General features: G+C 69.6%; 51 protein-coding genes (1 of these 51 running past the window's edge). 26 read left to right on the forward strand and 25 right to left on the reverse strand.

Going from position 1 to position 57236, the window contains the following annotated elements; all coding sequences use genetic code 11:
- Positions 1 to 47 precede the first annotated feature (47 nt).
- A complete protein-coding gene (locus ACQG07_RS00005; protein WP_426736787.1) occupies positions 48 to 2438 on the forward strand; it encodes a glycosyl hydrolase family 95 catalytic domain-containing protein in 2391 nt (796 codons plus the stop codon).
- Positions 2439 to 2458: 20 nt separating this feature from the next.
- Here the strand turns inward: ACQG07_RS00005 and trxA are convergent, their stop codons facing one another.
- Both trxA and ACQG07_RS00015 read right to left on the reverse strand, forming a co-directional pair.
- A complete protein-coding gene (gene trxA / locus ACQG07_RS00010) occupies positions 2459 to 2836 on the reverse strand; it encodes a thioredoxin (RefSeq protein WP_056006082.1) in 378 nt (125 codons plus the stop codon).
- Between the two features lie 95 nt (positions 2837 to 2931).
- Entirely contained in the window at positions 2932 to 3798 is an 867-nt protein-coding gene (locus ACQG07_RS00015; protein WP_426736788.1) for a DUF2510 domain-containing protein, read from the reverse strand.
- Positions 3799 to 3941: 143 nt separating this feature from the next.
- On the opposite strand from ACQG07_RS00015, the gene ACQG07_RS00020 reads away from it, so the two are divergent.
- The 9 genes from ACQG07_RS00020 (at position 3942) to ACQG07_RS00060 (ending at position 13674) form a co-directional block, all read left to right on the forward strand.
- The gene (locus ACQG07_RS00020; protein ID WP_192018005.1) at positions 3942 to 4322 is read left to right on the forward strand and encodes a hypothetical protein; all 381 of its coding nucleotides are present in this window, start codon (positions 3942 to 3944) and stop codon (positions 4320 to 4322) included.
- Positions 4319 to 5161 (forward strand): helix-turn-helix transcriptional regulator, encoded by an 843-nt coding sequence (locus ACQG07_RS00025; RefSeq protein WP_159878645.1) that lies wholly within the window; start codon positions 4319 to 4321, stop codon positions 5159 to 5161. Before ACQG07_RS00020 ends, ACQG07_RS00025 begins: the two co-directional genes overlap by 4 nt.
- Positions 5162 to 5323: 162 nt before the next feature.
- On the forward strand, positions 5324 to 6385 hold the full coding sequence (locus tag ACQG07_RS00030) for an ABC transporter substrate-binding protein (protein WP_426736789.1): 1062 nt from the start codon (positions 5324 to 5326) through the stop codon (positions 6383 to 6385).
- A gap of 68 nt (positions 6386 to 6453) precedes the next feature.
- On the forward strand, positions 6454 to 7491 hold the full coding sequence (locus ACQG07_RS00035; protein WP_426737322.1) for a FecCD family ABC transporter permease: 1038 nt from the start codon (positions 6454 to 6456) through the stop codon (positions 7489 to 7491).
- Positions 7488 to 8534 carry a FecCD family ABC transporter permease gene (locus ACQG07_RS00040; protein WP_426736790.1) on the forward strand — a complete coding sequence of 349 codons (1047 nt, stop codon included), beginning with the start codon at positions 7488 to 7490 and terminating at the stop codon, positions 8532 to 8534. Before ACQG07_RS00035 ends, ACQG07_RS00040 begins: the two co-directional genes overlap by 4 nt.
- A gap of 11 nt (positions 8535 to 8545) precedes the next feature.
- Positions 8546 to 9334, forward strand: coding sequence for an ABC transporter ATP-binding protein (locus ACQG07_RS00045; protein ID WP_426736791.1), 789 nt, complete (start codon positions 8546 to 8548; stop codon positions 9332 to 9334).
- Complete coding sequence (locus ACQG07_RS00050; protein ID WP_426736792.1) at positions 9331 to 10983, forward strand: ABC transporter transmembrane domain-containing protein; 1653 nt, start codon at positions 9331 to 9333, stop codon at positions 10981 to 10983. The genes ACQG07_RS00045 and ACQG07_RS00050 overlap by 4 nt, the downstream gene beginning before the upstream one ends.
- Positions 10976 to 12787 (forward strand): ABC transporter ATP-binding protein, encoded by a 1812-nt coding sequence (locus tag ACQG07_RS00055; RefSeq protein ID WP_426736793.1) that lies wholly within the window; start codon positions 10976 to 10978, stop codon positions 12785 to 12787. Before ACQG07_RS00050 ends, ACQG07_RS00055 begins: the two co-directional genes overlap by 8 nt.
- Positions 12784 to 13674: a siderophore-interacting protein gene (locus ACQG07_RS00060; RefSeq protein WP_426736795.1), complete on the forward strand. Its 891-nt coding sequence runs from the start codon at positions 12784 to 12786 to the stop codon at positions 13672 to 13674. The genes ACQG07_RS00055 and ACQG07_RS00060 overlap by 4 nt, the downstream gene beginning before the upstream one ends.
- A gap of 30 nt (positions 13675 to 13704) precedes the next feature.
- Here ACQG07_RS00060 and ACQG07_RS00065 read toward each other — a convergent pair whose 3' ends face one another.
- The 4 genes from ACQG07_RS00065 to ACQG07_RS00080 form a co-directional block, all read right to left on the reverse strand.
- Positions 13705 to 15405 carry a glycoside hydrolase family 13 protein gene (locus ACQG07_RS00065; protein ID WP_426736797.1) on the reverse strand — a complete coding sequence of 567 codons (1701 nt, stop codon included), beginning with the start codon at positions 15403 to 15405 and terminating at the stop codon, positions 13705 to 13707.
- Between the two features lie 67 nt (positions 15406 to 15472).
- The gene (locus tag ACQG07_RS00070) at positions 15473 to 16366 is read right to left on the reverse strand and encodes a carbohydrate ABC transporter permease (RefSeq protein ID WP_085510777.1); all 894 of its coding nucleotides are present in this window, start codon (positions 16364 to 16366) and stop codon (positions 15473 to 15475) included.
- Positions 16366 to 17277, reverse strand: a complete 912-nt coding sequence (locus tag ACQG07_RS00075; RefSeq protein WP_079002413.1) for a carbohydrate ABC transporter permease — start codon at positions 17275 to 17277, stop codon at positions 16366 to 16368. Before ACQG07_RS00075 ends, ACQG07_RS00070 begins: the two co-directional genes overlap by 1 nt.
- On the reverse strand, positions 17274 to 18572 hold the full coding sequence (locus tag ACQG07_RS00080; RefSeq protein ID WP_192018012.1) for an extracellular solute-binding protein: 1299 nt from the start codon (positions 18570 to 18572) through the stop codon (positions 17274 to 17276). The genes ACQG07_RS00075 and ACQG07_RS00080 overlap by 4 nt, the downstream gene beginning before the upstream one ends.
- Positions 18573 to 18797: 225 nt before the next feature.
- Here ACQG07_RS00080 and ACQG07_RS00085 point away from each other — a divergent pair, with 225 nt between their 5' ends.
- The 3 genes from ACQG07_RS00085 (at position 18798) to ACQG07_RS00095 (ending at position 21502) form a co-directional block, all read left to right on the forward strand.
- Entirely contained in the window at positions 18798 to 20003 is a 1206-nt protein-coding gene (locus ACQG07_RS00085; RefSeq protein ID WP_426736799.1) for an ROK family protein, read from the forward strand.
- A gap of 26 nt (positions 20004 to 20029) precedes the next feature.
- Positions 20030 to 20926 carry an esterase/lipase family protein gene (locus ACQG07_RS00090; protein WP_426736800.1) on the forward strand — a complete coding sequence of 299 codons (897 nt, stop codon included), beginning with the start codon at positions 20030 to 20032 and terminating at the stop codon, positions 20924 to 20926.
- A 93-nt stretch (positions 20927 to 21019) separates the two neighbouring features.
- On the forward strand, positions 21020 to 21502 hold the full coding sequence (locus ACQG07_RS00095; RefSeq protein WP_426736801.1) for a DUF4396 domain-containing protein: 483 nt from the start codon (positions 21020 to 21022) through the stop codon (positions 21500 to 21502).
- 78 nt (positions 21503 to 21580) lie between these two features.
- Here the strand turns inward: ACQG07_RS00095 and ACQG07_RS00100 are convergent, their stop codons facing one another.
- The 5 genes from ACQG07_RS00100 to ACQG07_RS00120 form a co-directional block, all read right to left on the reverse strand.
- Positions 21581 to 22294, reverse strand: a complete 714-nt coding sequence (locus ACQG07_RS00100; protein WP_274499866.1) for an HAD family hydrolase — start codon at positions 22292 to 22294, stop codon at positions 21581 to 21583.
- 32 nt (positions 22295 to 22326) lie between these two features.
- Positions 22327 to 23559, reverse strand: coding sequence for an allantoate amidohydrolase (locus ACQG07_RS00105; RefSeq protein ID WP_426736802.1), 1233 nt, complete (start codon positions 23557 to 23559; stop codon positions 22327 to 22329).
- A complete protein-coding gene (locus ACQG07_RS00110; RefSeq protein WP_426736803.1) occupies positions 23556 to 24710 on the reverse strand; it encodes an FAD-dependent oxidoreductase in 1155 nt (384 codons plus the stop codon). Before ACQG07_RS00110 ends, ACQG07_RS00105 begins: the two co-directional genes overlap by 4 nt.
- On the reverse strand, positions 24707 to 25966 hold the full coding sequence (locus ACQG07_RS00115) for an ammonium transporter (protein ID WP_426736804.1): 1260 nt from the start codon (positions 25964 to 25966) through the stop codon (positions 24707 to 24709). The genes ACQG07_RS00110 and ACQG07_RS00115 overlap by 4 nt, the downstream gene beginning before the upstream one ends.
- 93 nt (positions 25967 to 26059) lie before the next feature.
- Positions 26060 to 27214, reverse strand: a complete 1155-nt coding sequence (locus tag ACQG07_RS00120) for a tyramine oxidase subunit B (RefSeq protein WP_274499863.1) — start codon at positions 27212 to 27214, stop codon at positions 26060 to 26062.
- Between the two features lie 149 nt (positions 27215 to 27363).
- Between ACQG07_RS00120 and ACQG07_RS00125 the strand changes: the two genes are divergently transcribed.
- Both ACQG07_RS00125 and ACQG07_RS00130 read left to right on the forward strand, forming a co-directional pair.
- Positions 27364 to 28269, forward strand: coding sequence for a LysR family transcriptional regulator (locus ACQG07_RS00125; RefSeq protein ID WP_426736805.1), 906 nt, complete (start codon positions 27364 to 27366; stop codon positions 28267 to 28269).
- Between the two features lie 104 nt (positions 28270 to 28373).
- Entirely contained in the window at positions 28374 to 29318 is a 945-nt protein-coding gene (locus ACQG07_RS00130) for a GNAT family N-acetyltransferase (protein ID WP_426736806.1), read from the forward strand.
- 66 nt (positions 29319 to 29384) lie between these two features.
- Here the strand turns inward: ACQG07_RS00130 and ACQG07_RS00135 are convergent, their stop codons facing one another.
- Both ACQG07_RS00135 and ACQG07_RS00140 read right to left on the reverse strand, forming a co-directional pair.
- The gene (locus tag ACQG07_RS00135) at positions 29385 to 30083 is read right to left on the reverse strand and encodes a hypothetical protein (RefSeq protein WP_426736807.1); all 699 of its coding nucleotides are present in this window, start codon (positions 30081 to 30083) and stop codon (positions 29385 to 29387) included.
- Positions 30084 to 30196: 113 nt separating this feature from the next.
- Positions 30197 to 30739 carry a TetR/AcrR family transcriptional regulator gene (locus ACQG07_RS00140; protein WP_426736808.1) on the reverse strand — a complete coding sequence of 181 codons (543 nt, stop codon included), beginning with the start codon at positions 30737 to 30739 and terminating at the stop codon, positions 30197 to 30199.
- A 137-nt stretch (positions 30740 to 30876) separates the two neighbouring features.
- On the opposite strand from ACQG07_RS00140, the gene ACQG07_RS00145 reads away from it, so the two are divergent.
- Complete coding sequence (locus tag ACQG07_RS00145) at positions 30877 to 31761, forward strand: SDR family NAD(P)-dependent oxidoreductase (protein WP_426736809.1); 885 nt, start codon at positions 30877 to 30879, stop codon at positions 31759 to 31761.
- Positions 31762 to 31841: 80 nt separating this feature from the next.
- Here ACQG07_RS00145 and ACQG07_RS00150 read toward each other — a convergent pair whose 3' ends face one another.
- The gene (locus ACQG07_RS00150; RefSeq protein ID WP_426736810.1) at positions 31842 to 32636 is read right to left on the reverse strand and encodes an alpha/beta fold hydrolase; all 795 of its coding nucleotides are present in this window, start codon (positions 32634 to 32636) and stop codon (positions 31842 to 31844) included.
- Positions 32637 to 32723: 87 nt separating this feature from the next.
- On the opposite strand from ACQG07_RS00150, the gene ACQG07_RS00155 reads away from it, so the two are divergent.
- Positions 32724 to 33158 carry a hypothetical protein gene (locus ACQG07_RS00155; RefSeq protein WP_124769241.1) on the forward strand — a complete coding sequence of 145 codons (435 nt, stop codon included), beginning with the start codon at positions 32724 to 32726 and terminating at the stop codon, positions 33156 to 33158.
- Positions 33159 to 33198: 40 nt separating this feature from the next.
- Here ACQG07_RS00155 and ACQG07_RS00160 read toward each other — a convergent pair whose 3' ends face one another.
- The 5 genes from ACQG07_RS00160 to ACQG07_RS00180 all read right to left on the reverse strand — a co-directional run bounded on the left by ACQG07_RS00160 (position 33199) and on the right by ACQG07_RS00180 (position 39411).
- Positions 33199 to 34746, reverse strand: a complete 1548-nt coding sequence (locus ACQG07_RS00160) for a GMC family oxidoreductase (protein ID WP_426736811.1) — start codon at positions 34744 to 34746, stop codon at positions 33199 to 33201.
- Positions 34743 to 36143, reverse strand: coding sequence for an alpha/beta fold hydrolase (locus ACQG07_RS00165; RefSeq protein ID WP_426736812.1), 1401 nt, complete (start codon positions 36141 to 36143; stop codon positions 34743 to 34745). Before ACQG07_RS00165 ends, ACQG07_RS00160 begins: the two co-directional genes overlap by 4 nt.
- Positions 36140 to 37039 carry an SDR family oxidoreductase gene (locus ACQG07_RS00170; protein ID WP_426736813.1) on the reverse strand — a complete coding sequence of 300 codons (900 nt, stop codon included), beginning with the start codon at positions 37037 to 37039 and terminating at the stop codon, positions 36140 to 36142. The genes ACQG07_RS00165 and ACQG07_RS00170 overlap by 4 nt, the downstream gene beginning before the upstream one ends.
- Positions 37040 to 37174: 135 nt before the next feature.
- A complete protein-coding gene (locus ACQG07_RS00175; RefSeq protein WP_426736814.1) occupies positions 37175 to 38485 on the reverse strand; it encodes a glycosyltransferase in 1311 nt (436 codons plus the stop codon).
- Entirely contained in the window at positions 38482 to 39411 is a 930-nt protein-coding gene (locus tag ACQG07_RS00180) for a WcbI family polysaccharide biosynthesis putative acetyltransferase (RefSeq protein WP_426736815.1), read from the reverse strand. Before ACQG07_RS00180 ends, ACQG07_RS00175 begins: the two co-directional genes overlap by 4 nt.
- A gap of 189 nt (positions 39412 to 39600) precedes the next feature.
- Between ACQG07_RS00180 and ACQG07_RS00185 the strand changes: the two genes are divergently transcribed.
- Both ACQG07_RS00185 and ACQG07_RS00190 read left to right on the forward strand, forming a co-directional pair.
- Positions 39601 to 40218: a hypothetical protein gene (locus tag ACQG07_RS00185; RefSeq protein ID WP_426736816.1), complete on the forward strand. Its 618-nt coding sequence runs from the start codon at positions 39601 to 39603 to the stop codon at positions 40216 to 40218.
- 244 nt (positions 40219 to 40462) lie between these two features.
- Entirely contained in the window at positions 40463 to 42538 is a 2076-nt protein-coding gene (locus ACQG07_RS00190) for a cytochrome c oxidase assembly protein (protein WP_426736818.1), read from the forward strand.
- A 94-nt stretch (positions 42539 to 42632) separates the two neighbouring features.
- Here ACQG07_RS00190 and ACQG07_RS00195 read toward each other — a convergent pair whose 3' ends face one another.
- Positions 42633 to 42959: a hypothetical protein gene (locus ACQG07_RS00195; protein WP_124769234.1), complete on the reverse strand. Its 327-nt coding sequence runs from the start codon at positions 42957 to 42959 to the stop codon at positions 42633 to 42635.
- Between the two features lie 92 nt (positions 42960 to 43051).
- The gene (locus ACQG07_RS00200; RefSeq protein WP_426736819.1) at positions 43052 to 43870 is read right to left on the reverse strand and encodes a helix-turn-helix domain-containing protein; all 819 of its coding nucleotides are present in this window, start codon (positions 43868 to 43870) and stop codon (positions 43052 to 43054) included.
- Between the two features lie 111 nt (positions 43871 to 43981).
- On the opposite strand from ACQG07_RS00200, the gene ACQG07_RS00205 reads away from it, so the two are divergent.
- The 5 genes from ACQG07_RS00205 (at position 43982) to ACQG07_RS00225 (ending at position 49478) form a co-directional block, all read left to right on the forward strand.
- Positions 43982 to 45049, forward strand: a complete 1068-nt coding sequence (locus ACQG07_RS00205; protein WP_426736820.1) for an ABC transporter substrate-binding protein — start codon at positions 43982 to 43984, stop codon at positions 45047 to 45049.
- 7 nt (positions 45050 to 45056) lie between these two features.
- Positions 45057 to 46064: an iron chelate uptake ABC transporter family permease subunit gene (locus ACQG07_RS00210; protein ID WP_206428235.1), complete on the forward strand. Its 1008-nt coding sequence runs from the start codon at positions 45057 to 45059 to the stop codon at positions 46062 to 46064.
- On the forward strand, positions 46061 to 47113 hold the full coding sequence (locus tag ACQG07_RS00215; protein WP_426736821.1) for a FecCD family ABC transporter permease: 1053 nt from the start codon (positions 46061 to 46063) through the stop codon (positions 47111 to 47113). The genes ACQG07_RS00210 and ACQG07_RS00215 overlap by 4 nt, the downstream gene beginning before the upstream one ends.
- Before the next feature lie 109 nt (positions 47114 to 47222).
- Positions 47223 to 47447: a hypothetical protein gene (locus tag ACQG07_RS00220; protein WP_079705792.1), complete on the forward strand. Its 225-nt coding sequence runs from the start codon at positions 47223 to 47225 to the stop codon at positions 47445 to 47447.
- A 129-nt stretch (positions 47448 to 47576) separates the two neighbouring features.
- Positions 47577 to 49478, forward strand: coding sequence for an ABC transporter ATP-binding protein (locus ACQG07_RS00225; protein WP_426736822.1), 1902 nt, complete (start codon positions 47577 to 47579; stop codon positions 49476 to 49478).
- A gap of 36 nt (positions 49479 to 49514) precedes the next feature.
- On the opposite strand, the gene ACQG07_RS00230 is transcribed toward ACQG07_RS00225, so the two are convergent.
- The gene (locus ACQG07_RS00230; RefSeq protein WP_426736823.1) at positions 49515 to 50246 is read right to left on the reverse strand and encodes a hypothetical protein; all 732 of its coding nucleotides are present in this window, start codon (positions 50244 to 50246) and stop codon (positions 49515 to 49517) included.
- Positions 50247 to 50478: 232 nt separating this feature from the next.
- On the opposite strand from ACQG07_RS00230, the gene ACQG07_RS00235 reads away from it, so the two are divergent.
- On the forward strand, positions 50479 to 52164 hold the full coding sequence (locus ACQG07_RS00235) for a PHP domain-containing protein (RefSeq protein WP_426736824.1): 1686 nt from the start codon (positions 50479 to 50481) through the stop codon (positions 52162 to 52164).
- Positions 52165 to 52216: 52 nt separating this feature from the next.
- Here the strand turns inward: ACQG07_RS00235 and ACQG07_RS00240 are convergent, their stop codons facing one another.
- On the reverse strand, positions 52217 to 53092 hold the full coding sequence (locus ACQG07_RS00240) for a helix-turn-helix transcriptional regulator (RefSeq protein ID WP_426736825.1): 876 nt from the start codon (positions 53090 to 53092) through the stop codon (positions 52217 to 52219).
- Between the two features lie 86 nt (positions 53093 to 53178).
- On the opposite strand from ACQG07_RS00240, the gene ACQG07_RS00245 reads away from it, so the two are divergent.
- On the forward strand, positions 53179 to 54054 hold the full coding sequence (locus ACQG07_RS00245) for an aldo/keto reductase (protein WP_426736826.1): 876 nt from the start codon (positions 53179 to 53181) through the stop codon (positions 54052 to 54054).
- A gap of 166 nt (positions 54055 to 54220) precedes the next feature.
- On the opposite strand, the gene ACQG07_RS00250 is transcribed toward ACQG07_RS00245, so the two are convergent.
- Positions 54221 to 56266, reverse strand: coding sequence for a beta-galactosidase (locus ACQG07_RS00250; protein WP_426736827.1), 2046 nt, complete (start codon positions 56264 to 56266; stop codon positions 54221 to 54223).
- Positions 56263 to 57236 carry the end of a glycoside hydrolase family 36 protein gene (locus ACQG07_RS00255; RefSeq protein WP_426736828.1) on the reverse strand. It continues 1195 nt past the right edge of the window, so only the last 974 of its 2169 coding nucleotides appear in the window; its start codon lies off the right edge, out of view; it ends in the stop codon at positions 56263 to 56265. The genes ACQG07_RS00250 and ACQG07_RS00255 overlap by 4 nt, the downstream gene beginning before the upstream one ends.

A 57236-nucleotide genomic window follows, 5' to 3' on the forward strand; every position in this document is an offset into this window, starting at 1 on the left:
AGATGTGTATAAGAGACAGGTGCCGTGCTGCTCCGACTCGACCACTGATGGATCGCCGACAGCAGCGCGTCGAGCGTCATCGAATCGAACTCGACGGACCGGGCACCCGGTTCGTCGATCGGTTCCTCATCGGGAACGGGACGTTGGGCGCGGCGCTCGACGGTGTGCCCGGACGGGAGGGCATCGACCTCTCACTGGACACGTTGTGGTCGGGAGGTCCGCGACGTCCGGGCGACGAGCCGGCGGGCCGCTCGCTTCCCAGTCCGCTGGAGTCCGTGCGCCGGGCGATCGCCGACGGCGATCCCGTGGCGGCCGATGCCCGCTCGGCTGCACTGCGCGGGACCGCGTTCACCGAGTCCTTCCAGCCGCTCGGGCGCCTCACCATCGACTACGCGTCGCCCGACAGCGGTTCGCGCTCGACACGGACCTCCGATCTCGCGCGCGGCGTCGTCGAGACGACGTCCACGAGCGGTGGCGAGGCGGTCACGCTCCACGCGTTCGTGTCGGCGGTGGACGACGTGCTGGTCGTCGAGCTGCTGGGTGACGGTGTCCGTGAACCGCTGGTCGGGTTCGCGACGCCGCACCCGTCGACGACGGAGGAGCGCACGGTCGGCGACACCCGGTGGTGGTCGGCGACCGGCCGTGCGCCGGCGAGCGTGCGACCCTCATATCTCGGCGGTGACGATGACGAGGCCATCCGGTACCCGACCGACGTCCCGGACGCCGAGGGTCTCGTCGACGCCGGCATGGCCTGGGCGCTGGTGGTCGCGGTGCAGGCGATCCCGGGCGGGTTCCGCCTCGTCGCCGGTGCACGTTCCGGGCACCGCGGGTGGCGAGAACGACCGTCGGGCGACCCGTCCACGCTGCTGGAGCACACCCAGGGGACGGTCTCGCGTGCGTTGCAGCGATCCGGCGAAGCGCTGCTCGATCGGCACGTCGCCGACCATCGGTCGCTCTTCGACCGCGTCGAACTGGACCTCTCGGCATCGGCGTCCGCGTCGGCCGACCTCGCGGAGCGCTACTTCGACCTCGGACGGGCGCTCCTCATCGGCAGCTCCCGACCGGGGAGTGAGCCGGCGAACCTCCAGGGGGTCTGGAACGATCAGGTCAGACCGCCCTGGAGCGCGAACTTCACCACCAACATCAACCTCCAGATGAACTACTGGCCGGCGGAGAGCACCGGCCTGGGTGACCTCGTCGAGCCACTCACCCGGTTCATCGGTGAACTGGTGGACGCCGGACAGCGCACCGGCGGCGAGTCCTACGGCCTCGACGGGGCGGCAGCCCACCACAACAGCGACCTCTGGCGGCACACGGACGCCGTGCCGCTCGACGCGCACTGGGCGAACTGGCCGAGCGCGCTCCCCTGGCTCGTCGCGCACCTCCACCGTCGTCTGGACGACGGCGGTGCTGATCACGCCGAGCGGGTCGCCGTCCTGCAGACCGTCGAGCCGGTGGTCTCGTTCGTCCTGGGAATGGTCGTCACGGATGCCGCCGGATCGCTGGTCGTGAGTCCGTCGACCTCACCGGAGAACCGGTTCGTGGTCGACGCGGATCACACGGCGGCGGTCACGGCCGGCGTGGCGATGGACCAGGAGCTGGCGCACGAGTGCCTCCGCGAGTACCTCGCGCTCGCGGAGCGGGTCGGCGACGGCATCGCGGACGTCGGGCTCCTGGCTCGAGCACGCGACACCGTGGCCACCCTCCGACTGCCGCAGGTCGGCCGCGACGGAACACTCCTGGAATGGGCCGAGGAGCGGGAGCCGATCGAGCCCGGCCACCGGCACCTCTCCCACCTGTACGGCCTGTATCCGGGGACCCGGATCACCGAATCGGACACGCCCGAGCACTTCGAGGCAGCCCGACGCGCACTGCGACGGAGACTCGCGAACGGCGGGGGCGGAACCGGGTGGAGCATGGCCTGGGTCCTCTGCCTGGCCGCACGACTCCGTGATCCAGGGCTCGCGTCCGAGGCGCTCGACACGCTACTCGGTCCGCTGTCATCGGCCTCGCTGCTCGACCTGCACCCGATGGGCGACCTCGACGACGTGTTCCAGATCGACGGCAACCTGGGTGGGACGGCCGGTGTCGTCGAGCTGCTCGTCCAGGGGCACGGCGGTGTCCTGTCGCTGCTGCCGACCCTCCCGGCCGAGTGGTCGGCGGGACGGTTCCGAGGGTTCCGGGTCCGGGGTGGACACGTCGCGGATGTCGAGTGGAGCCGTCATCGCCCCGTCGCGGCGACCCTGCTTCTCACGGTCGGCGGCGTGCTCGTCGAGCTGCCGGACGACGGCTCGATGATCGCCATCACGGGCCCTGGCGGCGCACTGCCGACACGGCTGGAGGACGGCGCGCCGGCCGGGCGGCTGCGGATCAGGCTCGACGAGCCCGGTGTCCACCGGCTCGAGTTCGCGCGTCCGCCCGGCGATCCGGAAGACTGACCGCCTCCTCTGGACGTCGGCTACTCGGCCTGTGCCTCGGCCTTCGCCGCTGCGATGGCGGCGTGCACCTCGGACATGTCGAGACCGCGCACCTGCGAGATGAGGTCCTCGAGTGCCGGCGCGGGGAGGGCACCGGCCTGCGAGAAGACGAGCACGCCGTCGCGGAACGCCATGAGCGTGGGGATCGACGTGATCTGCATCCCGCTCGCGAGCTCCTGGTTCGCCTCAGTGTCGACCTTGGTGAACACGACGTCCTGGTGCTGCTCGCTCGACTGCTCGAAGACGGGGCCGAAAGCCTTGCACGGGCCGCACCACTCGGCCCAGAAGTCGACCAGGACGATGCCTTCGGCCGACACGGTGTCCTCGAAGTTCGAGATGGTCAGTTCCTGCGTGGTCATCGTGTGCCCTTCGGATCGGTGGTCGGACGCTTCGCATCCGACTGACGAGCCTACCCGCGGACGACGGGCCGTCCTCCCCTTGTGCCGCGCCGCGGTCAGTGCCCGGGCGGCTGCTCCGGGAGGAGCAGGAGCCGGCGCTGTATCCGCGACATGATCAGGAGCACCCCGCCGAGGACCGCGAACAGGACGCCGCCACCGACGACGATGCCGCCGATGACCCCTCCGAGGAAGCCGTAGCCGTCGCCGCTGCTGTTGACGAGGATGACCACGCCGACGGCCAAGGCGAGCACACCGATCCCGAGGACGACCCAGGACATGACGAGATAGGTGCGGAACGCGCGCGTTCCATGGAACGTCGGCCGGATGCCGTACTGGGTTCCGACGTACTGGGCCCAGCGTGAGCCGGTCCACCACCTCGTCGCCCGCGGCGACACGGAGTACCAACCGGCACCGGGACCGTCCTGCTCACCCGGCAATGGACGGACCACGTCGACGACCACCGGGGCGCCGACCGGCTGCGGGATCCGCCGCACGGCCGTCGTCTGGGCGGCGATACCGAACCAGAGCAGCGTCAGGAGCAGCATCGGGAATCCGTTGAACGACAGGTGGCTGGACAGCGCGCCGAGGCTGAACTGCGCGATCGCCAACACGAGGAAGACCGAGCCGAACACCCAGGCCAAGCTCGGCTGCTCGGTGGTCGCCCAATCGGTCCCGGGCTTCCCGTTCTTGACCCTGAGCCCCGTCCAGTGCGAGCCGTCCCACCATCGGAGCTGATCCGGCCCCGTCGGATACCAGCCCAGCTGCGGTCCGGACGGCAGCTGCGACGGCGACACCATGGGAGTCGGCGCCTGCTGCTTCACCCGTGGCGCGGCGTCGGCCTCCTGAGCAGTCCACTGCGTTCCATCCCACCAGCGCAGCTTGCCCGGCGTCCCCGCCTCGTACCATCCCGGTGCAGCGGTCATCGCTGCTCCTTCCCCCGAAGATCACGCTCATGACGTCCATGCAGCGCCCCCAGTGTCCCGTCTGCGAGTCATCGCGGCAAGCCGCCGTTGTCGAACATCGTGCGAGCCAGGTAGGTTGACGGCGACGCGACGAAGGGACCACCGTGGCCAGACGCAAGACGCCGGAGCAGATCGCCGACGAGGAACGTCGCTACGAGCTCGCGAGATCGGCAAGCACGTTCGAGGAGTTCTCCGTCCTCGCGTACGACCCCAATCAGGCGATCCGCGCCGCTGCGGCGCACAACCCGGCAGCCGACCCAGCGGCGTTGGAGCTCTTCCTCAAGGACCGCTTCTGGGGTGCGCGCATCGAGATCGCGCTGCACCCGAACGCGACCGACGAGCTCCTGCTCCGTCTCCTCGAAGCCGATCCGCGCAAGCGCGGCGTCGTCCACCACGAGGCGGAACGCCGGCTGGCCGCGAAAGGCGTCCGCTTCGACGACGACGGCCTCCCGCTGATCGGCGACGCCGGCACGAGCGCTCGTTGAGCCCGTACAGCCAGGTCGACTGGGACGCGAGCCCCGAGCATCCGTCATCCGTCGCCGAACCGTATCTGATGGGCACCGGTGTCGTCACCGACGAGGACACCGGGAGTCGCCCGCTCTCGCCACCGCACCGTCATCCGGACGCCATGCTCGCCTGGTGCTACCGCGGCACCGTGTGGGTGCATCTCCCGAACGCGATGTGGCGCCTCGCACCGGGTCAGGGCGTCTGGATCCCAGCACACACGCCGCACACCGCGCACCACGAACGCGACTCCACCGGGTGCTACACCTACCTCCCCGCCACCTCGCTGATCGCGCCCGTCGAGACCGTCACCCAGGTCCTGGTCCCGCGCGCGGTGCAGGAGATGTTGCTGCACCTCGGGATCAACGACATGCCGACCGACCTCCGGGTCCGTGCGCAGGCGGTCCTCATCGAGATGCTGCAGCAGCCCGCGCCGGAGACGGCGGACGGCTGGGGCGAGATCCCGATGCCGTCCGACGATCGTGTCCGTCCGCTCGTCCGTGCGATCCTCGCCGACCCGGGTGACCTCCGGGGCGCGCGCGAGCTGTTCGACGTGCACGGCCTCCACGAGCGCACCGTGCTACGGATCTTCCAGCACGACACCGGGATGAGTTTCGCCCGGTGGCGGACGGGTGTCCGGATGACGCTGGCGGCGCGGCTGATCATCGACGGCATGCCGATCGGGGCGGCCGCGCACCGGTGCGGGTACGCGTCCTCGAGCGCCTTCTCCGCGAGCTTCCGAGCCCGGTTCGGCATGACCCCTCGGGAGTACGTGGCACGGGTGCAGGCGGACCCCGCCCACCAGCTCTACTGGCGCTGATCCACCCGGGCACACATCGTCGTGTCGGATCGGCGATAGAACTCGTCGGTTCCTCGACGCTGTCATGCCTTGAAGCGCCCTACGATCGTTCTGTTAGGACATGCTTACCTAACTTCTGGATCGCCAGCGGTGATCCCACTCCCCCCTCTTCAAAGGAGCCCCATGCCGCACGCTTTCGCGCGCCCGAACGTCCGCCGAGGATCCACCCTCCTCGCCGCCGTCATCGCCACCGCTCTCGCCCTCGCCGGATGTTCGGCCGCCACCGGCGACACCGGATCGACGACGGCATCGACCGACGGCGTCGTCATCGAACACGCCCACGGTGAGACCGTCATCCCGGAGAAGCCGGAACGGATCGTGGCTCTCGGGTGGATGACGCCTGACATCGTCGCCGCCCTCGGCACCAACCCCGTCGGCATCGAAGAGGTCTGGGGTGCCGGTGAGAGCGGCTACCAGCCCTGGTTCGAGGACTACGTCTCCGAGGCGTACGGCGAGATGCCCGAGATCATCCCCTTCACGGACGACGGCCCGAACTACGAGGCGATCAAGTCTCTGAAGCCCGACCTGATCCTGAGCCTCTACTCCGGTGTCACCGACATCGAATACGAGCGGCTCACCGAGATCGCCCCGACCGTCCCCTACATCGAGGGGCCCTGGAACCCGGGCACCTGGGAGGGCATGACCCGCACCGTCGGGAAGGCGATTTCGGAGGAGGCCAAGGCCGAGGAGCTCATCGGCGAGACCGAGGACCTCATCACCTCCCTCGCCGACGCACACCCCGAGTTCGACGACAAGAGCTTCGTCTGGGGCCTCACCCTGAACGAGGGCGGGACGGACCTCGGCGTCTACCTCGAGTACGACCCGCGGGTCCGCATCACCGAAGCGCTCGGCTTCACCTCGACCTCGGCGATGGACAGCTTCCTCGCGAGCGCCGAGGGCGACAACTGGTACACCGGCGTCAGCCTCGAACAGCTCTACGACGTGGACGCCGACTTGTTCGCCGCATGGGGCGGAAGTGCCGAGGAAGGGACGTACACGGTCGAGAACGCCGTGGTGTCGCGCTGGTCGCCGATCGCCGCCGGGTCCTACGTGATCTACGCCGACGCCGCCAAGGCCTCGGCGATCAGCGCGCCGACCGTCCTGTCCCTGCAGTACGTCCTGCCCGGCTACGTCGACGACCTCGCAGCGGCACTGCGGGGCGAGCCGACCATCGACGGCAAGTGACGTCGGAGATCTCCCGGACCGCCGCCCCGTCAGCAGCGCCTGCTGCGGGCGGGGCGGCGGACGTCCCGATGCCCGGTGGGGCCGGACGCGCAGACGTCTCGCCCCACCGCACCGGGACCCTCGCCGTCGGGCTCCTCGTCGCCACGGTGGTGCTGATCGCCGCAGCCGTCGCCTCACTCGCCATCGGCAATCGGGCCATCGATCCCCTGACCGTCGTCCGCGCGCTCGTCGCCTACGACGACGCGAACCCCCTGCACCTCATGATCATGGAGCTGCGCGTCCCACGGACGCTGCTCGGCATCCTGGTCGGTGCGGCGCTCGCCGTCTGCGGCGGGCTCATCCAGGCCTTCACCCGCAACCCGCTCGCCGACCCGGGCCTCCTCGGGGTGAACGCCGGCGCGTCGTTCGCCGTGACCTTCGCGGTCGGTGTCCTGGGACTGACGACTCCCGGCACCTACGTCCCGTTCGCCCTGGCGGGTGCGTTCATCCTCACGGTGATCGTCTACGCGCTCGGATCCGTCGGGGCCTCGGGTGCGACCCCGATGAAACTGACCCTCGCGGGGGTCGCCCTCGGTGCCGCCTGCACCGGTTTCACCACCGCGATCGTGCTGCGGGACGAAGGAACCCTCCAGGTCATGCGCTTCTGGAGCGTGGGATCCATCGGAGGCCGCACCCTCGACCAGCTCACGTGGGCTGCTCCGCTGATCGTCACGGGCCTCGTGATCGGTCTGCTCTGCGCCCGGTCACTGAATGCTCTGACCCTGGGAGACGAGCTCGCCCAGGCGCTCGGGGCGCGAGTGCGCAGCGCCCGGGTGTGGGTCGTCGTCGCCGTCACCCTCCTGGCCGGCACGGGCGTCGCAGCCGCCGGTCCCATCGCCTTCGTGGGACTCATGATCCCCCATGTCGTCCGGTGGTTCACGGGCCCCGACCAGCGCTGGGTGCTGACGTACTCGATGGTGATCGGCCCCGCGTTCCTGCTGCTCGCAGACGTCCTCGGCCGGATCGTGTTGCCGTCCGGAGAGCTCCGGGTGGGGATCGTCACGGCGCTCCTCGGCGCTCCCATCCTGATCATGCTGGTGCGTCGGAAGCGGGTGAGCGGACTGTGAGCGTCATCGACCATGGACGACGGCTGATCCGCGTGGAGACCGCGCACATCGCGACGCTCGTACCCGTGCGGTCTGTCCTCGTGTGCCTCGGACTCGTCGTGGTGATCATCGGAGCAGGGCTGTTCGCGACGACGATCGGTGCGTACCAGATCGGCTTCGACGCGGTCATCCGGGCGATCGTCGACCCCGCGTCCGACCCGGACGTCCGCCAGGTCGTGACCGAGTGGCGACTGCCGCGGGTGCTGTTCGCGGTGCTCTGCGGAGCGGCGCTCGCGCTCGCCGGGGGCATCTTCCAGTCGCTCACCCGCAACCCGCTCGGCTCACCGGACATCATCGGGTTCGGTGTCGGCGCGCAGTTCGGTGTCACGCTGACGATGCTCGTCCTCGGGCTCAACACCTACCTGTTCAAAGCCGCCGGGGCACTCGTCGGCGGCCTGCTGACCGCCCTGCTCGTCGCCGTCCTCGCGAACCGCCACACCATGTCGTCCTTCCGGCTGATCATCGTCGGCATCGGCGTCTCGGCAGGGCTCGGCTCCCTCACCTCCTGGATCCTCATCTCCGTCAGCGTCGAGCAGGCGATGATGGCGGCCACCTGGGGTGCCGGATCCCTCGCCTCGCTCGGCTTCGACCAGCTACTCCCCGCCGCCACGGCCTTCGTCGTGTTCGCCCTGCTGGCGCGGCCACTCCGACGCTCGCTGCCCGTGCTCGAGATGGGCGACGACGCCGCCATGGCCCTCGGAGTGCGCCCTGGACGCACCCGGCTGATCGCCATGGTCGTCGGTGTGGCCCTCGTGGCGCTCGTCACCGCCGCCGCCGGCCCGATCTCGTTCATCGCCTTGGCCGCCCCGCAGATCGCTCAACGGCTCACCCGCTCGAACACCCCGATGGGCCTCGCGCCGGTGATGCTCACTGGAGCGGCCCTGGTCGTCGTCTCCGACGCCGTCGCCCAGCTGCTCGCGGTCCCGGTCGGCGTGGTGACGCTCTCGGTCGGTGGCATCTATCTGACCTGCCTGCTGGCCGCCCAGTTCGTGCGCCGCACGTGAAAGGAACTCCCATGACCACGTCGCTCCTCGCCCGCGATCTCACCCTGGGCTACGGCGATGCTCCGGTCGTCTCCGAGCTGTCGCTCGAGGTGCCGGACGACTCGTTCACGATCATCATCGGACCGAACGCCTGCGGCAAGTCGACCCTCCTCCGCGGACTCGCACGGCTCCTGCGCCCGACCGCCGGTGCCGTCCTCCTCGACGGGGCGGACATCCGCGCGTCGAAGCCGAAGGACACCGCTCGCCGACTCGGGCTCCTCCCCCAATCCGCCATCGCCCCCGACGGGATCGCCGTCGCCGACCTCGTCGGGCGTGGGCGGTTCCCGCACCAGAGCGCGATGCGGACGTGGAGCAGCGCCGACGAAGCGGCTGTCTCGGAGGCGATGGCCGCGACCGGGGTCACGGAGCTGTCCCGCCGGCTGGTCGACGAGCTCTCGGGCGGCCAACGGCAACGCGTCTGGGTGGCGATGGCACTCGCCCAGCAGACCAAGCACCTGCTGCTCGACGAGCCGACGACCTTCCTCGACATCGCGCACCAGATCGAGCTGATGGAGCTGTTCACGGATCTGCACCGCAGCGGCACCACCCTCGTCGCGGTCCTCCACGACCTCAACCACGCCGCCCGCTATGCGACCCATCTCGTCGCGATGCGCGACGGCGCGATCGTCGCCCAGGGCGATCCGCAGGAGATCATCACCGCCGACCTCGTGGAGGCCGTGTACGACCTGCCGTGCCAGGTGATCACCGACCCCGTCTCCGGTACCCCGCTGGTGCTCCCGCTCGGACGGCGGAGCCGGTGAGCGGGACGACGACGAGTACGCCGCGGCGCCTCTTCGGCATCGCGCTGGGAGCGGACGGTCGCGGCGCCATGCTCGTCGCCGCGACCAGCCTCCTCATCGTGCACGCCCTGTCGGAGGCGGCGATCCCCGTCATCATCGGGGCGACCATCGACCGCGCGGTGGTGCCGTCCGATCCGGTCGCCCTCGGGGTCTGGATCGGGGTCCTGGTCGGGACCTTCCTCGTCCTGACGGTGAGCTACCAATCGGCGTCGCGCCTCATGGTGTCGATCTACGGGCACGGCGAACAGGCGCTCCGGCACCTCACGCTGTCCCGGATGCTTCGGCCGCAGCTCTCACGACAGAACCTCTCGGCGGGTGAGGCCCTGACGGTCGTCACGTCCGACACCTACCGGGTGGCCGGCGTCGCCTGGTCGGTCGCGCAGCAGTCCGCCACCATCGCTGCCATCATCGGAGCCGCCCTGGCGATGTCGGTGATCTCGCCCGTGGCGACGATCGTGGTGTTCGTGTCGACCATCGGGATGATGCTCGTCATGCGCGTCGTGTCACGCCCGCTGGAGCGCCGCGGGTTCGCCGAGCAACGGGCGGCGACCGAGGCCGGAGCGGTGGCCGCCGACTTCATGAGCGGGTTCCGAGTGCTCGTGGGCATCGGCGGGCGTGCTGAGGCCGTGCGCCGGTATGACGCCGCCAGTGACGTCTCACGACGCGCAGCGACGTCCGCCGGGCGGTCCCTCGCCCTCTTCGACGCCGTGAGCGGCACGCTGGCGGCGTTCGTCATGGCCGCACTCGTCGGCCTGTCCGCGTGGTTCGCCGCGGAGGGGCGGATCAGCATCGGCGAGCTCGTGACGGTGCTCGGTCTCGCGCAGTTCATCAGCGGATACCTCGCACAGGCGGGTACCTTCCCCTCGAACTGGATCCACAAGCTCGCCTCCGCCAAGCGCTTGGCCGCGGTCGTCGACGCCGACGACCTGCTCGAAGCGGGCGGTCGGCTGGACGAGACGTCCGATTCCGGCCCTTCGACCGACGTCGTGCTGTCCTTCCACCCCGAACACCAGGACCGACCGGTGGACGTCCGTGCAGTTGAACTGCTCGGCGTCCGGCCGCCCGACAGCGACACGGCGCGCGCCCTCTCTCGCTTGCTCGGCATGCGGACCCCCGCCGAGCGCGGCAGCGTCTCGCTCGCCGTCGACGGCAGACTCGTCGACCAGCTGGACCTCGACCCGGTGGCGTACCGCCGTCGTGTGGTCGCGCCACCGCACGGCCAGCGCATCATGAGCGGCACCCTGGCGGAGGCGGTCCGCGGTCATGACGTGACCGGCGACCCGGATGCGGTGTTCGTCGGCATGGCGGCGCTCGACGACGCGGTCGTGCAGCTCGGCGGCTGGTCGTCACCGGTCGGTGAGGCGGGCAGACGGCTCTCCGGCGGGCAGCGCCAGCGCGTCGGCATCGCCCGGGCGCTCCATGCCGGTGCGGACGTGCTCGTCCTCGACGAACCGACGTCGGCCGTCGACGTCCTCACGGAGACCCGCATCGCCCGAGCACTCGCGGCGCACGACGGCACCGTCGTCGTCATCACCACCTCACCGGTCCTGTTGAACGCTTGCGACAGGGTCGTCGAGCTCACTCCCGGTTCGGAGACCCGCCATGACTGATCCCGCCATGGAGCCCACCACCGCCGAGATGCTCCCCGTCGCCGACGGCTTTCGCGTCCGAACCGTCGTCGGTGCCCTCCTCCGACGACACCGCGGACGGACCGCCGCTGTGGTCGTCCTCTTCCTCGCAGCCGCCGCACTGGGCGTCGTGATGCCCGCGTGTCTCGGGCGGATCGTGGACGCCGTCGCTTCCGATGCCGGGCTGAGCGTCGTCTCAGGCTGGGTGGCCGCAGCCGCCGTCGGCGCTGTCGGGGCCGTCGCGGTGACGCTGTGGGCGACTCGGGTGCTCACGGGGCTGGTGCAGGACCTGCTCGCCGAACTGCGCGAGGACGTGTTCGCCTCGGCCATGCGGCTCCCGGTGAGCACCGTCGACGACGGCGAGCGTGCCGATCTCCTGTCCCGGGTCACCGGCGACGTCGACGCGGTCGCGGAGGCCGGCGGGAACGTCGCCCCGACCCTGCTCTCCGCCGGGTTCGCGATCGGGGTGTCGGCCGTCGCCCTGGCAGCCGTCGACCCGTGGCTCGCGCTCGCCGGTCTCGCCTCGGCACCGTGTTACGTCCTCGGGACCCGTGCGTTCCTCCGGCGATCCCGAGTGGTGTTCCGCACGGTCCGGATCCGCGAAGCGTCGCGCAGTCAGGCCGTGCTGGACGCGGTCGACGGCGCGGAGACCCTCGCCGCGTTCGTGGGCACGGACCACGCACTCGAACGTGTCCGGGAACGCGCGGCCGCCTCCATCGACGCGCAGATCGAGGGCGTGCGGGTCGCGAACCGCTTGTTCCGATGGATCAACTCGGGTGAGCTCGTCGGACTGTCCGCGATCCTGGCGACCGGCTTCCTCCTCAACATGCAGGGCACGATCACCGTCGGGCTCGTGACCACCGCCGCGCTCCTGTTCCACCGGCTGTTCGATCCGGTCGGCCGGCTCATCTTCGGGCTCGACGACATCCAGCGGGCCACGGTCGGGCTGGCTCGGCTCGTCGGGGTCATCGACCTCGCAGCAGCGTCGTCCGCGATGCCGGAGTCGCCCTCACCCGTCGGCGGTGCCGCAGACGGTGTCACCGCACCGCCGGCGATCCGAGTGCGCGACCTGACGTTCCGGTATCCGACCACCGACCGCGGGATCGCGGAGGTCACCATGGACGTACCGCCCGGCACGACCACAGCGCTCGTCGGCACGTCCGGCTCCGGCAAGAGCACCTTGGCGCGGGTCGTCGCCGGGTACCATCCGCCGACGTCGGGGCGGGTGCTCGTCGGCCACACCCCGTACTACCTGTCGCAGGAGCTGCACCACTTCCGTGGCTCGATCGCCGACAACCTCAGGCTCGGCGCGCCGGACGCCAGCCGGGACGAGATGGTCTCGGCGCTCCGTGCCGTCGGAGCCGAGTGGGCGGTCACCGCGTTGCAGGACGACCCGACGGCGGACCCGACCGGGTCGAGGCCGTCGCCCGTGCCGCTGGACGAGGGACGCATCCAGCAACTCGCGGTCGCTCGGGCGTTCCTGGCGGACCCGGCGATCGTGATCCTCGATGAGGCGACGGCCGACGTCGGGCTGCACCATCGCGACGCCGTCGAAGCGGCGATCGCCGTCCTCCGGACGGACCGGACCGCGCTGCTCATCGCGCACCGGTTGGAGCAGGCCGCCACCGCCGACCGGATCGCGGTCTTCGCGGACGGTCGGGTCGTCCAGCACGGCTCGCACGCGGACCTCCTCGCCTCCCCCGGCCCCTACCGCGAGTCCTGGCTCGCGCACAGCCCGCATCCGACCCAGCACACCGAACCGACCCGAGAGGCCGAGACGCCATGAAGATCCACCGCGGCATCGTGACCGCAGCGACACCCCTGAGTCCGAACCTGATCCGCATCACCCTCGGTGGTCCGGGCGTCGAGGACTTCGTCAGCACCGGCACAGGTGATGAGTACGTCCGCGTCTTCTTCCCCCACGGTGCCGACCCGACGGACGTCTCGCTCCCGGTACCGTCAGGTGACTGGTGGGAGACGCCGGAGGGCTCCCCGCAGGCACCGATGCGGACGTACACGATCAGCGCTGTGCGGCAGGACCCCGTCGAGATCGACATCGACTTCGTCGTGCACGAGGCCGGGGTCGCGGGGCCGTGGGCGGCTCGCGCCCAGCCCGGGCACGTGCTCGGCCTGAACTCGCCCACCGGCCTGTACGCGCCGCCCGCCGACCTCGGTTGGCAGGTCCTCGTCGCCGACCTCACCGGTCTTCCCGCAGTCACGCGCATCGTCGCACAGACACCGCCCGGACTGCGGACCCGCGTGGTGCTCGAGGTACCGAGCGAGCGGGAGCGGATCGCGGTCGAGACGAACGACGACGTGGCGGTCACCTGGGTGGTGGGCGGCAACGGACACGGCCCGAGTGCGCTGGGTCGGCTCGTCCGGAGTGTCGTGGACGAGCGCCTCCCGCTCGATCAGGGCTACATCTGGGTGGCGGGTGAGACGGTGGCCCTCCGCGACGTGCGCAAGTATCTGCGCAAGGAGCTCGGGCTACCCGCCACCCGCTTCAAGGTCGTCGGGTACTGGACGCCGATCACCGCGTGGGACGAGAAGTTCGCCGCCCTCCCGGCGTCCGTCCAACAGGAGCTCGACGCGATCTGGACGACCGAGGAGGACGCTGAGCCGGAGGATGTGCAGATCCGGTTCGAGGAGCAGCTCGACCGCCTCGGCCTCTGACCGCGGTGGGGTGAGTGCCCACGCGCGCCATCACCCCAGGAGGCCGACCGGTGCGATCCACACGGTGGACTCCCCCGGAACCGCGCCGGCTTGGAGTGCACCCAGGACGACGGCATCGTGCTCCGCCTCGAGCGGGAACGGCGCGGTGCCGAAGTTCGTCACGACCTGCCAACCGTTCGGCCGGGTGAATCGAATGACGTCCGTCCGCCCCGTCTCGATCCACTCGAGGCGCTCGTCGGTCTGCAGCAGTCGTCGCAGCCGGAGTGCCTCGCGGTAGAGCGAGAGCGTCGAGGTCGGATCCGCTGCCTCCACGTCGACCGCGTACTCGGCGAACCAGGCCGGTTGCGGCAGGTGCGCGACCGCACCTCCGAAGCCGAAGGCCGGTCCGTCCGCCGACCACGGCAACGGCACGCGGCAACCGTCGCGGCCCAGCCCGTCGTACTCGCCGCCGCGGAAGAACGCGGGGTCCTGACGCTGCTCCGCCGTGATCGCGGCGACCTCCTGCAGGCCGAGCTCCTCCCCCTGGTAGAGGTAGGTGCTGCCGGGAAGTCCGAGGAGCAGGAGCGTCGCCGCTCGCGCGCGTCTGAGCCCCTGGTCGCGATCGATGTCGGCCTCAGGTCCGCCCGCTGCGACCCACTCGGTGCCCTGCTTCACCGGTCGCCCGGCCAGGGGCGGGAGTCCGTACCGCGTGGCGTGACGGGTCACATCGTGGTTGGACAGCACCCACGTCGTCGACGACCCCGTCTCCGCCGCCTGTGCCAGGTTGTCGGTGATGACCGTGCGGAACTCGGCGGCATCGAAGTCCGCCTCGAGCAGGTCGAAGTTGAAGGCCTGGCCGAGTCCCTCCGCCGATGCGTACTTCGCCCGACGCTCCGGCGAACTCACCCACGCTTCGGCGACCGCGGTGCGAGGCGGGTCGTACTCCTCGAACACCCGCCGCCATTCGGCGTAGACCTCGTGCACGTCGTCGCGGTCCAGGAGCGGATGGTTGCCGTCCTGCGGCATCAGTTCCAGTTCAGCACGACTCGGCAGCGGCTCGGTGAGGTCCTTCGTGAGCATGTGCGCGACGTCGATCCGGAAGCCGTCCACGCCCCGATCCGACCAGAACCGCAACGTCTTCAGGAAGTCGGCGCGGACCTCGGGGTGGTCCCAGTTGAGGTCCGGCTGCTCGGTGGCGAAGTTGTGGAAGTACCACTGGCCGTCCTCGACCCGCTCCCAGGCGGGGCCACCGAACACCGACTCCCAGTCGGTGGGCGGTTCCTCCCCCGATGCGCCCTTCCCCTCACGGAAGACGTACCGGTCGCGAGCCGCCGACCCGCGGCCGGCGGCGAGCGCCTCCTGGAACCACTCGTGCAGATCCGAGGTGTGGTTCGGCACGATGTCGACGATGACCCGGATCCCGCGCTCGTGCAGGGCGGCGATCAGCTCGTCGAAGTCCTCCAACGTGCCGAGCCGCGGGTCGACGTCGCGGTAGTCCGCGACGTCGTACCCGCCGTCGGCCAGCGCCGAGGGGTAGAACGGACTGAGCCAGATCGCGTCGATCCCGAGCTCGGCGAGATAGTCGACCCGGGAGCGGATGCCCGGCAGGTCGCCGAGACCGTCCCCGTCCGCGTCGGCGAAGCTCCGCGGGTAGATCTGGTACACGGCGGCCTGACGCCACCAGCTGGCGGCGGCCGTCTGCTGGGAGTCGGTCGAGTCGGTGTCGGTGTCGACGAGTAGTGCCTCGGTCATGAACGTGTGGTCCTCGAATGCTCAGGTGGTGATGGAGGGGATGGTGTCGGTCGCCCGGCCTGGCCGGTCACCCCTTGACGGCACCCTGGGTGACGCCCGACATCACCCAACGCTGCGCGAAGAGGTAGGCGATGATCGCGGGGGCCATCGCCATCAGGTACGAGGCGAAGGCGACGTTGTAGTTGCTGCTGAACTGGGTCTGGAAGAGGTTCTGCCGCACCGGGAGGGTCTGGAGTCCTGCGTCCGAGATGATCAGCGACGGCATCATGAAGTCGTTCCAGGCGTAGAGGAACGCGAAGATGCCGACCGTGGCGCTCATGGGAGCCAGGAGCGGGAAGATCAATCTCCAGAACGTCTGCCAGGTGCTCGCACCGTCGATGCGCGCACTCTCCTCGAGTTCGATCGGGATCGATCGCAGGAACGCCGTGAACAGCAGCACGCTGAAGCTCAGCTGGAACATCGTGGCGAGGATGATCACCCCGAACGGGTTGTCGAGTCCGACACGACCGGTCAGCTGGATCTGCGGCAGGGCGACGACCGGGAACGGGATGAACATCGCGGCGAGCAGGTAGAAGAACGAGAAGCGGAACAGTCGGCGATCCCAGTTGCGCACGATGGCGTACGCAGCGAAGGAGGCGAGGATGATGGTCGCGACCACGGTCCCTGCGGTGACGAGGAGCGACATCGCGAAGCCGACCGGGAACTTCGTGAGCGTCCACGCCTGGACGAAGCCGTCGATGCTGAACGGTGCCGGGAGCGAGAAGGCGTTGCCGTCGACCGACTGGGTGTCGGTCTTGAACGCCATCGAGATCGTCACGTAGAGCGGCAGGAGGACGGTCACGGCGCAGAGCAGCAGGATGATCGTCGTCGACCAGCTCACCCGCTCCCCCCTGGTCCGCTGCTTCGGGGTGGCGTTCGCCGTGGTGATGGACTGGGTGCTGAGCACGGTTGGCGTGGCCATCAGAGTGCGTTCCTTCCGCGCGTCGCCGAGAGTTGCACGAGGGCGATGATGATCGTGATGATGAAGAACAGGGTGGCCGTGGCCATCTGATAGGCGTAGTCACCGGTCTGGAACCCGCGGATGATCGTCATCGAGATGCTCCGCGTGGAGGTTCCCGGGCCACCGTTGGTCAGGCCGACGATGATGTCGTAGGCGTTCAGGTAGTTCTTGAAGCCGAGGATCACGTTGATCACGACGTATCCCATCACCAGCGGCAGGGTGATCCGCAGCAGCTGCTGGCGCTTGTTCGCGCCGTCGAGCGACGCTGCCTCGTAGACGTCGCCGGGGACCGCGAGGAGACCAGCGATGTAGATGAGCAGCGTGCCGGGGATCGACTGCCAGGCCGTCACGATCACGATGCCGAGCCAGGCCAGGTCCGGGTTGGAGAGGATGCTCGTCTCGAGGAACGGGATCCCGAGCGCCGAGCCGGCGGCCGGCACCGAGTTCATGAAGAGGAACTGGAACACGTAGGCGATGATGATGCCCGAGATGACCATCGGGATGACGAAGATCCCGCGGAGCCCCATCTTGAAGCGGATCTTCGCGGTCAGGCCGACCGCGAGCAGGAACGCGATGACGTTCACCGCGATGACCGTCACGAGCGAGAACCCGAAGGTGAAGAGGAAGCTCGTGAGGATGGCCGGGTCGCTGAACGCGGCGATGTAGTTCGTGAAGCCGATGAACTCCCAGTCGCCGATCCCGATGGAGTCGGTGAAGCTGAAGAAGATGCCGACGACGCCGGGGAGCGTGATCGCGAGTGTGAACAGGATGACGGCTGGGAACAGGAAGAAGTAGTAGATCGGTTCGACCCGTTTGGTGCTGCGTCGGACCTTCGGGTTGCCCCCGGTCACGATCGATGTGGTGGCGCTCATTCGGAACCCTCCTTGCTCGTGACGGGCGGCTGTCGGAACGCGAGTCGTGCCCAGTCCGCGTCCATGGTGCGGAGCATCGACGCCGCGTCGGTGCCGAGGACCAGCGACTGCGCGTAGTTCTCGGTCGGGATGGCGCGGGGGTTGAGCACGCCCGGGCCCTGGTAGAACGCGCCGGCGTCGTAGTACGGGATCATGCCCGCGACGCGCGGGTCGTCGGGAGCCTTGCCGTCGTCGGTCGGGACGAACCCGAGCTGCGATTCGTTGTAGGCCTGGATGACCTCCGGCTGGAAGAGGTACTCGAGGAAGTCGCGGGCACCCTCGGGGTTCTTCGCCTCCTCGGGGATGATGGTGACGAGGTCGAGGTTCACCCGGACCTTGAGGTCCTTCGGGTCTTCGGTCATCGGCAGCGGGAACGTCCCGAGGTCGAGATCGGGTGCGGTGAGTGCGATCTGGCTGAACGCCCACGGGCCCTGCAGGTACATGGCGCCCTCACCCTCGGCGAAGGCGACGTTGCCGGCGTCGTAGGTGCGACTCGGCGCATCGGCCTGCGTGTACTCCTTGGCGAGCAGCTGCATCTTCTCGACGGGCTCCAGGAAGTCCTTCTCGAAGGAGACCGGAGCATCCGGTCCCACCTCGGTGCCTTCCTCCGCGAGCCGGTCGTAGAAGTCCGGGATGTCGACGGCGCCACCGACCGAGTAGTCGAACCAGCCCTGGTTGGCGGTCCAGGCATCGGCGAACGTCGCGTAGAACGGCGCCACGCCGGCCGCCTTCAGCGTGTCGGAGACGGCGATCAGTTCACTCCACGTCGTCGGCACCTCGAGGCCGTACTCGGCGAAGATCGTCTTGTTGTAGATGACCGAAGCGGCCATCACCGAGTAGGGCAATGCACTCGTGCGTCCCTCGCACACGCCGTACTGGTCGAGCAACGGCTGGAGGTCGTCGCGGATGGACGCCGCCGCTGTCGTGTCGGACAGGTCGGAGAGCGCGCACCGTTCGACGAAACGCGACACCTCGTGGTTGTAGTTCGAGAGCATGAGGTCCGGCGGGTTGCCACGGACGAAGCTCGCCGCGAGCGGATCGGGCCCCGAGGTGTCCATGACGACCTCGTACTGCTGCTGCGAGGCGTTGTAGTCCGCGACGGCCTGGTTCATGAAGGTGAACGCCTCACGCTTGCTGAACGTGAAGTGGATGGTCTCCCGGCCATCACTCGAGCAACCGACGAGGACGCTGGCCAGGAGCGCCACACCCGCCACTCCGGCCGTGGCGCGTATCGCGCGTTTCAGTGGGTTCGACATCATTGTCCTTCCGCGGAGCCCTCGATGGATCCGCTGACTAAATACAGAGAGTAAATCAACTGATGACGGAAACTCTGCCATCCGTTCGACGTCTGGTCAAGCACCGGTTCCATCACGACATCCACGGGTAGGACACCGTGATCGTTCACGGTTCTGCGCACGGTGCAGTGCCTCCGCGGCACGGTGTCCACGCGGGCCCTCGGATCGTGGATATCGTTGTCGGTCATGGAAGCGACGACGACGGAGCGGGCATCGGAGCCGCGCTCCTCCAGCATCACCGCCGTCCTCGATCACGCCTGGGCGACGTCCGCGTTCACCGCGGCCGACGTCATCACCGCCACCGGGTTGTCACGATCGACGGCGATCACGCTCTCCGACGAACTCATCGGACTGGGTTGGCTGACGGAGCTCGATGACGCACGTCAGGCTGGTGCCGCCTATCGGAAAGGTCGCCCCGCCCGACGCTACGAGCTGCGCATCGACGCCGGGATCGTCGTCGGTGTCGACGCCGGAGCCCACTCCATCACCGCCATCGCTGCAGACCTGCGCGGTCGGGAACTCGCGAGGTCGCACCACACCGTCGATCCGGCGGCCACCGCTGAGGCGCGGGTCGACGCCGTCGACGCGGCGATCGACGAGGTCCTGCGACAGTGCGGACCGAAGCCGCCGCTCTGCATCGTGCTCGGCGTCCCGGCCCCCATCGACGCGCTCGGGCGATCACCCGAGGGCAACGTTTTCTGGGATCGAATGAACCCTCGGCTCGGTGAGCGCATCCGCGACCACGGCTGCGCGGTCGTCACCGACAACGACGCGAACCTCGCCGCCGTCGCCGAGGGCGCGATCGGCGCCGGCGTCGGTGTCGACTCCTATATCACCGTGGTCACCGGTGAGCGGCTCGGAGCCGGATACGTCGTCGACGGTCGTCTCGTCCGCGGTCGCGGCCGGGCGGGCGAGCTGCACCTCCTCGACCTCGTCGACGGCGTCGGTTCGTCGCGAGGCATCGCCGCGCTCCTGCGCGACTGGGGTCGCGAGTACCGCGAGAGCGGCGGGCTCCCGGAGAGCAGCCCGCTCAGCCGCATACCGGTCGCGCAGGTGGACGCGCAGTCCGTCCTCGCTGCAGCAGATCAGGGCGACACGGTCGCGCTCGACCTGGTGCGCCGGATGGGTGATCGCATCGCGCGGATGAGCGCCGTCCTGGGCGGGTTGCTCGACGTCGAGCGCATCGTGTTCGCCGGCGGGATCGCTCCGTCGATGTCGCAGCTGCTCGAGGTCGCGTCGGAGCGCATCCCCGGCTACATGAGCGCGGAACCTCCCTTGCTCGTCGCGTCGGAGCTCGGTGCCGACATGGTGGCGCAGGGTGCTGTCGCGACCGCGATCGACGACGTGCGTCGCAACGCACTGCGGATCGACCTCGCCCGACCAGTACGCTGACGTCGTAGCCAGCCGGAAGGAGCACCATGGCCGATGCGATCGTCCTCGTGTCAGGGGGTGCCGCCGTGACCCCGTTCACGGGTCCGGACCATGCCGCAGGCTCCGGCCTCGCCGCCGGGAACACCCTCACCGCACTGAGAGCGCACCTGCTCGGGCGGGAGGTTCCGGTCTTCACCGCACCGGCACGCATCGGTGCCGGGGAGGCGCACGAGGACACGGGTTGGCAGGGGTTCGCCGACGTCCCGATCGTGCTGCCCGCCGAGGTGACCGTCAACGCCGTCGGTGGGATCGACGCCGGCGGGACGAGCCTGGCCGCGTTGCTGCGGTGGTTGTCCGACGAACACGGCTTCGCGAGCGTCGACCTCGTCGCACACTCCATGGGCGGTCTCTTCTCTCGTGCCGCGATCCGCGAACTGCGCGGCTCCGGCCCATCGATCGGCCGGCTCGTCACCCTCGGCACCCCATGGGAGGGATCGCTCCTCGGCGACGTGCTCACCGGCGAGGTCTCGGTCCACGACGCCCACGGCGACGAGGGGACCGCGACGATCCTCGAGCGGTCGAGCGGCTATGCCGCCGAGAACTCACAGGGCGCTGCCGACGAGGTCTCACGCCGGTTCCTGCGCGAGTGGAACACGACGCAGGCCGGCTTCCTCGATGGCGTCGCCGTCACCGCAGTCGGGGCGGGTCACTTCCACACGGCAGCCGAACCCCGGCAGCTGTGGCCACACGACGGTCTGGTGGCCCTGCGAAGCGCCCGAGCCGACGACGTCCCGGTCGACGTGCTCCCCCGCTTGGTCCGCCACGCCTTCGAAGACGACGTCCACAGCATCTTCTTCGCCGACGCCTTCGACCTCCCGTGGGAGCGCGCTCTCACCTGGGATCCCGAGGTCTTCGCCGTGGTCGACGAGGCGCTCACGTCCTGAGTCGGCGTCGATGCCCGTGTGAGCGGACCAGCACTCCGGAATATACCCCCGAGGGGTATCGTTCGACCTCTTGGACGAACCGGAGGAGTGCTCATGAGCGACCAGACCCACCACCACCACGGCCAAGCAGCCGACAATGCGACCTCCTGGCGGATGGCCGCCACCGCCACCCTCCACTGCCTCACCGGATGTGCCATCGGCGAGGTGCTGGGCATGGTGATCGGCACCGGCCTCGGACTGCACAATCTCGGGACCGTGGTGCTCTCGATCGCCCTGGCCTTCGTCTTCGGCTACGCGCTCACGATGCGCGGCGTGCGCCGCGCGGGACTGTCCTGGCGCGCCGCCCTCGGTGTCGCCCTGGCGGCGGACACGGTATCGATCGCGGTCATGGAGATCATCGACAACACCGCGATGCTCGCCATCCCCGGAGCGATGGAAGCCGGCCTCACCAGCGGCCTCTTCTGGGGCTCCCTGGTCGCCGCTCTCGCCCTGGCCTTCATCGTCACCACACCGGTCAACCGTTGGCTGATCGGCCGCGGCAAGGGGCACGCCGTCGTCCACGGACTCCACCACTGAGGCCATGATGGGCCTCCGACCTCGCGGTCTGCGACTGTCGTTCGGACGGCGCGTTGTCGTCGGCGGGGCCCGCCTGCTTCATCGTCGGCGGAGGTCTCGCAGTGCCTCCGGCGACGGGGTGAGACGGCCGACGATCTCGCCGAGGCTGCTGATGACCGGGTGACGTCGATGCGAAGGCGCGTCCTGGTGACCACCGTCGAATCGCAGGAACCGCACCTGGAGCGCTTCGGCGATCTCCTCGTCATGATTGGTGTCGCCGACCATCAACACGCGCCGGGGATCATGGCCCGAGTCCTCCAACCACGCGGTCACGACATGCTCCTTCGACGCCGCATAGACATCGGTGATGCCGTGGACGTGTGCGAAATGACCGTGCAGCGAGTGGGGAGCCAGCTGACGCTCGAGGGTGACCTCCGGGGTCGCCGAGATGAGGACCTGCTCGACGCCGAGCACGTCGATCGCCGCAAGGGTCGCGCGGGCCTGCGGTTGGAGCGACGCCGATCCCACACCGGCCGCGAACAGCGCGAGGTATTCGTCGGCCGCCTCCAGGAAGTCGGCTGCATCGACACCGAGCCGGGCGTAGAAGGCCCGGATGGGGAAGCCGAACACCGCCCGATACGCCTCCTGGTCGGATATCTCGGCAAGACCGCGCTGCCGGAGAACGGTGTTCATCGCGGCAAGCGCCACCTCGACGTCGTCGAGGAGCGTGCCGTTCCAGTCCCAGCACACCGCGTCGATGGTCGTGGATCCGTTCTCGTGCACGAGCTCGAGTCTCACACGGTCGGCTGACATCGGCCGGATCCGTCGAGGCCGGTGGCTCCTGCTCAGGCGGTGCCGACGCCGACCGCGAGTCCCTCCAGGACATCCGCGAGTGCCACGGCACCGGCCTCGGCGTCGGCGTCCTCGGCGTGCTCCTCCGGCGAATGGGAGACGCCGGTCGGGTTCCGGACGAAGAGCATCGCGGTCGGCACGTGCGACGCGAGCACTCCGGCGTCGTGCCCCGCTCCGGTACCGAGCACGGGCGCCTCCGGCAGCATCCGTTCGAGGCGCCCGCGGAGGAACGGGTCGAAGTCGGTCGTGGCGCTGAACGACTCCTCGGTGATCGCGGCCTCGCATCCCTCCTCCGCTGCGACGAGCGACAAGCGTTCGGTGATCCCTGCCACGATCGCGGCGGTCACGACGTCGTCGGGATGACGGACGTCGATCCAGAAGTCCACGCTCGACGCGATCACGTTCGTGCCTCCCGGCAACGGGAGCACCCGGCCGACGGTCGCCCGAGCGTCCGGCGTGGCCCGTCCGATCGTGCGGATCTCGGTGATCATCCGCGCAGCCGCGACAAGCGGGTCCCGTCGATCCTGCATGAGCGTCGTCCCCGCATGGTTCCCTTCGCCGCGGATCGACACCCGCCACCGTCCATGCCCCAGGATGCTCGAGCCGATCGCGACCGGGCGATCGAGGTCGACCAGTGCCCGCCCCTGCTCGACGTGGAGCTCGACGAACGCGTCGATCGCTCCGAGCCCGGCCGGATCGGGCCCTACACCCTGCGGATCGACACCATTGCGTGCGAGGACCTCGGCGAACGTGTCGCCCTCCACGTCGCGCAGGGCCAGCGCCCGCTCCGGACTGATCGCACCGGTGAGGAGACGCGAGCCGAGGCACGCGACGCCGAAGCGCGAGCCTTCCTCCTCCGGGAAGACGGCGACGACGATCGGCTTGGTCGGCTCGAAGCCTCGCGAGCGCAGGTGGTCGATCGCGATCAGCGCCGATGCGACCCCGAGTGGTCCGTCGTAGGCGCCACCGCCTGGGACCGAGTCGAGATGGCTCCCGGTGACGACCGCACCCGCCGTCGAACGTGACGGCACATGCCACCAGGCGCGGATGACCCCGTTGCCGTCGATGTCCACGTCGAGGCCACGGCGCTCGGCCTGACTGACGAACCACTCCCGCAGCTCGAGTTCGGCGGAGGAGTAGACGGGCCTCGAGTAGCCTCCCCGACGCTGATCCCGACCGATCCCCGCGACCTCGTCCAGGAGGGAGACAATGGTGTCGTGCGTCACCGGACGGCTGCCAGGCTCGGCCGGAACATCGCCGGCACATCGTCTCGGCCCTCGACCAGCGCAAGGGCGTATTCGCCGATGAGCGGGGCGAACTTGGCACCGTGGCCGGAGCAGGGCGCCAGGACCGTGATCCCGTCGACACGGTCGATGACGAAGTCCTCCGTCGGGGTGTTCGTGAACAGGCAGGTCGTCTCGGCATACGGTTCCGGAACGAGGCTCGGGAGGAACTCTCGGACGTAGGCGACGACCCGTCGGCGGTTCGCGTCGTCGACGAGGCCGTCATGATCGGCGGCCGAGGGGATGCGCCTGCCGCCGTTGTACTCGGCGACCTTCTGACCACGCCACTCGGCGTCGCGCCCACCGGGGAGCCCGTAGACCTGCATCCGCTCGGACTTGTGGATGAAGGTGGGCAACACTGAACCGGATCGCGCCGGATCTTCCGCGTCGACGCCGATCCGGTCCCGATACGGGAAGTGGTACGCCTGCTCCTGACTGACCTCGAGGGCCGGGAACGCGTCGAGGAACCCGCCCGGCAGCGCGAGCTCGCCGAGGAGGTCCGGAAGCCAGCCGCCGGCTGCGACGACTACCTGCTCCGCATCGAACGCCCTGCCCCGAGATCCGAGCACCCGGTACCCGGTGGCAGTCCGCTCGACCCGCTCGACCGGCTGATCGTTCAGGACCGTGGCCCCGGCGCGGACGGCGGATTCGAGCATCGCCATCACCGCCTGCTCCGCGTCGATCACGCCGGCTCCCGGGTGCCACAGAGTGGGCGTGTCGAAGCCGATGTCCCAGCGGGCTCTGGCTTCGTCCCGGGAAAGCAGCTCGTGATCGATGCCGTGCTCGGCCAGCACCGACGCGAGGTGCTCCGGGCGACGGGTCGCACCGAAATCGAGCGCACCCGTCTGCGTGATCAGTGGACGCCCATGCTCCAGGCCGAGCTCGTCCCACCCAGACGCCGCCGCGAGGACGAGACGGGTGTAGGACGCCTCCGGGTAGGCATAGCGGAAGATCCGGGCCGATCCGTGGGACGATCCCCACTCGTTGGCCGGGCGACTCCGCTCGAGGACGGTGACGTCGTGCCCGGCCTGGGCCAGGCGCCAGGCCGCCGCAGCACCGGCGAGCCCGGCTCCGATGACGATGACGCTCGTCATGCGCGTGCTTCCTGGTCTTCGTCCTCATAGGCGCGCTCGGCGTGGGCGTGCTCGTCGATGCCGGCGACCTCGTGCTCCTCGGGGATCCGCAGACCGATGGTGATCTGGATCACCTTCGCGATCACCCAGGTGACGATGAACGAGTAGGCGAGGACCGCGACGGTCGCGATCGTCTGCACGCCGAGGAGTTCGAATCCGCCGCCGTAGAGCAGACCGGAGCGTCCGTTCGGAGCCGCATCCGTCGCGAACACCCCGATGAGGAGCGTCCCGATGATGCCTCCGACGAGGTGGACCCCGACGACGTCGAGGGAGTCGTCGAACCCGAGCCGGAACTTCCACTCGATGGCGAGGCAGCAGACGACGCCCGCGATGGCCCCGATGATGATCGCACCGATGGGCGAGACGGCGCCGCAGGCGGGGGTGATCGCCACGAGGGCGGCGATGATCCCCGATGCACTGCCGAGGCTCGTGACCGCTCCGTGTCGGAGTCGATCGACGATGGACCAGCCGATGAGGCCGGCACAGGCGGCGACGGTGGTGTTGAGGAACACGACGCTCGCCGCATTGCCGGCTGCCAGCGCCGAGCCGGCGTTGAAGCCGTACCAACCGATCCAGAGCAACCCGGCGCCGACGAGGACGAGCGGGCGGTTGTGCGGGCGGAGCTTGCCGCCCCAGTCCTTGCTCTTGCCGAGCACCAGGGCCAGTGCGAGCGCCGCGACGCCGGCGTTCATGTGCACGGCCGTCCCGCCCGCGAAGTCGACGGCACCGAGGGTGTTCGCAATCCATCCACCGGTCGCCGTGTCGTTCGAGAAGGCGAACACCCAGTGTGCGATCGGGAAGTACACGAACGTCGCCCAGAGCCCGGCGAACAACAACCACGCGCCGTACTTCATGCGACCGGCGGCGGCACCCGCGACGAGTGCCGTCGTCACCCCCGCGAACAGCAGTTGGAACGCCGCGAAGAGTGCGAGCGGGATGCCGGCATCGGGGTCGTCGACGAGTGCCTGGTCGAGCCCCGCGAACTCGAACGGGTTCCCGATGAGTCCGAGCCCGCCGACGGAGTCGCCGAAGACGAGCGAGTACCCGAAGGCCACCCAGAGCAGCGCGACGAGGCTGGCCCCGCCGAAGCACATGATCATCATGTTGAGGATGCGGCGGGACGAGACCATCCCGCCGTAGAACAGAGCCAGGGCCGGGATCATGAGGGCGACGAGCGCCGAGCTCGTCAGGATCCAGGCGACGTTTCCAGCGTCCACAAATCACTCCATCGTTCGAGGTGCACAGCGGCCGGGCGGCCACAGCGTCGGGTTCGGGTGGAACAGGTGTCGGTGCTCGGTGCCGGACGGCGGTCAGGCCAGGTCGGGGGCTTCCCAGAGGTTGAGCTTCGTGCCGATCCTCTGCTCGACGGCGTTCTCGTAGATCGTCTTCGCCCACGCGACGTCCTCGACGCCCATCCCACCGACGCTGAAGAGCACCGGCTGCTCGGGGAACTCTCGCCCGACGGCGTTCCCGTCGAAGACGTCTCCGATGTTGACCACGCGGGACTCGTCGAGTTCGCCGGTCCCGATGAGGTCCTGCCAGTAGAGGCCGATCATGCCGAACGCGGTCTCGTGCGACGGTGCCGGGTACTCCTCGGCCCACGCCTCGTAGATCTTCTTCGCGTCCGCGATGAGGCGCGCCTTGCCGGAGAGGGTGTACTCCTTGTCCATACGCAGGTTGGCGGGCAGGCTCAGGAAGGCGCCCGGCTTGATCCAGTCGCCGTCGATGAACGGGTAGTTCTCCGAGCCGACCAGGCCGGTGACGGCTTCGGAGACGATGTCCGAGTCGCGCACAGCGGCCTCGACCGTCTCGGCGATCTCGATCGTCGTGAACTGCGGGTAGTGCTCGCGGACGTAGTCGGCGAACGCCTCGGAGGTCGACCGTCGGCGCCCGTGGATGCGGATGGTGTCGAGCGAGGGGCGGGCTGTGGTCATGGCGTGCAGGGCGCTCTTGTTCATGGCGCCGGGCCCGATGATGCCGAGTGACTTCGCGTCCACCGGTGCCAGGAGCTTCGCGGCGGCTCCCGGCACGGCAGCAGTGCGGTAGGCGCTCTCGAGGTTGCCGGACATGATCGCGTAGGGCGCGCCGGTGTCCTTGTCGTTGAGCACGATGAGGTGGATGGAGCGCGGGAGGCCCCGCTCGCGGTTGTCGACGTTCGACCCGTACCACTTGACGCCGGCGGTGTCGAAGCGTCCGCCGAGGTAGGCGGGCATCGCCATGAACCGACGGTCGGCGGCGTCCAGCGGCATGCCGGGGAACGGTGAGGTGGCAGGGAACCCGATCGGTGCTCCGTGCGAGTTGGCGGTCGGGCCGGCCATCCGGTAGTCACCCTTCGCGACGAGCACCAACACCTCCTCCATGACCTCCATGCAGTGGGCCATGTCCTTCATGCCGGCGGCGATGACCTCCGGTTCGCTCAGATAGAGCATGTCGATCCGGGTGTTCGGGGAAGCGTCTGCGGTCACGGGTGGTCCTCCAGGTCGGGGTGTGTGGTCCTCAGCGAACACGGTCGCGATCCCCCTGGTCAAATACCGATTCGAACCTCGATTGAGAGCGTTCCGCTCGCAATCTGGACGAAACAGCGCGGTAATACGAGGGTCGTATCGTCGATGGGATGGAGCTCCGCCAGCTGCGCTACTTCCTCGCCGTCGCCGAGGAGCTCCATTTCGGTCGCGCCGCCCGACGGCTGCACATGTCGCAGCCACCGCTGAGCGTCCAGGTCGCACGACTCGAGCAGGAGGTCGGCACCGCGTTGTTCGACCGGTCGACGAGGCGGGTGGCGCTGACCCCAGCTGGACGTCACCTCCAGGCGCGGGCGAGACACATCCTCGAGGAGCTCGACACGGTCCGGGGTGAGATGCGCGACTTCGTCGACGGTCTCGCCGGGGAGGTCACCGCGGGGTTCGTGAGTTCGGCCAACTACACGGTCCTCCCCGGTGTCGTGCAGCTGTTCCGGGCGAGCCGCCCCAGGGTGACGCTACGCCTGGTGCCGTTGACCTCAGGAGAACAGTTCGACCGGCTCCGCGACGGCACGCTCGACGTCGGGATCGTCCGTGACGAGGTCCCGCAGACGCCATCCGACAGCTCTCCAGCGCTCACCACCGAGGTCGTCTTCGAGGAGCGTCTCGTGGCGTGCCTCCCGGTGGGTCATGCGCTGGCGGGCCGACCCGAGGTCACCGCGGAGGAGCTCATGGACGTCCCGATGATCTCCTACCCGCGGGCGCTCATGCCAGGATTCGTGGACCGCGTCGCGGAGGTCCTCGGCACGTCGAGTCGGACGCAGGTGGTCGAGGAGGTCGTCCATCAGGAGACCGCACTCGGGTTCGTCGCGGCCGGCGTGGGCATGACGATCCTGCCCGAGTCGGTGCGGCAGCTGGTGCCCCCGTCGATCGTCGTCGTGCCGCTCGCCGGGTCGCCGACGACACGCCTGCTGGCCGCTCGTCAGGAACGGGCGGACGAAAGCCCGGTCCACGACGCGTTCATCGCGTGTCTCCGTGATGCGGCCGCGCAGCTCGGGTGAACGCCCACTCGAACACCGCGCGTCCGCCTCCCGTCTCGGCGGCGTAGCCCAGGTGTTTCTGCCCGGCCTGGACAAACGAGTCGCGTCTGTCCAAGCTGGGACCGATGACCGACACCCGCGACGACTTCACCATCCGCCGAGCCACCCCGGACGACGTCCCCCTCCTCCAGGAGTGGAGCTGCGACGAACCGGTCGCCTGGGTCGATCCGGAGCGGCTGACCGCCGAACTCGCGAGTGGGAACTATCGGCCGGAATGGTCGTGGATCGCCGAGCAGGACGGTCGCCCGGTGGCACGAGCCCTCTGGTGGGGCCAGGCGGACGCGAACCGGCCCGCCACACTCGACTGCCTCACCACCACGGTCGAAGTCGCGGAGCCCGAACGTGTCGGCGCTGCGCTCATCCGCGCTGGACTGGACGCCTTCCGCGCAGGTCCCGCACTGGAGTTCAACGTCGATGTCTCCCCTGCCTGGGCTGATGACGCCGCCAGCGTTGAAGCGGTGCGATGGCGCCAGGAGGCGGCACGCGCGGCTGGGTTCTCACGCACGACCGAGCGGGTCAGTTTCGCGAGGTCCAGCTCCGATCCCGTGCCGGCACGATCGCAGCGCCTCCGTTTCGTCGCCGCCCCGGACGACGCGTTCCACGAGCTCTTCGCCCTGGTCGCGACCGGCACCCTCGATGCGCACACGCAGGACATGGTCGCGCGCGAAGGGCTCGATGCGCTCGCGGACGACGACCTGGCGTTCTACCGTTCGCTCCCCGGCGAACGGGACGCCTGGCGGGTCGCAGAGCTGCTCGACGGGACGATCGTGGGATTCATCATCCCGACGAGGACGGCGTACGACGCGAGCATCAGCTATCTGGGCGTGTTGCCCGAGCACCGCGGACACGGTTACGTGCACGACCTCCTGGCGGAGATGGTCCACGTGCACCACGGGTCGGGGCAGGGCCGGATCGTCGGCACCACGGATGCCGCGAACACTCCGATGCGTGGCGCGTTCGAACGAGCCGGTTTCTCGGTCACGCGCGTTCGGATCGTGCACGAGCAGTAGGTTCGCCCCGGGCTCGGTTCCGACCGTCTCAGTTGAGCACCGCGACACGGTCGGCCGCCGCGCTCGTCAGACCCGCGACGACCGCAGCACGCGGACGACCCCGGAGTAGACCGCGAGCCAGATGATCAGCTGCAAGACCGCAGCGACGAGGAGCGGCAGCACGAACGACCCGCTTTCGGCGGAGGACAGCCAGAAAGCTTCACCGACCGTGCCGGCGATCCCGACCGCCGAGACCGTCAGGAAGAGCGCGCGCGACGCCACCGCTTCCCGACGGTCGACGGTGTCCGTCGCTCCGGTCCGACCCTTCAGCGGGTCGGTGGTCTGCGGTGTCACGTCGGTCGACACGGAGATGGCGCGGATGATGCGGTTCTCGGAGACCTGCAGCCGGAGCAGGATGACGACGCTCGTCAACGCGACCGCGAACCCGATGAGGACCACGAAGCCGAAGAGCGCCCCGCTCTCCCCCACCCAGAACGGACCGAGGACGGTCACGGTCGCGACGGAGAGGGTGGCGGCCACGACGAGTGCCACGGACGAGACGAGCCCGAGCGCCAGGCGGCCCGGGCGACGGTACTCCAGGAGCAGGACCTCCAGAGCGACGTCGCCGACCTCAGGCTGTCGCTGTCCAAGCTCGGTGGCACTGATCCACGCTCTCGCCTCAGGTCGGAGCAGGAAGGCGTTCCAGGCTGCCTCCGTGGATGACGCGGCCCGCGGCCTCGATGGCGCTCGCCGCAGGGCCGGCTGGCGGGTTCGCTCGGGGTGCATGTGCCGACCTTACGCCGACCGCGTGCCGGGGGAAGGCGACAGGGCCACCCAGAACCGTCCGCACGGCGCGGCCGAGTTCGCCGAAGTCGGGTCCATCGAAGCTGAGCCGGTGATCACGGTCGAGGCTTCAGCCCGTCGAGCATCACCTGCAGGAGGAGGGGCAGGTCTTCGGGAGTACCGAGCCGCACCGCGTGCTCGATTCCGCACACGAGGTGCGACAGGCGATCGACCGTGAGATCGGCGCGGACGGCACCCGCGGCGCGGGCCGCCTCGAGGACGGTCGTGAAGGATTCGAAGATCTCGCGTTTGACGTTCCGCACGGAGTCGGCCTCGTCCTCCGGCGAGAGGAGCACCGTCTGCAGACCGCCGTCCTCGAGCTGCAGCCTGAGTGCCGAACCGAGGTAGAGCGCCAGCCCATCGCCCGGATCCGGCTCGGCTGCGGCACGCCGAGAGGTATCGAGCATCGCGTCGAGCGCGTCGGCTGACAGCGCTTCGATGAGTGCGTGGACCGTCGGGAAGTGCCGGTAGACGGTTCCGACCCCGACCCCGGCCTCGCGGGCGACGTCGTTGAGTCGAAGCGTCGCGCGGTCGTGGGTCCGGGCGACATCGAGGATGATCGCCCGGCTACGAGCTGCGTCGGAACGGAGAGTGGCCATAGGACCACTTTACGCCAAACGGATGGCCTATCCGCTTGTGCTATGGTCCAAACGGATAGATCATCCGCTTAAGAAGTGAGGAAAATATGACCTGGGACCCCACCCGCTTGCCAGACCAGACCGGACGAACCATCGTCGTGACCGGTTCCACCGCCGGAATCGGGTACTTCGCCGCAGAGCAGCTCGCTGCCGCTGGCGCGGACGTCGTGCTCGCCTCCCGATCGCATGACAAGCTGCGGCGGGCCGCCACCTCCATTCGAAGCCGAGTCCCGCAGGCCCGGGTCCGCCACGTGCCACTCGAGCTCGGCTCGCTCACCGCCGTCGACGAGGCAGCTGCCGAACTCGCCCTGCTTCCCCGTCTCGACGCCGTCCTGCTCAACGGCGGTGCGATGAGCATGAACCGACGCGAGCTGACTGCGGATGGATTGCCCCTCCTGCTCGGCACCCATGTGGCCGCCAATGCCCGACTGCTGGCCAGGTTGCTCCCGACATTGGTCGCCACGGCCGTGGATCATGGCACGGTGGCTCGAGTCGTCCACACCTCGACCGGATTCGTCCAACTGCTGCGTGTCGGCGTTGACGACCTCCGCCAGGTGCCCGCGATCGGGGTCGTGGCCTACACCAAAGCCAAGACCGCGACGGAGGTGTTCGCCTTCGAGCTCGACCGCAGGCTCCGAGCGGCCGGACTGCCCGCCGCATCGGTCGTGACCCGGCCCGGTGTCGGCGTCGACGCGAAGACCCCGGAGCGACCTGGAGTCCGCGACGACACGACTCCATATCAGCGGAATCCCTACACGCCTTGGGCACAGGGCAAGGACACCGCCGCCTGGTCCGCGGTCAGGGCGCTCACGGATCCCGAAGTCCGGGGCGGCGAGTACTTCTCGCCGGTCGGCCGACTTCGGGGCGCTCCCGTCGCCATCGCTCCACCGGCCAGGACTGCCACGCCGGCGAGCGACGCGGCGTCGTCCCTCTGGCGGCAGGTCGAGGACCTCGCTGGCGTGCCCATCGACGTCGGCGCCTGACGCGAGGCAAGCCCGGTGCCCGCCTCGTCGAGCCGGCACGTCCGGTGGGATGGGCCCGGCCTGATGCGGTGCGTGTCATCTCATTGGGCATCGACAAACGTACGGAGCACCTCGACCCACTGCTCATGCGCGTCAAGGTGCGCATCATGCGATGCGCCACTGAGATCGACGCGACGGGCGCGCCTGCCCCTGCCGACGAAAACCGCCTTCTGATCCTCGGTGAACATTCCTGCGTCTGCGTAGACCACGAGGGTCGGCACGGCGATGCTGTCCCACTCGCGCCAGCGAGGCTCGCCGACCGCCTCGATCGTCGTCTGCATCACGTCCGCATCGAAACGTGGGATCAGTCCATCGGCTGTCTCCTCCAGATCCTCGACCCAGGCACGTTCGAGCGGCCCGTCACCAAGCTCGACCGCCGCTTCCGATCGACTTGCGAAGGGGACGTTCCACGACCGGAAGAAGTCGCCGAGAGCTCGGTGATCATCCGCCGTGCCACTGCCCTGGTTCCCTTCGAGCATGACCAGCGCGCGAACGAGATCTGGCCTACCGGCAGCCAGGAGCATCGCGGTGTGCGCACCCATCGACTGCCCGATGACGATCACCGGTTCTGATGTCTCGGCTTCGATCACCCGTGCGACATCCGAGACGTACGCCGCCCGAGAGGTGTCCGTCGGCCGCCTCGTACTCTCCCCGTGGCCGCGCTGGTCGATGAGGACGACCGATCGTCCGGCGAGCGCTCGAGCCGTTGGAAGGAACTCCCGACTGCTTCCGGCGAGTCCGTGGAGGATGACCGCCGCCGGCTCGGAACCCTCGAACACGGTGTACGAGATCGTGACCCCGTCGTCGACGATCAGCTGCTTCCGTGTCGAGACCATCAGTCCAGCCTAGGAGGCGTTCGTGCGCAGCCAGGCCGGGAGCGGCCACCGCTAGCCTTACGTCATGCAACGCAGGGGTGTGGGCGCATGACGATCGACGATCTTCTCGCGGAATCAGACGACGGATGGTCTCGTAAACCACGGACCGTGCGTCAGGTGCTGGGAACGCTCGGGGTAGCCATCGGCTGTATGGCCGGCTTCGTCGTCCTCGTCGTCGCGCTACTGGGGTCGTTTCAAGGCAGCTACAGCTCGTTCCTCGAGGGTGACGTGTCCGTCTGCGGCTACGCAGGCGTGGATTCGGTCTGCCAGCAGGAGCTGCGGGAGCAGGTGCGCACCACGATGCACATTCCGCTCGCCGAGGACGTCCGCGTCGAGAAGCTGCGTCGCTACGGGTTCCCCGATCCGATCTATCAGGCCCGGTTGTCGTTCCCGAGCGCCGCCGATGCGAGGGCTGCCGGTTACACCGTGCTGGAGGTGAGACCGAGCGGCTCAGCCATCGTCGTCGTGAAGGCGAACGGCTGACTCCTGACCCATCCTTGCTCGACGGCCGGCGGCGCCGCCGTCACCAGGCCGCGAGCATCCGGTCGGCCGTGCGCAGCGACAACGCCATCTGCGCGAGGCCCGGGTTCGCGGAGAGCGCGCTCGGGAACGTGGAGTTGTCGCAGATCCACAGGTTGTCGATGTCGTGCGATCGACCCTCTCCGTCGACCACGCCGTCACTCGGATCGTCGCTCATCCGGCACGTACCGAGCGTGTGTGCCGTGCGCGCCAGCACCCTGGTGCTCCGCGCACCGGCCGCCGTGAGGATGTCCGTCATCGTGCGGATGGCGTGGCGGTCGATGGCCCGCTCGTTGTCGCCGGGCGAGAACGAGATGGTCGCACGCGGCAGACCCCACTCGTCCTCCTCCGACGAGAGTTCGAGCCGATTGCCGTCGGCGGGCAGACACTCGGCGTTCATCCCGATGCCGGCGTTGTACCGTGCCGCGTCGAGCTCGTCGACGAGCTCAGTGCCCCAGAGACCGCCGCCGCGCACGAGGATGGTCGCATAGTTGAACGGCATGACGCCGAGGCTCTGGAGCAGATACCCTCCGGCGAAGTCAGCACCGTCAGGGCGGACGAAGTCCTCGGTGATGAGCGCAGACGGGTAGCCGCGGTAGCCGCGGATCTGCTCGTCGAACCGCCCCCACACCTGCACCGCACCATGGGCGAGGAAGTTCCGGCCGACCTGACCGCTGGCGTTCGCGAGGTCGTTGTGCAGCAGGAGCCGAGGGGTCTCCACCCCGCCGCCGGCCAACACGAGCACCTCGCAGCGCTGCCGCTTATCGACGCCGTCCTGGCGATAGACGACGCCGGTCACCCGACCGCGGGCATCCCGCTCGATGGTGTGCACGACGGCGTCCGGACGGATCTCCGCTCCCGCCGCGATCGCCGCCGGCAGGTAGGTGATGGCCGTCGTCGCCTTCGCACCGTGGCGCTCGCCCTGGTGGATGGAGCCGACGTTCGTCGTGGCTCGTCGGAGGCCGTGGTGCGGCTGATCGCGGTCGCGCGTGATGATCGCGGCGGGTGCGTCGGTCGCCCGGATGCCGAGCGACTCTGCGCCCTTCGCCATGAGGTCAGCCGGGGCGTTCCGCTTCGGCGGCGCGTACAGGTAGGTGCGCGACGGGTCCCACGGATACGGCGTCGGCCCGGAGACACCGATGGTCGCCTCGACCTCCTCGACGTAGCGGGTGAACTCCGCATGGTCGACGGGCCAGTCGCGCCCAAGACCGGTCTCGCTGCGCAGACGCAGGTCACGGGCGTCCGGACGGGGCGTGAACGCACCCCAGTGGACGGTGCCACCGCCGACGCCGAACCCGCTGTTGTTCGGGCCGAACGCCGTCGGAGCGTCCCCACCGCTGAACCGGCTGGACATCCAGTTGATCGTCGTCGCGTCGATCTCGTCCGGCGTGGACTCCGCGGGGTCGTGATTCGGCCCGGCCTCGAGCGCGACGACGCGCAGCCCCGCCTCAGCGAGTCGCGCGAGCAGTGGTGCGCCACCCGCACCGGTACCGACCACCACGACGTCGACGCTGTCGTCGAGGTCGTAGGTCTTCATCGCGTCCAGGTTCACGCTGCGTCCTCCTGCTGCTGTGCGGGCGTGGGGGCGGGTGCGGCACCGAGGTCGGAGGGCTCCCAATCGTCTCTGGTGTCGGCACCCAATTCGCGGTAGCCGGCGAAGTCGACGTCCTCAGCGCCGGTCGCGAACCCGTCGTAGCCGACGCGGGCCAACGACGCGGGGTGGATGAGCCACTCCCGCGTGACGTCCACACGCAGGTCCTCGAACCAGCGCCGCAGATCGTCCGCGTCGATGGCGCCCCCTGGAACGCCCTGGCCGTCGATCACGGCACCGATCAACGCATCCTGACCGTCGGTCGAATCCGGCCAGGCGACTCGGAGGTCGTCCAGCCCAGCGCGGTACGCCTCGTCGTCCGTGAGCCCTCCGACCGGCCGCCATCCGTCGCCACCACCTGCTGCGAGGTCGGCGTCGACCCGCGCGGCGACGTCGATCCGCCCACCCGCCGGCTGCGGAACCAAGCGATCGGCGACGGCGCGGAGCAGGTCCAGCTGTTCCATGCTCAGCGCGCGGGGCCGATACCGGGGGTTGTCCGGCAAGGCGCGTCGTGCCAGCGCACTCCGCACCCGCGGCGTGGTCCGCGGGGACGCGATGACGAGCCCCCACTCCGCGGGCACGATCGCACTGTGTGCAACGATCTCGTCCCACAGCTCGGAGATCGCGCGCGCCACCTCGACCGGACGTTCGGAGGAGAGCAGATGTCCGGCTCCAGCGAGCGACACGAATCGGGCCCGGGGGTAGATGTCCGAGAGCAGCTCCGGCTGCACTGCGGCTCCGAGTGCATCGTCCTGGTCCCCGGCGAGCACGGTGCACGGGAGGTCGAGGGTGCCGACGGAGGACGCGATATCCTCCACGCTGCCCTGCTCGAGCCAGCGGTGCCACGCGACGGGCGACATGGCCTGCACGGACGCCACGGCGGCGGCCTGCAGCTCGGCCGGCAGGGGCGCACCCACGTTGTCGTCCACGAAGGTCTGCGCGTCCGCCTCGGCGATTGACCCGTCCTCGACCCAGCTGAGCATCTGGTGGCGCTTGGCGTCCGGCATCGGCTCAGGCGTGGGCGGTGACGGCGCGAGAAGCACGACACCGAGGAGGCCGAAGACGGGGACGTCGCCGTCGCGGACCCGGGCGGCGATCCCGGCGGCGACCTTGCCGCCCATGCTGTGGGCGCACAGCAGCCAGGGTCCGCCGTCGGCCTGCTCCGCGATCACGGCGAGGGCAGCGTCGACCTGCGACTCGACCGAGCCGTCCGGCGCGTCGGCCGTGTCGCCCTGGCCGGGCAGCTCGACGGCGATCACCCGGAACCGAGCGTCGAGCTCGCGAGCCACCGGCGCGACCGCGGCGGCGTCGAGGCCCAGCCCGGGGAGGAAGAAGACCGTGCACGCAGCCGCGGTCACGGGGTGACCATGCCGCCGTTGACGTTCAGCGTCGCCCCGGAGACGTAGCCGGACTCCGCCGAGGCGAGGTAGACGTACGCCGGCGCGAGCTCAGCCGGCTGCCCGGCACGCTGATAGGTGTTCTCGTCGTCGAAGTGCTCCATCTGCTCGTCGGAGACGCCGTCGGAGACCTGCAACGCGGTCCACACGGGGCCCGGAGCGACCACGTTCACGCGAATCCCGCGCGAGGCGAGCTGCAGGGCGAGCCCCTTCGAGAGGTTGTTGATCGCGGCCTTGGTCGCCGCGTAGTCGAGCCGGTCGGGTGACGGCTTGTACGCCTCGAGCGACGCCGTGTTCACGATGCTCGCGCCCTCGCCCAGGTGCTCGAGTGCCGCCTTGGTGACCCAGAAGTTCGCGAACACGTTCGTCCGGAAGGTCTCCTCGAACTGCTCGTCGCTGAGGTCCTCCACCCGGTCGACCGCGATCTGCTTGCCCGCATTGTTGACGAGGACGTCCAGGCCTCCGAGGAAGTCCGCGGCCTCCGCGACGAGCCGACGGCACTGGTCGGCGTGCGAGATGTCGGCCACGATCGCCTTGCCTCGGCGCCCTGCGTCGGCGATGAGCGACAGCACATGCTCGGCGTCCTCCTCCTCACCTGGGAGGTGAGCGATGACCACGTCCGCGCCTTCGCGGGCGAACGCGATCGCCGTGGCCGCACCAATACCGGAGTCGCCACCCGTGATGAGCGCCTTCCGACCGGTCAGGCGTCCGCTGCCCCGGTAGCTCGCTTCACCGAGGTCGGGAACGGGGGTCATCCTGGCCTGCACGCCGGGCTCCGGCTGGTGCTGCAGCGGGGGCTCGACCCGGTCGTACTGGGTCACGGGGTTGGTCAGGTCGTACTGGTCGCGCGGAGACATGACGACCACGCTAAACGAGACGCAGGCTGGAACCGGTGGGGTTGCACTCAGCGCGTCCGGTGGTGCAGTCGTCCGACGGAGGGCCTGCGTTCGGGCCGCGTGATCCATGCGCGGAGCACGTCGTCGCCGATCGGGTCAACAGAACGACGAGGGTCCGCCCCAGCCGCCCACCCAGGCCGCCACCCGGGGATCAGGCCGGAGCTGGTGGACGCCGTCGGCGACGAGCTGCTGCGTCTCGAAGGCGGCGGGTGTGCCCCAACGTTCCTCACGCCGCCTGGCCCGCCGGGATCGGAGGTGGCCGAGCGACGCGCCGTCCGTGTCGACCAGCTCGACGGTGCCCACGTCTCCGGTGCCGAGGCGGTCGACGAGATCGACGATCCACGTCGGGTCGAGGATCACGATCGGACGGTCGAGCTCCCACGTCACCCGAGCGTCGACTCCGGCTGATGCACGGAGGACGCGCGGGTCTCCCCCGAGCTCCTCCGCTCCGCCGTCTTCGAGGACGAACCGGGCCTGCGGGAAGGCACTGAACAGCGAGTCCGCCGCGACGAACCGAGCGGCCGCCGTGTGGACGCCCCGCAACCGCACGGCGAGATCCGCCGTGTCCGACCACAGCGCCCGCGGCGCGGACCCCGCCACCGGGATCGACGAGAGGAGCCGCATGGTCTGGGCGTTCGCGCGGTCCATGCCTGAGCCGTCGCGCTCGGCCCACTCGGGGCCGTCGTGCCAGGCCACCGCGGTCGGGACATTGGCGAAGACCGCTCCCGCCTGCCACATGCGGTGCGCCCACTCCCAGTCCTCACCGCCGTACGAGGTGAAGGACTCGTCGAATCCGCCGACCTCGTCGAACAGGCTCCGCGAGCATGCGATGACCGCGCCGATCATGAATCGATAGGAACGGTCGTCGGCGTCGCGCAGATCCCGACTGCGCGCGTACTCCTCGGCGAGCCACGCCGGTTCGGCGAGCTCACGGCCGGCGGCCGCCTCGGCGACCGGTGTCTCCGGGGCGATCCCGCTGAAGTCGGCGTGGCGACGCCGCCCCACCGTGACTGCTTCGGGCAACAGGGCGGGGAGCCGCGTGAGCGCGCGCACGTACCCCGGCTCGGGGACCGTGTCGGCATCGAGGAAGCACAACACCTCGCCACTGCTCGCCCGCACGCCCAGGTTGCGGACGGCGGCAAGCCGGAACCCCTGGTCCTCCTGCCGGACGAGGATCACGTTCTCCGGCACCGACACGTCACCCGGGGATCCGTCGTCGGCGACGATCACCTCCAGGAGGTGACGCGGGTAGTCCTGCGCGGCGAGGGCGTGCAGGGTCCGCAGCAGCTCGCCGGGCTGGTCGTAGTGCGCGACGATGACGGAGACGCGCGGCAGCGGATCAGGATGGACGTCGTCGAGCGTGTCCCACCGGTTGCCGACGATCCACGGCTGCGCACTCCCGGTCACGCGTTGCGCCACACGGAGAGCAGGGCCGCGAGTCGGTCGACGGCAGCGGCGACGAACTCAGGGTGGGACGCATACCAATCGGTGTGGGCGACGCGCACCTCGGCGTCGTCCACCTCGACGCCCTCGAGGATCCAGTGGTCGCGGGGCTCGTCCGTCAACGACCAGGCGTCGACGACCTCGGGTGCGAGGGGTGCGCGCACCGCGTTCAGCAGGGGGCGTCCGGGGTCGGTGACGCTGCCAGTGGCGCCCAGGGTTTCGAGGATGCGGGCGCCGAGCGGCAGCCAGATCGCATTCCCCGGGTGGTTGACGGTGCGCGCGTGGTCGGCGGTGACCGAGTCGAAGAGGTCGGAGACCGGCACGTCGGTCGCGGCCTCGCGTCTCCGCAGTTCCTCGACGGAGGCGCGGCCGATCGCACGCACGGCGGCCGGCTGGAGCACAGACGCGACGGGGAGGCCTGCGGCGGCCGCGAGCGTCCGGACGTCGTGGTACGCCACGATCGGCGGGTTCTCCTCGACGCCGGGGACCCGGACGGCAGCCTGGAACGGATGCAGGCCCCCGAAGCGCACCGGCGTCACCGTCAGCACACGGCCGCTCGTGGAGGCTGCCACCTGACGCGTGCCGAGCGGCAGATCGTGGTAATCGTCCCGAACGGGTTGCGACACCACGGTGTGCGCGGCGCCGACCAGCTCGTGCAGCCGCTCAGCGTCCTCGGGGGTCATCTCATGCACGGCAGGCACGCGCACGAACCTGCGGTCCGGTGCATCCATCACGGTGCGCAGGGACTCAGCCTGGCAGTTGCCGAGCACCACCCCGAAGTCCGTCGGCAACGGCGCGAGTCCGTAGAACTCCGCGTAGTGCCTGCGGCGTGCCTCCACCGGCGACCCGGCGGGCGCAGCGGTCGTGCCCGGTTCCAGGGTGTGGCTCATGCGTCGACGGTATACCGTCGCCGTGCGTGGCGTGGTCCTGCCGCATCGGGGTTGCGCCGGGACGCCGGAGTCTGCCATCAGCGCCGGACATGCGCGTCAGCATCACACTCAATCGGGCTGGCGCGGCACGCTGGCGGCACGGAACGGAGCAGACTCATGACGGCGGTGACGGTCTGCAAGAATGGGCAGATGTCGTCCGCCCGCTCGACCCGCGCCCTTCGTGGTGTGGTCGCAGCGGCGTTCTCGATCTTCGTCGCGCTCCTGTCGCACGTCGCCGGCGGCGGGTCCATGCCCGGCGCCCTCGGCCTCGTCGTGCCACTCGTGTTCTCGACCCTCGTCTCCGTCCTGCTCGCGGGCAGGCGGCTGTCGATCGTCCGTCTGTCCGTCTCCGTCGCGGTGAGTCAGGTCCTGTTCCACACGCTCTTCGTCCTCGGCACCGCCAAGGGCACCACCTCGACGGCGACGCCGAGCGGACACCTCTCCCACGGATCACCGGTGATCCTCGACACGTCGTCGATGCCGATGATGCACGACGGGCACGGCGGTGCCGGCATGTGGTTCGCCCACCTCGTCGCCGGCCTCGTGACCATCGCCGCGCTCCACCGAGCCGAGACGCTGCTGTCGACGGCCGCAGCCATCACGGAGTTCGTCCTCGCACGGCTGGTGCCCGCGGTCCTCGCAGCCCTGGCCTCGCCGGTGCTGCCGGCCCGGGTGCTGCCGCAGCGCGATGGACCGGTCCTGCGCCCACTCGGTGTGTATCCGGAGACGACCGCTTTGCGCGGGCCTCCGGCGCTGTCCTTCCTCTGAGATCACGGCACGACCTCGCCGAGCTGCACGCTCGGTCGACGGTCACCGCTGCGTGCGCGTAGGACGCTTCCCCGACGACGACGCTCGAACCAGCGTCGTCCCGATGCGCCGCGCACCGGCGGAGTGCCACCATTTCCGCCGCTCGGTCCTGCCCCGGCGCCCGTTCGGGTGCGATCGCGGCTCGCCGGGTGAGCTGTGCCGCAGGGTTCGTCCACTCGAGCCCGCGGGGAAGGAGCCACCTCCTATGGCAGAAACAACCATTCCGTCGAATGCGCCCGAAGCCGATCCGAGCGGTCGGCGAGGCCAGTCGCCCGTCCTCGTGCCGATCCGTGCACCTGAAGCCGTCATGCTGGCCGCGTTGCCGGTGGCGGTCGTCGTGGCGCTCTCCGCGCTGCAATTCACCGGTGCGTTCACGACCGGCACGCTGCTGTCGGATCCGGGGGTGATCGTCACTCGCGGTCTGCCGTTCGCGAGGGTCGTCCACGATGCCGCCGCGTCGGTCACGATCGGCCTGCTCATCGCGGCGACCTTCCTGCTGCCAGGGCAGCGGATCCTCCCGGGGGTCGTCTCGTTCTCGCAGTCGAAGGCGATCCGCTGGGCCGCCTGGGCGGCCTCCATCTGGCTCGCGGCGGGGATCGCGGTGCTGGTGTTCACCGCGGCGAACTCCATCGGCGTGCCGGTGTCCTCACCGACGTTCGCGAAGACCTTCCTGTTCTACGCGACGGAGTTGGAGCTCGGGCAGACCCTGGTGTTCTCGCTCGCGTGCGTGCTGGTGGTGTTCTGCATCGTGCTCCTCGCCCGACGTCTGGCGTGGATCGCGGCCGCGAACGCGATCGCCGTCTTCGCGCTACTTCCGCTGTCCCTGTCGGGTCATGCTGCAGGCTCCGACGAGCACGGCAACGCGGTCAACTCGCTCGCGATCCACCTCATCGGTGTCACCGCCTGGGTCGGCGGTCTCGTGGCCGTGATCCTGCTGCGTCGGAAAATCGGCGATCAGATCGGCGCGGTCGTCGCACGCTACTCGGTGCTCGCCGGTTGGGCGTTCGGTGCGGTGGCCTTCTCAGGCGTCGTGAACGCCTCGCTGCGACTCGCGGGCCCGATGGACCTCCTCACCCCGTATGGGCTGCTCCTGGTCGCGAAGACCGTCGCGCTCGTGCTGCTCGGACTCGCCGGCGTGTGGCATCGGCTCCGGCTCATCCCCCGGCTGCAGGCCGAACCCGGGAAGCGGTCGACGTTCATCCGGCTCGCGGTCGTCGAGGTCGTCGTCATGGCGGTCACGATGGGCGTCTCGGTCGCGTTGTCGCGCAGCCAACCGCCGGTGTCGCAGGAGCCGGTCGCCGACGACGTCCGCCGTCGGCTCCTCGGGTTCGCCTACCCGCCGGAGGTGACGCCACTGCGGATGTTCACCGAGTGGCACGTCGACTGGATGTGGGCCGGCCTCGCCGTGGTCGGTGCGGCCTGGTACCTGTGGGCGTTCCGTACGCTCCGGCGCCGCGGCGACGCCTGGCCCGTGGTCCGCCTGATCGCTTGGCTGGCCGGGTGCGCGGCGCTGTTGTACGCGACCAGCGGTGGCCTCGCCGTCTACGGGCAGATCCACTTCAGCACGCACATGCTGCAGCACATGGCGCTCATGATGATCGTGCCGCCGCTGCTCGTCCTGGGCGGCCCGATCCTCCTCGCGCTGAGAACCCTGCCGACTCGCACCGACGGAGGGCGCGGCCTCCGGGAGTGGATCCTCGGCGTCGTGCACTCGCGGTACCTGCGGCTGCTGTCGAAACCGGCCGTCGCAGGAGTGCTCTTCGCCGGGAGTCTGGTGGTGTTCTACTACACCGGTTGGTTCGAATGGGCGATGCTCGCCCACCAGGGTCACATCCTGATGACGGTGCACTTCCTCGCCACCGGGTACCTGTTCTTCTGGGTCCTCATCGGCATCGACCCGGGCCCGAACCGCCCGGCCTATCCGTTCCGGATCATCCTGCTGCTCGCGACACTCGCCTTCCACGCCTTCTTCGGACTCGCGATCATGTCCAGCGCCACCGTGCTCGCGGAAGGGTGGTGGACCGCGCTCGGCTACACGGACACCGCAGCGCTCCTCGCCGATCAAGCGGTCGGTGGCGGTATCGCGTGGAGCGTCGGCGAGATCCCCGCCGTTCTCGTCGCCCTCATCGTCGTCTCCCAGTGGGTGCGGAGTGACGAACGTGCCGCGAAACGCTACGACCGCCGAGCAGAACGCGACGGGGACGCAGAACTCACCGACTACAACGCCCGCCTCGCACGCATCAACGACCACGACCAGGCCTCACGAAAGGACCACCCGTGACCACACACGCACCGACCCGACGCGACGCCGACGGCCCACCCCCGGAGCCGGTTGAACGCTGAGACGCCGTCGGGAGGGGTCGCGCTGGGCGGAATCAGGCGGTGACGACCGCGATGACGAGCAGCACGACGGTCGCCGCAAGCACTCCCAGGGTCACGGCCCGCGTACGGCTCCGGTGCTCCGGCGGCACAGCCAGCGGCAGCGAGACCGCCACGACCAGACCGGCGAAGAGTGCGATCGGGGTGCCGAAGAGCAGGCTGTACCCGTGGAGGTCGCGGTCGTCCCAGCCGAACCGGCTCGACACCACCATCCAGATCGCCAGCAGGAACACGATCGCGGCCGCGGCGGCGACGACACCGGCGATCACCCGGAGGACGAGACGTGTCCGAGTGGTCGCCCGCCGTGCGTGCGGGTGGGCCATACGGCCACCCTAGAGCGGAAGCCGAGGCGTCGGCCAGACCAACGGAGACGGTCGCTCTCCCCAGGTCGCCTGAATCCGCATCCGTCATCGCATCAGTTGACCTCCGCCGAGCGGCTCCTCGCGGCGTAGACGGAGGGGGTCACGGAGAACCGGGTCCGGAACGCCCCGATGAAGCTGCTCACCGACTCGTAGCCGACCGCGGGTGCGACGTCCTGCACTGCGGCACCCCGTCCGAGCATGCCCGCAGCAGCATGCAGGCGCACGCGGACCCGCCACTCGCGGAAGGTGCATCCCGTGCCGTCCACGAACGCCCGTCCGATCGTCTTCGAGCTGACGCCCGCCGCCGACGCCCAATCGTCGAGTCCGCGCGGGTCGGCGGGGTCCGCCATCAGGGCCGACGCGATGGCACGCGCACGCGGTTCACGGGGCATGGCCAACGCCTCATCGTCGCGAGCCGCAGCCGAGAGCAGGTCGATCAGGAGCGTCCAGCACCGCCATCGACGGCGCTCGGTCGGGTCGGCGTCGAGCAGGTGCGCCAGCAGCGCTCCCGAGAGGTCGTCGACCCGGACGGTCCGTGCACCGTTCCAACGCCCGCCCTGTGGGCGCAGTTCCGGGTCGGCGTAGACGCTGATGAGCTCTCCGGGTTCGCTGAAGCTCATCTCGTGCACCATCCCCGCGGGGATCCAAGCGAGGTGCTCTCGCCGCAGTCGCCGTCGATCGCCGAGGACCGACACCTCCATCGAGCCGGAGCTCATCCACGCGAGTTGGTCTTCGCGATGGGAGTGCTCGTCGAACCGTGTCGTTGCGTCGACCCCCGAGCGGGAAACCCGGAATTTCCCGGATGTCCTCTCGGCGGCATCCAGCGGGCCGACAAGCTTGATTCCGCCGTCCGAGTGATCGCGACCAGACATCCAGCTGTCTCCATTCGACAAGTCCTGTCCACTCAGCGCGATAGCGCGAAGCGATTAGGCAAGGCTAACCTGACTGTCGTCATCCCGCCAGCCGAACCGATGAAGGACCCCATGATCGTTCCGAAGCTCCACCGCGCCCCGAGCGCGAGGGCCGCTCGCCTCCTTGCCGCGATGAGCGCGCTCGCCCTCGTCGGAGTCGCACTCTCCGCCTGCTCGAGCGCCGCCTCGACGACCGCCGAGAACCCGAACTACACGACCGAGCCGAGCGACTCGTTCCCGGTGACGATCGAGCACGAGTACGGCGAGACGGTCATCCCGTCGGAACCGCAGCGGATCGTCGTGGTCGGCCTGACCGAGCAGGACATCCTCCTCGAACTCGGCGTCACACCGATCGCGACGACGGAATGGTACGGCGAGCAGCCGTATGCGGTGTGGCCGTGGGCGACGGATCTCCTGGGCGATGCCGAGCCGACCGTCCTCAGCACGACCGACGGGTTCGAGTACGAGAAGATCGCGTCACTGCGGCCGGACCTGATCATCGGGACGAACGCCGGCATGACCGAGGAGAACTACGGGAAGCTCGCGGAGATCGCGCCGACCGTGACCAATGAGGAGGGCGCGGGGCTCTACTTCGCGGATTGGCGGGACCAGACCAGGATGGTCGCCCAGGCCGTGGGTCGCTCGGCGGAAGGCGAGGCGCTCATCACCGGCGTCGACGAGGCCTACGCGGCGGCGGCAGCAGCGCACCCGGAGTTCGCGGGCCTGACGGCGACGTTCTCGCAGGGTGGGCCGTGGGACGGCAACCTCTGGGTCTACCCCGACGGCCTCAACACCGACTTCCTGACGGATCTCGGGTTCACGATCACGCCCGGGCTGCAGCAGTACGTCCCGAGCGAGGGCGGACAGGCGCAGATCGCCGCGGAGAACGTCGGTGTCATCGACGCTGACGTGATCGTCTTCGCCACGGAGTCCGCGGATGCCGTCCAGGAGGTGCTGGGATTCGGCACCACCTCGAGCCTCGACGCCGTGACCGGCGGGCACGCGGTCTTCACCGACGGCGAGCTCGCTGGCGCGATCTACTTCCTCACCCCACTCAGCCAGAAGTACGTCCTCGAGCAGTTGGTGCCGCGCCTGGTGGACGCCGTCGCCGGCACGGCTCCACAGAGCGTCGACGGCTGACCCGTCGGTGACCTCCCGCACCCCTCGCGGGCGCCGTTCGCTGGGGCTCGGGATCGCGGTCGCGGCACTCGCGACCGCGATCCTGCTCAGCGTCCTCGTGGGGTCTCACCCCGTGGGCCCGACGGACGTCTGGCAGGCACTCACGAGGCCCGATGACTCCGTCACCGATCTGGTCGTCCTCGATCTGCGGATCCCCCGCACCGTGGCCGGACTCGTCGTCGGTGTGGGGCTCGGCGTCTCGGGCGCTCTCATCCAGGGCCTCACCCGCAATCCGCTCGGCGATCCGGGCATCCTCGGCGTCGACGCGGGCGCGGCGCTCTTCGTCGCGATCGGTGTCCTGCTCGGCGCTCGCACACCTGTGCAGTACCTCCCGTTCGCGTTCCTGGGAGCCCTGATCGTGACCGCCCTGGTCTACCTGATCGGCTCGGCGGGACGTGGTGGCGCGGATCCCGTCCGGCTGACCCTCGCCGGCGTCGCCCTTGCCGCTGTGCTCAGCGGCATCACGACCGCGATGATGCTCCTCGATCCGGTCACCTTCAGGCAGCTCCGCGGCTGGAACGCCGGGTCCTTCGTTGAACGCGGCTTCGACGTCATCCTGCCCGCACTCCCCTTCGTCCTCGCGGGCGTCGTCATCGCGCTGTTCAGTGCGAGGTCGCTGAACGCCCTGGCGCTGGGCGAGGATCTCGCCTCCTCACTCGGCACGCGCCTCGTGCGCACGCGCGTGCTCGCCGTCGTGGCGATCACCCTGCTGGCGGGTGCGGCGACCGCGATCGCCGGACCGGTCGGCTTCGTGGGCCTCATGGTGCCCCACATCGCGCGCTGGATCGTCGGCCCCGACCAGCGGTGGATCGTGGCGTACTCGATCCTGATCGCGCCGGCCGTGCTGCTCACCTCCGACGTGATCGGTCGCGTGATCCTCTGGCCGAGTGACGTCCCGGTCGGGATCGTCACCGCGTTCATTGGTGCGCCCGTGCTGATCCACCTCGTGCGGCGCGCGAAGGCGAGCGCACTGTGACCGGGGTCGAGACGGGACCGCGCGCGGTCGTGTGGCGGCGGCGCTCGCTCTCCCTCCGTGTCCGGCTGCGCACGATCGTCGTGTGCGGGGTGTTCTGCGTGGTCCTCTTGGCCCTGGCGTTGCTCGCGCTGTGTCTCGGCGATCTGCCGCTGTCGGTCGACGAGGTGGCGTCGGCGTTCCTCGGCGGACCGAGCACCCTGGTGCAGACGGTGGTGCTCGAATGGCGCCTCCCACGGGTCCTCGCCGCCCTCCTGTTCGGAGGAGCCCTCGGGCTCTCCGGTGCGATCTTCCAGTCCCTCACCCGGAACCCGCTCGCGAGCCCCGACATCATCGGGTTGACCGCTGGGTCGTACGCGGGCGGTCTCATCGTGATCATCGTGATCGGCGCGGGCGCCGGGTCGGCAGCCGTCGCGGGCGGCGCCATCGGTGGCGGGCTGATCGCCACAGCGCTGGTCTACCTCCTCAGCTACCGTCGAGGCGTCCAGGGCTTCCGTCTCATCGTCGTGGGCATCGGTGTCTCGGCCATGCTCGAAGCGCTCAGCTCCTACCTCGTACTGCGGGCGAAGCTCGAAGTCGCGATGCTCGCCACCGTGTGGGGTGCTGGCTCGCTGAACAGCGTCGGTTGGGCGCAGCTCGTCCCCGCCGCTGTCGTGATCATCGCCATCGCCATCGCCCTCGGTCCGCTCGGCGGATCACTCCGACAGCTCGAGCTCGGCGATGACGCGGCGAAGGCCCTCGGATCGCGGGTCGAACGTTCGCGGCTCGGTCTCGTGGCGTGCGCCGTCGCGCTCACGGCTGTCGTCACGGGCGCGGCCGGACCCATCGCGTTCGTCGCCCTCGCCGCCCCGCAGATCGCGCAGCGGATCACCCGCACCGCCGGCATCGCACTGGTGCCGTCGGCTCTGCTCGGGGCGCTCGTGCTGCTGGCATCCGACATCGTCGCGCAGCACCTGCTGCCGACGTCACTGCCGGTGGGGGTCGTCACCGTGATCGTGGGTGGCGGTTACCTCGTCTGGCTCCTCGTCCACGAGATCCGGAGACGCTCGTGACCGTTCTGTCGTGAGGACCGGGGATACCCCCTCACCGCATCGATCGGCGGCCCTCTAGCCTGATGCCGAAGAGCCGACGCAGCCCACGCGACGGCGGAAACGAGACACGATGTCGCTCCCTCCCGCCCCCGATCCCACCCGGACCACGAAGCGCTTCATCCTCGCCGCCTTCAGCTTCGTCGCGCTGATGGCGTCCGGCGTCGGTGTGGTCGCCTGCTCGATCGGCCTCGCCGACACCGGCCATCCCGCCATGATCGTCGGGCTCGCCGGAAGCGTGCTCGGCATCGCCGCCGCCTTCGTCGTGATGTGGACGGCCCTGCGCGCCGAACGCTGACGACGCCAGAGCGTTCAGGTCGGGAACGGCGAGGCTGATACGCTCTCGCAGGTCTGCGTTCGCGTCGCCACCCGGGTCGTGACCGGGGTCGGGGACGTGCTCATGCGCAGCGGGGCGTGAGGAGTCGCAATGAGCATGGAGAGCGCGGCCTGGAGCTCGCTGTACAAGATCTCGACCGCCAAGGACGGCAAGCACGGCATCTCCCGTGAGTCCGTGCGGCGCATCATGACGTTCGCGGTGCCCTACCGGTCCAAGTTGCTGGTCTTCATCGCCCTCTCCGTCGCGGGAGCGTTCCTCGCAGTCGCGACGCCGGTGCTCGCCGGCCAGGTGGTCGACGTCATCGTCGCCCGGGGCGAGGTGGCCACGATCGTCCGCCTCGCCGTCGTGATCGCCCTCGTGGCCGTGGCCGACGCCGCCGTGTCGCTCGTGACGCGATGGTATTCGGCGCGGATCGGCGAAGGCGTGATCCTGGATCTCCGCACGGCCGTCTTCAACCATGTGCAGCAGATGCCGATCGCGTTCTTCACCCGCACACGGACGGGCGCGCTCGTGAGCCGCCTCAACAACGACGTGATCGGCGCGCAGCAGGCCTTCAGCGGCACGCTGTCCGGCGTGATCACGAACCTCGTGGCCCTGATCCTCACGCTGATCGTCATGCTCAGCACGTCCTGGCTCGTGACGGTCCTCGCCGTGGTGATGCTCCCCATCTTCCTGGTACCCGCGCGCCGCATGGGTAGCCGTCTCGCCGCGCTGCGTCGCGAAGCCGCCGACCACAACTCGGCCATGAGCACGCAGATGACCGAACGGTTCTCAGCGCCCGGTGCCACGCTCGTCAAGCTGTTCGGTCGACCGGATCAGGAGGCTGAGGAGTTCCGCGTCCGTGCCGCCCGCGTCCGCGACATCGGTGTCCGGACGGCGATGCTGCAGTTCGTCTTCTTCACCGCGCTGATGCTCGTCTCCGCCCTCGCGCTCGCCCTCGTGTACGGCCTCGGCGGCTTCCTCGCACTCGCCGGGCAACTGGACACCGGTGAGGTGGTCACCCTGGCGCTCCTGCTCACCCGCCTCTACGCGCCGCTGACCGGCCTCGCGAACGCCCGGGTGGAGATCATGAGCGCGGTGGTCAGCTTCGAGCGCGTGTTCGAGGTGCTCGACCTCGAACCGCTCATCCGGGAGAAGCCCGACGCCGTCACCGTCCCCGAGGGTCCGGTGTCCGTCGAGTTCGACGACGTCCACTTCGCCTACCCGTCGGCGGACAAGGTGTCCCTCGCCTCTCTGGAAGAGGTCTCGACGCTGGACACCCGAGGCGGCGAGGAGGTGCTGCACGGCGTCTCCTTCCGGATCGAACCCGGGCAGACCGTCGCCCTCGTCGGCTCGTCAGGAGCGGGTAAGTCCACGATCGCGCAGCTGCTGTCGCGGCTGTATGACGTCGACGAGGGCGCCGTGCGTCTCGCGGGGACGGACGTCCGCGATGTCGCCTTCGCCTCCATGCGGCACACCCTGGGCATGGTGACGCAGGACGGTCACCTGTTCCATGAGACCATCCGCTCCAATCTGCGCCTGGCGCGTCCGGATGCGTCCGAGGACGAGGTGTGGGACGCCGTCCGCCGCGCGCGGCTCGAACCGCTCATCCGGTCCCTGCCGGACCAGCTGGACACCATGGTGGGCGAGCGTGGCTACCGACTCTCCGGTGGGGAGCGCCAACGGATGACCATCGCACGACTGCTCCTCGCACAGCCGCGTGTCGTCATCCTCGATGAGGCGACAGCGGCACTGGACTCGACCTCGGAGGCGGCGGTGCAGGCGGCGCTCAGCGAGGCGCTCGAAGGCCGGACGGCGATGGTCATCGCGCACCGGCTCTCGACCATCCGCAGTGCGGACCTGATCCTCGTGGTCGAGGACGGCTCGATCGTGGAGCGGGGCACGCACGACGAGCTGCTGGCTTCCGGCGGGCGGTACGAAGAGTTGCACCGCACGCAGTTCGCCGTCCAGAAGGACCTGGCAGCGGATGAGGAGACACCGAGCGGGACCTGACCGCGGTCGCCCCGTCGCAGCCTCCGGGCCGATGGGTTACCGGAGACGCCTGCGCAGGAGCAGGACGGCTCCGCCCGCGAGCAGGCCGGCGGCGACGACGCCGGCCCCGCCGAGCTGCCAGCCCGTCAGCGCCAGGTCTCCGTCAGCGGAGGGTCGTGCTGCGGCCGACGGGCTCGGCGACGCGATCGCCCCTGCTCCAGGACCTCCCGACGGCGGGCCCGCGGTCGGAGTGGCTGTCGGAGGGACCGGCTCGACTTGAGCGCCGGGAACGGACCAGGTTCCCGCGGCGAACGTGACGGGCAGGGTCGCCGCCGTGACCACCGACGACGGGATGCCTGACTCGAGAACGAGGCACTCGAGCGCGAGGGTCGCATCTCCCTGTTCGACGCCACCGTCCACGACCTCCTGGAACGAGATGGCCATCGGCACCTCGACCGGCTGCCGGGCGGCCACCGTGACGGTCGGAGACGTGACGACGGTGACCCCTCCCGCCGTCACGGAGAGTCGGGCGGCGTCGTCCGCATCGGCTGGGCAGCCCGCGGCGAGCACCGCGGAGCCGAACGACGGGACGGCGCGCGCGTCACCTGACGTGACCTCGGCGCCGGCGGTGTCGCGCAGCGTGAGCGGTGCCGGCGCCGAGGCGGCGACTGCAGCACCAGCGCCGGCGAGGCAGAGCACCGCGCTGGCGCTGAGCGCTGCCGTGACGAGCAGGGTGCGCCCTGCGGCACGGAGCGGAGAACGGTGGATGACGCGAACGGTGGAAGACATCGGGACCTTTGGTGGGTGCGGTGGGCCTCCGGGACGGGCATACCCGGTGACGCCAGGACTATCGCCCACGCAGGTGAATGGGTCGTAAACGCAGGGCGTCACTCAGGGCACCTGCCGTTGGGCCGAGGTTCACCTCCGCTGCCTACGATCGGCGCGTCCGTCCGATGAAAGTGATGCCATGCCCTTCGATCCCCGCCCCGAACAGCCCGCGCCAACCGGTGGCTCATCCTCCGTGCCAGAGGTGAAGCGGGGCGCATCGGCCCGGCCCGGCCTCTCCCGCCGGTCCTTCCTGGGGGCTTCCGTCGCGGCATCGGTCGCAGTGGGAGCGACCACCCAGGGGCTCGGGAGCGCGGCTTCTGCCCAGGCCGCGCCGCTGCCGTCCGCGTCGGTAGTCGTCGACCCGGACGCGCTCTCCTGGCTGGTGTTCGACCACCACGTGCACTCGGTCTACTCGCACGACGCCAAGTACCCGATGACGACGATCCTCGACCAGGCGCAACGTTTCGCGGTCGACGCGATCGCCTTCACCGAGCACAGCAACAAGGGGCATGCCAACGTCGGCGGGGTGTTCAACGCGGCACGCGAGATCGACACCGCGCGGGCGGCTCGCCCCGACATGCTCGTGCTCCAGGGGCTCGAGTGGTACATCCCGGGAGCCGAGCACGCGACCGTGCTGATCGCGCCCGGGCCCCAGACGACCCTCGTGTTGCGCCGCTTCGAGCTCGACCACGACGGCAAGCTCAACGGATGGGAGAAACCGCGCCCCGGCACCGAAGACGCCGCCGAGTGGCTCGTGCACGCGACCGACGGGATCGCCTGGCTCGGCGCCCAGAAACGTGCAGGCGTCATCGACGACGTGATCGTCCTGGCGAACCACCCGAGCCGCCTCGGCATCGACTCGCCCGGCGAGCTCCGTGCCTGGCAGGACGCCGACCCCGAGGTGTTCGTCGGCATGGAGGGCGCTCCCGGCGCCCAAGCCGGAGCGATCGCAGCGAACGCGACCGAACGCTCACGGCGTGGCGAGTACGAGAACACCCCCAGCGAGTTCTCGTTCCCCGGCTACCCCGCGGAGGCCTATCTGACGCACGGCGGCTTCGACTGGACCACGGCCGTCGTCGGCGGCGTATGGGACTCGCTCCTGAGCGAGGGAAGGCGCTGGTGGATCACCACGAACAGTGATCTGCACCTCAAGGAGTCCGACGCGACACGCGTCGGCGACTTCCCGACGGGGCCGGGCTGGGAAGCCGGGGCGACGCTCGCGAACTTCAACCGCGCCGGCCGTCGGCCCGACCCGATCGCCACGGCCACGCCCCAGAACGGCGCCGACTTCTGGCCGGGCGAGTTCAGTCGGACGCACGTCGGGGCCGTCGACCGGTCGTCCGTCTCCCTGCTCGACGCGATCCGCGCCGGCCGAGTCTGGGTCGACCACGGGCACCTCGTCGCCGGGCTCTCCGTCGTGCTCCGTGCCACCGACCAGCCGGAGACCGGCGTCACCTTGGGTGGGACCCTCACCGTCGAAAGCGGCACAGCCCTCGAGCTCGTGGTCGACGTCACGCCCACGACGACGCCGACCTCGCGGGGCACGACGCCGAGACTCGCGCACCTCGACCTGATCCGCGGGCGCGTCACCGGGCTCGTCGCCGACCGTGACGAACAGCGCGCACCAGGCACCCGAGTCGTCGAGATGCTCGACGTCGCCGACCGCAGCGACTCCCCGTTCCGTGTCGTGGTGCCGCTCGCGCCGGCCACTGAGGACGGCTACGTCCGCCTTCGCGGCAGCGATGGCCAGGTGCACGGGGTCGGTCCGCTCGGCGCCGAGGTCGACTCACGTGCACCCCAGCCGTACCCGGTCTCCCCAGCCGACCCCTGGGCCGACACCTGGCTGTACACGAATCCGATCTTCATCAGCGTGAGCTGAGCCGGGTCGGGCCCGGTCCGTGCCAGCGACCCGGATCCGTCCACACATGTCGTCAGGTTGTTCTCGCATCAGTACGTCCGGAGTTCGTTTGGGTGGCCGCCCAGCTCGCGAGCAGTGCGAGCGCCTGTTCCGAGGATGAGTCCGGTTCCGCGCCGTAAGCGACGAGTGAGAGGCCATCGTCGGCGGTGAGGTCCATGGCTTCGAAGGTGAGTTCGATGTCGCCGATGACGGGGTGGTGGATGCGTTTCTTACCGGCGCGGTGGGCGTGGACGTCGTGCGCGGCCCAGCGGACCCGGAAGTCTTCGCTCCGGGTGGACAGTTCGCCGATCAGATCGGTGAGCCGTTTGTCATAGGGCCGTCGGCCGGCTTCACCGCGAAGTGAGGCGACGAGGTCGGAAGCAAGGCGGTCCCAGTCGGGGTAGAAGTCCTTCGAGCGAGGGTCGAGGAACGTGAACCGCGCGGAGTTCGGCGTCCCGGCCGGGTCGATGAACATCGGTGCGTACAGTGCCCGTCCGAGCGTGTTGGTGGCGAGCATGTCGGATCGTCCGTTCCTGATGACGGCGGGGGCACCCATGCTGTCGAGGAGTCGTTGGATCGTCGGGCGGACCCGGTTCGCAGGTGTTCTTCGGCGTGCGACCGGGGAGGCGTTCGCGGCGTGAGCAAGATCGAGCAGGTGGGCGTGCTCGGCCTCGTCGAGTTGCAGGGCGCGTGACAGCGCTTCGAGGACGCTCTCGGAGACGCCGGCGAGGTTGCCGCGTTCGAGCCGGACGTAGTAGTCGACGCTGACACCGGAGAGCATCGCGACCTCCTCGCGGCGAAGCCCCGCGACGCGCCGCTGGCCGCCCAGGTCCGGGAGCCCAGCGTCGTGCGGCGTGAGTTTCGCACGTCGACTGGTCAGGAACTGCTGCACCTGCGCTGTGATGTCCACCCTGTAACGGTACGTCGCCGCGATCGCTCGTGGGAGGTACCGTCCTTAACTCCCACCCCGCTGGGCCGTGCTCGTAGCGTCGACGTATGGACACTTTCACTCTGAACAACGGCGTCGTCATCCCCGCTCTCGGGCTCGGCGTCTTCCAGACCCCGCCGGATGAGACCACCGCCGCGGTCACCGCCGCCCTGCAAGCCGGCTACCGCCACATCGACACCGCGGCCGCCTACGCGAACGAGCGCGGGGTCGGTGACGCGATCGCCTCATCCGGCCTCGACCGTTCCGAGGTCTTCATCGAGACGAAGATCTGGATCAGCGACTACGGCTACGACGAGACGTTGCACTCCTTCACCAAGAGCGCCGGCAAGTTGGGTGTCGAACAGCTCGACCTGCTCATCCTCCACCAGGCTCTCCCGAGCGAGTTCGAGCAGACCATCGGTGCGTACCGGGCCCTCGAACAGCTCCTCGCCGACGGCAAGGTCCGGGCGATCGGCGTGAGCAACTTCATGGTCGATCACCTGACCCGCCTCCTCGACGCGACGAGCGTCGTGCCCGCGGTCAACCAGATCGAGGTCCACCCGTACTTCCAGCAGCGCGAGGTCCACGCGTTCGGTACTGAGCACGGCATCCTCACCCAGGCGTGGTCACCGATCGGCGGCATCACGTCCTACCGCGACGCTGCGCGACGGAGCTTCGACGAACCCGTCATCCTCGGCATCGGTGAGCGGTACGGCAAGTCGGCCGCTCAGGTGATGCTCCGCTGGCACATCCAGCAGGGCCGCCAGGTCATCCCGAAGTCCACCAAGCCCGAGCGCATCGCGGAGAACCTCGACGTGTTCGACTTCGCTCTCACCGATGACGAGCTCGCGCAGATCGACGCCCTCGAGACCGGCGTCCGCGGCGGCCCCGAGCCCGAAGCAGTCACCCTCGGGGCCTTCGGCCGCGAGATCCCCGAGGCTTGACCCGATCTCGCGGTACCGGGCGAGAAGGCCGCGGTCCCGGGCGTGGGACGGTGGCTCCTTCGCGCTGGACGTCCGAGCCTTCGACCTCTCCGAGTGGGCCAGGGCGGCAGCCGTCATGTCGATCAACCGTGCCCTGTCCCCCGGGCGCGGTCGTTGGCCCAGGCGATCAGACACCCTCCCGCAAGACGACGACGGAGCCTGGCGCGAGGACGACGCGACCGGTGTGCGTGATACCGCTCAGCAGATCGAAGCCGGACGTATCCGCCCACCCCTGCTCATCGCGGTGGTTGATGAGGAAGAGGTAGGAGCCGTCGGGCGATGACCGGCGCACCGCCTCGACACCGCTTGACACCTCGGCGACGGGAGCGATCGGAGTCTCCTCCAGCAGCTGGTCGATCAATGCTCCCAGGCTCGGCGCATCGAGGTCGGCGGAAAGGTACCATGCCGTTCCGCGCCCCACCCGTCGACGTGTGATGGCAGGAAGTCCAGCGACCGCGCCGTCGGAGTAGCTGGCGACGACCTCGACCCCCGCCTCGGCGGCCGGGGTCTGCAGCACCTCCGTCCACCGGTTCGCCGTCCACCCGTTGTCGAGCGCGACGGTCTGCCCTTCCGCGAGCGGAGCGAACTCCTCCACCACCACACCGAGCAGGGACCGGAACGCGCCGGTGAACCCTCCCGGGCGCACGGTGTTCACCTCATCCACGACCCCGGAGAACCAGGTGACGAGGACGGTCCCTCCGTCCTCGACGAAGGCCTCGACGGCGCGCGCGTTGTCATCGGAGACGAGGAACAGCCCGGGGACGACCACGACCCGGTAGGAGGAGAGGTCCGTCCACGGGGCGACCACATCCGTGGTGATGGCCCGTTCGAAGAAGGCGTTGTGCATGGCACGAGCGGTCTCGGAAGCACCCATCCGATTGATGGGCTTGAGTCCGCTCCGCACCGCCCAGCCGGCTTCGTTGTCGTGCAGGATCGCGACGTCTGCCCGGGTGACGACGGTTCCGAGCACCTCGGCGAGGGCCGCGACGTCCTGGCCGAGCGAGACCACCCGTCTGAACGCCCGGCTGTCGGGGCCGGCATGGGGCAGCATGGCGGAGTGGAACTGTTCCGTCCCCGACTTGGAGGCGCGCCACTGGAAGAACATGACGCTGTCCGAACCACGCGCCACGTGAGCCAGGGCGTGGCGCGCGAGTTCTCCTGGTTCCTTGGGCTGGTTGATCGAGTGCCAACTCGACCCTCCGGTCGCGTGCTCCATGAGCATCCACGGTCCGCCGCCGGACATGCCCCGCATCCGGTCGCCGCTGAACGCGAGGTCCTGGTGCCGGAGCGGGTCGGGGCCGTAGGTGTAATGGTCGTTCGCGACGACGTCCATCTCCACCGCCCAGCGCGTGTAGTCGACGACGTCCGGACCCAGCCCGACCATGAAGTTCGTGGTGACGGGTAGCTCGGGCGTGTGTCGGAGCAGTACCGCACGCTCCGCGCGATACTGCTCCAGGAGCTCGTCCGACGAGAACCGCTCGTAGTCGAGCAGCTGGCCCGGATTGTGCGCTGTGGCCCCGCTCGGGGTCGTGACCTCTTCGAACGAGGAGTAGCTGTTCCCCCAGAACGCCATGCCCCAGGCGTCGTTGAGCGTTTCGACGGTCGAGTACTTCGTCTCCACCCACTCGCGGAAACGGTCGTTCGACACCGCGCAATGACAACGCGCGTTCCCACCGCCCAGCTCGTTGCTGACGTGCCACATCCGGACCGCCGGGTGACCGGCGACGTGCGCGGCAAGTCGCTCGACGATGCGCTCTGCGAACCGCCGGTAGACCTGTGACGACGGGCAGAAGCCGAGGCGGCCGCCGGGCGCGAGCGGGTGCCCGTGTTCGTCCTGCGGCAGGATCTCCGGGTGGAGACGGTGCAGCCACATCGGCACCGCGGCGGTCGGCGTCGCGAGGTCCACCGCGATCCCGTTCTCGTGCAGCAGGTCGAGCATCCGATCGATCCAGGTGAAGTCGAACACACCCTCCCGCGGCTCATGGACGACCCAGGAGAACACCCCGAGCGTCACGAGGTTGACGCCGGCCTCCCGCATCAACTCCATGTCCTCCAGGACGGTCTCCCACGGCCATTGCTCGGGACTGTAGTCGCCACCGAACGAGAGCGTCTCGGTGGGCCAGGCCGCGGTCATCGGTCGACTGGGCTCGGTCGTCTCGGTGCTACTGGTCATGCCGGGGCATCCTTCGTGGTGGTCGGTGATTCGGGTTCAGGGGTGAGGATGAGGACTCGGGCGGTGGGCGCCTCTGTCGAGACGGACACCGTCAGCTCTCCCGACCGTGCATCCCAGCGCCAGGTCCAGCCGTCGGTGTCGCTGGGGAAGAACGGGGCCGCGACGACCTCGCGTCCGCGGTAGTGCGGCACGGGGATCACGACGGTCTCCGGGGCGCTTGGTCGACGCCAGAGGCTGAGGCGTGCGCGCTCGTCGTTCCGAAGGCCCAGCGACACCCACGGGTCCTCCCAGCCGGGCAGCCCGAGCGGCCAGAACGGCGTCGATTGCTCGATGTCGACGAGCACCGCTTTGTGAGCTTCGACGGCCTCGCGTACGAGGGCGACCTCGCTCGGCGCCATCCGGTTGAGGTATCCGGAGAGGTACATGCGGCCGAGGATCCCGTTGACGAGGGCGAACACCATCGCCTCCCGGCCGGATCCGGTGAGCGGATAGGCCCAGTTCCCCGCTTGCTCGGGGAGCATCGACGCGGGCGCGGCAGCTGCGATCGTCGCGTACATGACGGGGTCCTGCTGATCGGAGGTCGACTGGAGGTGCAGGCGGGAGAGCATCGCCGAGTCCATCCGCATCGCGCCGGAGGCACAGCTCTCGATGAGCAGCGACGGGTGACGCTCCTGCACGTCGTCGAGCAGACCGAGCAGCGCCCGGTTGTGCTCCAGGAGCCCTGCGCCGGGAGCCAGACCTCCCGCGTCGGTGCCGGGACCGGTCATGGTGTTGGAGTCCATCTTGATGAAGCCGATACCGTAGTCGGCGACGAGGCGCTCGATGACACCGTCCACGTGCGCGCGGGCGGCCAGGTCACGCAGGTCGAGCAGGTGTCGGCCGTGCTCGGCGATGCGGATGCCCCCACGGGAGAAGAAGGCCGACTCCGGGAGTGCGCGTCCCGAGGACGCGAGCGCGAGCGGCGAGCGGA

The sequence above is a fragment of the Plantibacter sp. 2H11-2 genome, from assembly GCF_050031945.1.
GTDB lineage: Bacteria > Actinomycetota > Actinomycetes > Actinomycetales > Microbacteriaceae > Plantibacter > Plantibacter auratus.

What these genes read in the sequence shown, in the direction of transcription:
- ACQG07_RS00005 (WP_426736787.1), top strand. Translation starts at nt 48, where the DNA reads ATGGATCGCCGACAGCAGCGCGTCGAGCGTCATCGAATCGAACTCGAC.
- trxA (WP_056006082.1), bottom strand. Translation starts at nt 2,836, where the DNA reads ATGACCACGCAGGAACTGACCATCTCGAACTTCGAGGACACCGTGTCG.
- ACQG07_RS00015 (WP_426736788.1), bottom strand. Translation starts at nt 3,798, where the DNA reads ATGACCGCTGCACCGGGATGGTACGAGGCGGGGACGCCGGGCAAGCTG.
- ACQG07_RS00030 (WP_426736789.1), top strand. Translation starts at nt 5,324, where the DNA reads ATGCCGCACGCTTTCGCGCGCCCGAACGTCCGCCGAGGATCCACCCTC.
- ACQG07_RS00035 (WP_426737322.1), top strand. Translation starts at nt 6,454, where the DNA reads ATGCCCGGTGGGGCCGGACGCGCAGACGTCTCGCCCCACCGCACCGGG.
- ACQG07_RS00045 (WP_426736791.1), top strand. Translation starts at nt 8,546, where the DNA reads ATGACCACGTCGCTCCTCGCCCGCGATCTCACCCTGGGCTACGGCGAT.
- ACQG07_RS00055 (WP_426736793.1), top strand. Translation starts at nt 10,976, where the DNA reads ATGACTGATCCCGCCATGGAGCCCACCACCGCCGAGATGCTCCCCGTC.
- ACQG07_RS00060 (WP_426736795.1), top strand. Translation starts at nt 12,784, where the DNA reads ATGAAGATCCACCGCGGCATCGTGACCGCAGCGACACCCCTGAGTCCG.
- ACQG07_RS00065 (WP_426736797.1), bottom strand. Translation starts at nt 15,405, where the DNA reads ATGACCGAGGCACTACTCGTCGACACCGACACCGACTCGACCGACTCC.
- ACQG07_RS00070 (WP_085510777.1), bottom strand. Translation starts at nt 16,366, where the DNA reads ATGGCCACGCCAACCGTGCTCAGCACCCAGTCCATCACCACGGCGAAC.
- ACQG07_RS00075 (WP_079002413.1), bottom strand. Translation starts at nt 17,277, where the DNA reads ATGAGCGCCACCACATCGATCGTGACCGGGGGCAACCCGAAGGTCCGA.
- ACQG07_RS00080 (WP_192018012.1), bottom strand. Translation starts at nt 18,572, where the DNA reads ATGTCGAACCCACTGAAACGCGCGATACGCGCCACGGCCGGAGTGGCG.
- ACQG07_RS00085 (WP_426736799.1), top strand. Translation starts at nt 18,798, where the DNA reads ATGGAAGCGACGACGACGGAGCGGGCATCGGAGCCGCGCTCCTCCAGC.
- ACQG07_RS00090 (WP_426736800.1), top strand. Translation starts at nt 20,030, where the DNA reads ATGGCCGATGCGATCGTCCTCGTGTCAGGGGGTGCCGCCGTGACCCCG.
- ACQG07_RS00095 (WP_426736801.1), top strand. Translation starts at nt 21,020, where the DNA reads ATGAGCGACCAGACCCACCACCACCACGGCCAAGCAGCCGACAATGCG.
- ACQG07_RS00100 (WP_274499866.1), bottom strand. Translation starts at nt 22,294, where the DNA reads ATGTCAGCCGACCGTGTGAGACTCGAGCTCGTGCACGAGAACGGATCC.
- ACQG07_RS00110 (WP_426736803.1), bottom strand. Translation starts at nt 24,710, where the DNA reads ATGACGAGCGTCATCGTCATCGGAGCCGGGCTCGCCGGTGCTGCGGCG.
- ACQG07_RS00125 (WP_426736805.1), top strand. Translation starts at nt 27,364, where the DNA reads ATGGAGCTCCGCCAGCTGCGCTACTTCCTCGCCGTCGCCGAGGAGCTC.
- ACQG07_RS00130 (WP_426736806.1), top strand. Translation starts at nt 28,374, where the DNA reads ATGACCGACACCCGCGACGACTTCACCATCCGCCGAGCCACCCCGGAC.
- ACQG07_RS00135 (WP_426736807.1), bottom strand. Translation starts at nt 30,083, where the DNA reads ATGCACCCCGAGCGAACCCGCCAGCCGGCCCTGCGGCGAGCGCCATCG.
- ACQG07_RS00140 (WP_426736808.1), bottom strand. Translation starts at nt 30,739, where the DNA reads ATGGCCACTCTCCGTTCCGACGCAGCTCGTAGCCGGGCGATCATCCTC.
- ACQG07_RS00150 (WP_426736810.1), bottom strand. Translation starts at nt 32,636, where the DNA reads ATGGTCTCGACACGGAAGCAGCTGATCGTCGACGACGGGGTCACGATC.
- ACQG07_RS00155 (WP_124769241.1), top strand. Translation starts at nt 32,724, where the DNA reads ATGACGATCGACGATCTTCTCGCGGAATCAGACGACGGATGGTCTCGT.
- ACQG07_RS00170 (WP_426736813.1), bottom strand. Translation starts at nt 37,039, where the DNA reads ATGTCTCCGCGCGACCAGTACGACCTGACCAACCCCGTGACCCAGTAC.
- ACQG07_RS00180 (WP_426736815.1), bottom strand. Translation starts at nt 39,411, where the DNA reads ATGAGCCACACCCTGGAACCGGGCACGACCGCTGCGCCCGCCGGGTCG.
- ACQG07_RS00185 (WP_426736816.1), top strand. Translation starts at nt 39,601, where the DNA reads ATGTCGTCCGCCCGCTCGACCCGCGCCCTTCGTGGTGTGGTCGCAGCG.
- ACQG07_RS00190 (WP_426736818.1), top strand. Translation starts at nt 40,463, where the DNA reads ATGGCAGAAACAACCATTCCGTCGAATGCGCCCGAAGCCGATCCGAGC.
- ACQG07_RS00195 (WP_124769234.1), bottom strand. Translation starts at nt 42,959, where the DNA reads ATGGCCCACCCGCACGCACGGCGGGCGACCACTCGGACACGTCTCGTC.
- ACQG07_RS00200 (WP_426736819.1), bottom strand. Translation starts at nt 43,870, where the DNA reads ATGTCTGGTCGCGATCACTCGGACGGCGGAATCAAGCTTGTCGGCCCG.
- ACQG07_RS00205 (WP_426736820.1), top strand. Translation starts at nt 43,982, where the DNA reads ATGATCGTTCCGAAGCTCCACCGCGCCCCGAGCGCGAGGGCCGCTCGC.
- ACQG07_RS00220 (WP_079705792.1), top strand. Translation starts at nt 47,223, where the DNA reads ATGTCGCTCCCTCCCGCCCCCGATCCCACCCGGACCACGAAGCGCTTC.
- ACQG07_RS00225 (WP_426736822.1), top strand. Translation starts at nt 47,577, where the DNA reads ATGAGCATGGAGAGCGCGGCCTGGAGCTCGCTGTACAAGATCTCGACC.
- ACQG07_RS00230 (WP_426736823.1), bottom strand. Translation starts at nt 50,246, where the DNA reads ATGTCTTCCACCGTTCGCGTCATCCACCGTTCTCCGCTCCGTGCCGCA.
- ACQG07_RS00245 (WP_426736826.1), top strand. Translation starts at nt 53,179, where the DNA reads ATGGACACTTTCACTCTGAACAACGGCGTCGTCATCCCCGCTCTCGGG.
- ACQG07_RS00250 (WP_426736827.1), bottom strand. Translation starts at nt 56,266, where the DNA reads ATGACCAGTAGCACCGAGACGACCGAGCCCAGTCGACCGATGACCGCG.